The organism is Flagellimonas sp., assembly GCF_965222555.1.
Classification (GTDB): Bacteria; Bacteroidota; Bacteroidia; order Flavobacteriales; family Flavobacteriaceae; genus Flagellimonas.
This window is the reverse complement of sequence record NZ_CBDCUG010000005.1, coordinates 1,268,160-1,325,830: the sequence shown is the minus strand read 5'-3', so window position 1 is coordinate 1,325,830 and position 57,671 is coordinate 1,268,160. Positions and strand designations below refer to the sequence as shown.

The following is a 57,671-nucleotide window of genomic DNA, read 5'->3' as shown; positions in this document are numbered from 1 at the left end:
GGGTATACGATGCCATCAAATATGCCGCATCACGTGATGTGCTGATCGTACATGCCGCTGGAAATGATGGTAGCGATTTGGACAATGCAGAAAATCCCAACTTTCCAAACGACCATAATTTTGGGAATTCAGAATTTGCCAATAATGTGATAACCGTAGGTGCGCTTACCAGCAGCTATGGCTCTAAAATGGTGGCCTCCTTTTCAAATTATGGAAAACAAAATGTAGATGTATTTGCCCCTGGCGATGGCATTTATTCCACATTGCCCAATAACGAATACGATTTTCAAGGCGGTACCTCAATGGCCGCTCCGGCTGTTGCGGGCGTTGCTGCACTGATCCGATCATACTACCCACAGCTTTCAGCCGTACAGGTAAAACAAATCATTATTGAGTCTGGGTTAAGTACAAAAGCTTCGGTCATTGTTTCTGGTGATCCAGAAAATGCCACGACTTTCGATAAAATTTCAAAATCAGGAAAAATGGTCAATGCCTATAATGCGCTTCTTTTGGCAGACAGCATCTCAAAAGGTAAAATGACATTGACAAAGAATACCAAATAAAATGAAAAGAACTTTTTTATCCTTTTTCTCCCTAATAGCTTGCATCGCTATTCTATCTGCACAGAACAATACTTCGTATTGGCAGCAGCATGTGGATTATTCCATGGATGTAAACATGGATGTTAAGACCTTTCAGTACACAGGCACACAAAAATTGGTCTATACCAATAATTCGCCAGATGTTTTGAACCGCGTGTATTACCATCTGTATTTTAACGCCTTTCAACCGGGCAGCGAAATGGATGCGCGCCTACAAAGCGTAAAAGATCCTGATAAGAGGATGACAGTTGATGGAAAAAGTAGGATTTCCTCCCTTTCGAAAAGCGAAATGGGCTATTTGCACGTGCAATCCCTAAAGCAGGATGGTATTTCGGTTTCTTTTAATGAAGAAGGGACCATTTTGGTGGTAGATCTGGCAAAGCCCATTCCCGCAGGTGGAAAAACGGTTCTGGACATGGAATTCAAAGGTCAGGTGCCACTTCAGATAAGGCGAACCGGAAGAAATAGCAACGAAGGCGTTGCACTCTCCATGAGCCAGTGGTACCCAAAACTTTCGGAATATGATTTTGAAGGCTGGCACCCCAACGCATATATTGGAAGAGAGTTCCATGGGGTATGGGGCAATTTTGATGTAAAATTGACCATAGACAAGGATTATACCGTTGGCGGTTCCGGTTACCTGCAAAATCCACAGGAAGTAGGCCATGGATATGAGGCTCCGGGAACCACCGTAAAGACCAAGGGCAAAACCATTACCTGGCATTTTAAAGCACCCAATGTACACGATTTTATGTGGGCGGCAGATCCAGAGTACATTCACGATGTGCTGAATATGGAAAATGGACCAACACTTCATTTTTTATACAAAAATGACCCCGAGATCATTGAAAACTGGAAAAAACTACAGCCAAAGACAGAGGCGGCCATGAAATTTTTCAGCAAGAACATAGGTAAATATCCCTATGATCAATATTCTGTGATCCAAGGTGGTGATGGTGGTATGGAGTATGCCATGAGTACGCTGATCACCGGCAAAAGAAGCTTTGGAAGCCTTGTTGGTGTAATGGCTCATGAGTTAGCGCATTCATGGTTTCAGCATATTTTGGCCACCAATGAATCCAAATACGAATGGATGGATGAAGGCTTTACCACTTTTATCAGCACACTTTGCATGAACGAGATCATGGAAGAAGGAAAAGAAAATCCGTTTGAGGGCTCGTACAAAGGTTACTACGCCTTGGTAAATTCTGGATTGGAAAAACCACAGACCACCCATGCCGATCGTTTTGCCACCAATTTTGCCTATGGCATTGCGGCCTACAGCAAAGGTTCTATCTTTCTGTCGCAACTAGGTTATGTTATTGGACAGGACAAGCTGATGGAAACCATTAGAAAATACTATGAAGATTTCAAGTTTAAGCACCCTGTGCCCAACGATATTAAAAGAACTGCAGAGAAGGTTTCTGGAATGGAACTGGATTGGTACCTGACGGACTGGACCCAGACCACAAACACCATTGATTATGGCATAAAAACTATTGAGGGCGATGGTGGGAAAACCAATGTGGTCTTGGAACGGATTGGTGAAATGCCCATGCCTTTGGACATTTTGGTGGTCAATGCCGATGGTACACAGGAAACCTATTATGTACCCTTGCGCATGATGCGGGGCGAAAAGGAAAATCCCTATCCCAATTTAAAAAGGACCGTTGCAGATGATTGGTCCTGGGCGCATCCTACGTACAATTTGGTCGTTGATAAGCCCATTGGTGAAATTAAGGCGATCATGATCGATCCTTCACAGCTTATGGCCGATGTGAACGGGGAAAACAACGTACACCAAAGAGCCTTGGATTAGGTTGTAAAAGTATTGCCCCCTTAAGGGGTGTTTTTTAGGATTTCTGACACGAATTACACCTATTGTTTGAATAAACTTTAAGCTCCTTCCACTTTTAGGAAGGAGCTTTTTGTGTGCGAATAAAAAACCCCCACTTTATAAAAAAGCAGGGGCTGGGGGCAATGGCATAAAGCCAAAAATTAACTTACTAAAACTTAATTGTTGGGCGTGGAACGGGTGTAACTAAGTGTATCCGTCACATCGCTGATAGCCGTAAAGGTCAATGTAAAGTAAATATCTTCATCTGGTAAATAGACCCCTAAAAGCACCCCTTCTACTTCACTTCTATCCAAAACATATGAAGGGTACCCTACAACTCCAACATTCTGAATAGGAATAAAATTGTCGTCCGTTAACGTTCCTATACCATCAGCGTTCTGTGCTAAATAGTGCAATACGGTCATTATATTGCTAAAAGAGTAAAACTTGTCAGGGTTCCCCAATTTTCCATACCGATTAAAACTTTCCCAGGCATCGGTATTGCCACCCTGTTCCAAAATGGCCCACCTTGTTCTACCCGGACTTCCCTTATGGTCACCAACCCAATTGTTACAGCCCCCTGGGCTTAAGTGAAATGCAGCTGCCAAATCATCACAATTGTTATTTCCATTTATTTCAGCATCGTTACCGTAAGCATCTTGCCAATATTTATAGTTGTAAACAAAACTGTACATTCCTGCTACGTTGTCAAAGTCATGGCGGGTAAACCATACCTGATCGGTAATTCTGTCCTGGCCAGACTCATTGGTATGTTGGACATTGTGCACTTTTTGGAAAGAGGTATCTGATCCCAACCAAACATCAGCATTGGCAGATCTGTTGTTGCAATCATAGATTACATAAGTCAACCCATTTTCAGGCACGGGTGCTCCGGGGTAAACATCTTCATTGGTGTCGTCGCAATCGTCATTATTTGTCACAAAACCTTCTTCACACAGGCTGCCCATAATGCTTGCTGCGGTAGAATCCCCAAAACCATCCCCATCTTCATCAGGGTATAGTTCCACATCCGGCGTATCTGGGTTAAGGTCTCCGTCCTCATCATCACAATCATCGGCATTGGCCACAAAACCTTCTGGGGCATCGTCACAGGCGTCTACTGTCTGTGTCACATCTGGGTTTCCATATAAATCTTCATCGTTGTCCTCATAATAAGTGATCTGTGGTGCCCCAGGGTTTTTGTCAGGGTCATCGTCATCACAGTCCGTATTGTCCTCTACATATTTATCAGGGTCTGGGTTTTCGCAGGCTTCCACCCCAGTGTCAGGGTCGCCGTATTTGTCCTCATCCCTATCCTCATAGAACATCTTTTTGTTTTCGCAACCGCCATTACCTCCACTGGTGCTGGTAATGTTGGCATCTTTGTCGTTTGGATCCAGCTTGTTGGTCACATACTTTTTGCCCTGCACTAGCGGGAGCTCGCAGGCAAGGGTTTCGGTATTGAGATCCCCTTCGCCGTCATTATCGGCATCCTCATAGAACTTGTTGGTACAATTGGGGTTTACGTTGTCATCACCGTCATCGCTGTCGCCACCAGTTAATACATAATTGCCCTCTGGTTTGGTACAGGCTTCCTTGGACTCTGCACTGTTTCCAAAGTTATCGTTGTCCTGATCCAAATAATACGTCTTGGTCTCACAGTTGTCTTCTTTGCTACACGCAAAGGGTACGGTAAAGCACATGCAAACAAGCAGTGCCCCGTAAATCAGTTTCTTGAATTGTAATTGATTTTTCATACCAATAGGTTTAGGTTAAACTATGGCCGTTAGGCCCATTAAGGCCCATTAAGGCCCAAAATACATTAGGTGGTCGTGCCATTGCCCTGCCAATTGACGGATGCCCTGTTTGGGTTGATGGATGAGGTTCAGTGAACAGTTGTCGGTTGTCAGTGGACGGTTTTCAGTTCGCTGATGCATGTAGGGTGAAAGGGAAAAGGTGAAGGGTCAAAGTTGGATTGTTCGATTATTGGATTGTTGGAATTTGGTTAATAGTTGATGGTGAAATAGTAGAAGAGTGAGGTAGTGGATTGGGAAAAAGCGTTGTCCCCTTGAGAGCCTGTGCTGAGCGAAGCCGAAGTAGGACTTTAGGGGTGTTGGGTGAAAGGTTGGGAGTTTATTTGTTGATCGGTCTATCTGTTTCCCGTCCATTGTGAAGGAAGAAGTCAGTTTCAATTATCAGTTGTCAGTGTTCTGACATCTGATATCTTGTGTCAGAAGTCTGCCATTTAAAGTCTAATTTTACTTGTAACTTGCCAACATTCAAATTGTCCCCTTGAGGGGACCTTAGGGGTGTCCCATGAAAAACAAAATCATTCCATACAATCCCAAACTAAAGGAATTTGCCCGACAGCTAAGAAAAAACAGCACGCTGTCTGAGGTACTGTTATGGCAAAAAATTAAACAACGGGGCTTGGGCGTACAATTTCACAGACAAGTACCCTTGCTGGAATACATTGTTGATTTTTATTGCCATGAACTGCAATTGGTCATTGAAATCGATGGAGAATCCCATCAGTTTAAATATGAAAAAGATGCTTCAAGAGAACAACATCTTGAAAAAAAAGGTGTCCGGTTTATTCGTTTTTCCGATGCAGAAGTAAAAAACAATATGTTTAGTGTTTTGCTGGTTCTTCAAGAAACAGTGGAGAATCTATCCGCAGAAAAAGGGATAACACCCCTAAAGTCCCCTCAAGGGGACAATAGTATTGAAAAAGATTCCAAAGAAAACGAAAAAAAACACCAAACATCTCCTCAAGGTGGCAATAGCTATGAAGAAAGTCCTTCGGACTCCAAAAAGCTCAGCTTTCCCAAAAATGAAAAGCTCAAAAGCAAAACAGTCTTTGAGCAGCTTTTTGTTGAAGGGCAGCACATAAAGGCCTTTCCCATAAAACTGATCTACGCCAAGGCGGATTTTGAGGACAATACAAACATAAAGGTTGGTGTGGTCGCCCCAAAGAAGAAGTTTAGGAGTGCGGTAAAGCGTAATCGTATAAAACGGTTGATGCGGGAAGCCTATAGATTGAACAAGCACACCGTTTTTAACAAGATTGAGGGAAATTTTGCGTTTCTATTTTTATACCTTGGCAATAAGATGCCCGATTATGATGAAGTGGACGAGGCCATGAACAAGCTTTTGACGGCTTTTCTAAAAAAAGAATCCCATGAAAAAAACAATACTCCGTAAAAAAGTTCTGATTCCCGTTATAGCTGTCACCTTTTTGGTGGTGGGAAGCAGTTTTAAAAGTGATTTCTTTGAGATTGCAAAGCAAATTGAGATTTTCACCACGCTCTTCAAGGAGCTCAACATGAACTATGTGGATGAGACCAATCCTGCGGAACTTATGGATTCCGCCATTAAAAACATGTTGGACGAACTGGATCCCTATACCCGTTTTTTGAACGAACAGGATGTTGAGGCCTATAAGATCAACAATGCGGGTGAATATTCCGGAATTGGTGCGTTGGTGCGTTCCTATGAAAGCAAATTGGTGATTGTGGAACCGTACAAAGATTATCCTGCGGACAAGGCAGGCCTTAAGGCCGGGGATGAGATCATTAAGATTGGGGATATCAAGGTTTCCGATTTTGACGACAATGCCAGCGAGCTCCTGAAAGGAGCAAACAATACCAGTGTTGACATCACTTTTGTAAGACAGGGAGAAACCAAAACAGCGACGCTAAAACGTGAGGGGGTTGAAGTGGATGCTGTTCCCTTTTACGACATGATCGATGATAAAACCGGTTATATTGTACTTTCAAAATTCAACAGAAAAGCATCGAGCCAGACCAAATCTGCCCTGAGGGACCTAAAAGGAAAAGGTGCTGAAAGATTGGTATTGGACCTGCGTGGAAATCCGGGAGGATTGTTGTCCGAAGCCATTAATGTTACCAATCTGTTTGTACCCAAAGGGGAATTGATAGTTACCACAAAATCCAAGGTCAAAAAATTCAACCAACAATATAAAACTAAAAACCAGGCAGAAGATTTAGATATCCCCTTGGTGGTTTTGGTCAACGGAAGAAGTGCATCGGCCAGTGAAATTGTTTCTGGCGGATTGCAAGATCTGGACCGTGCCGTCGTCATGGGGGCAAGAAGTTTTGGAAAGGGTCTGGTACAACGTCCGTTGAAACTTACGTATGGCACGCAATTAAAAGTGACCATTTCCCGCTACTATACCCCTTCGGGGCGCTGCATACAATCCTTGGACTATTGGAACAGGGATGCGGAAGGGAATGCTGTTAGAAATACAAATTTCAAGGAATTTACAACTCGAAATGGACGTAAGGTGCAGGACGGCGGAGGGGTTATGCCCGATGTTGAAATTACTTCACAAAAATCCAATACCCTAATCGACGCTTTGCAGCAAAACAGCATTGTCTTTGATTTTGCCACGGATTACTACTACGATCACAACTTTGATTCCGTTGATGCGTTTGCCTTCTCTGATTCAGATTTTGATGCCTTTAAACGTTATGCGCAGACTCAGGATTTTTCTTTTCAAACCGAAACGGAAACCTTGTTGGAAGATGCCATCAACAGTGATGAACATTTGCTTGGTCCTGCCGTTCAGGAAAAATACAAGGACCTGTTACTTGCTGTGAACAAGGGTAAGATTACCGCTTTGGATACCTATAAAAAGGAAATCCAGAAAAATCTTGAGGATGAAATCATCAAACGCTACTTCTACCGTGAAGGACTTTATCAGTATTACCTAAAACATGATGAGGCTATTTTGTCCGCCACTGCTTTAATGAACGATAAGGCGAAGTACAACGGCATTTTAAAGTAGATTCACCTCTTTTTGTTGTTTTTATAACGCAAAGGCACTTGTAACCACTGCATTTTGCCAACGGTGAGCCATTTTTGCTATCTTTCCGTAAAACCATCTCTTTATTGAACAAAGGGTGGCAGGCAAACCAAAAACAACACTTCATGATTTTTAAGTTGAAAAGCGCTTGTATGGTCATCATTGCTACTATGATGACTTTTGTTGCACACGCCCAAGAAAAAAAACGCCCCAATGTAATTCTGATCATTACAGATGATCAGGGGTACGGCGATCTGGGAATCACCGGAAACGACCAGATAAAAACACCAGTGTTGGATCAATTTGCCAAAGAGAGCGTTCGCCTAACTAATTTTTATGTGTCGCCAGTTTGTGCCCCAACGCGTTCCAGCTTAATGACAGGGCGTTATTCACTCCGTACTGGTGTTAGGGATACCTACAACGGAGGGGCCATTATGGCTTCCAATGAAGTAACCATTGCCGAAATGTTGAAGCAAGGCGGATACCGCACCGGAATTTTTGGCAAGTGGCATTTGGGCGATAACTATCCCAGTAGACCCAATGATCAGGGCTTTGATGAATCTTTGATTCACCTTTCCGGCGGAATGGGGCAGGTTGGGGATTTTACCACCTATTTTGAGGGAGACCGAAGTTATTTTGATCCCGTTTTATGGCATAACGGGGAACAGGAAAAATACATGGGTTACTGTTCCGATATTTTTGCGGACAACGCCGTTCAATTTATTGAACAGAATAAAGACGAGCCTTTTTTCTGTTATCTCTCCTTCAATGCACCTCACACGCCATTGCAAGTACCCGATAAATATTATCAACAATACAAGGATATAGATCCGTCCATTGCTTTTGAAAAAAACAATTCTGCCTCCCGCCCAATGAGCGAGAAGGACAAGGAAGATGCCCGAAGGGTCTATGCCATGGTCACCAACATTGACGACAATATTGGAAAGTTGCTCAAAAAGGTGGGTGATCTGGGAATTGCAGAAGATACCATTATCATCTTTATGACGGACAACGGACCACAACAACTCCGTTATGTTGGTGGTATGCGTGGTAAAAAGGGAAGTGTTTATAGAGGAGGTGTACGAGTTCCTTTTTTCCTAAGGTATCCAGCCCAATTTAAAGGGAACAAGGATATAGAAGCTACTTCAGCCCACATTGATGTGTTGCCAACCTTGGCACAATTGTGTAAGGTGGAGGTTCCTTCGGACAGAAAGATTGACGGGAAGAACCTTTTGCCCCTTTTGGAAGATAAAAAGGTGGATTGGGCAGATCGTTCCTTGTTTTTTTACTGGGCGCGAAGATACCCTGAGCTTTATCACAATATTGCACTCCAAAAAGGAGCGCATAAGTTGGTTGGACAAACAAACTACAATGCCTCCATTGCCGATTTTGGCCTGTTCAACATTAAAAAAGACCCCAATGAACAGCAAAACATTGTACGGGAAAACCAAGATTTAGCAGTTGATTTAAAAAAGGAAATGGATGCTGTTTATCACGAACTCATCGCTTCCAAAAATCTTGTGAATCCTCCCCCAATTGTGGTTGGAAATGATGCTGAAAACCCCATAATCCTCAATAGAAATGACGCCTCCGGAGAACGGGGAATATGGAATCAGGAAGAAGTCTATGGAAAATGGGAGGTAGAAATTGCACCGGGCAACTACAACATCAAGTTTAAGTTTGTGAAACCTGTTGAAGCATCTGGAAGAATGTTTTTGGAAACGGGCATGGTGGTCAACCAAATGAAAAATGACACCAAAACCGATGTCATTGAAATGCAAAATGTTGCCCTTCCCAAAATGAAAGGTTCGCTTGTTCCTTTTTATATGTGGAAAGGGAAAAGGATTTTCCCCTTTTGGGTTGAAATGGAGAAGATAGATTAACTGTCCGACTTGTTGAAAAGTGATTATAATCCTGCCTGTTCTACATTTTGTTTGAAATTCGTCAGTTTGAGTGGTTTTTTGGTTGAAAACTGAAAAATCGTATCGAAAACAAGAATTTCATGGTTGCAAAACCTTATTCTCGATACTTTTTCCCTTGGAAAAAACTCGAATTGACCGTTTTATCCATCCCACCTTCAAAATGGTCAACAGATAATTTTTCAATAAGTTGTATATACAACTATTTGATTATATTTGTGTTATGCAGACAAGTTCAAAATATCCGAATATTGAAACATGTAATCCCTCCACATGCATATCCGGGAATATTCGGAAAAGCAATAGGATCATTGCCAATATTTTTAGAAAGCATTTAAAGCCTTTTGATATTACGGACAGTCAATTGAGCATTCTTTTTGTGGTCACCAAGGGGAGTTCTATCACTCAGAAGCGAATTTCGGAGCTATTGTATTTGGAAAAATCGACCGTTAACAGAAACCTGACCCGATTGATTGACAAAAATTATATTTCCACCAACTCTGATTCTTTTTTGTTTACCACGGAAAGCGGACAGGCCTTTCTTGAAAGTATTATTCCGCACTGGAACAATGCCATGACCGAAGTTCGTGGAATATTGGGAACAAATGGAGAAAACGCAATTAACCTTATACTAAGTAAATTGAGTAAATAATTTTAACCAATGGTTGTATATACAACCTTAAAATTCTAGTCATGATCAAAGCTTCTTATGTTCTACTTTTTGTAATCCTATTGGTCATTTTGCTATGGACGCTCAACAATGCCATGAAGAAAATTGGTGTAGTGCACCCCAAAAGAAATTCGGCCTTGGCCATTACCTTTATTGGTATATTTTCGTGGTTGGCACTTCAATTATTTGTTTGGAACACAGGCTTTTATTACAACCTATCCCTCCCGCCCAGGATTCCGTTGTTTATGGTCTTTCCCGTGTTGTTATTTATTGTGCTTTTCTTGTTTAGGAACAGGAACCACAGCATAATTGCAGCCATTCCCATTGCACTTCCCGTAGCCGTTCAAAGTTTTAGGGCTGTAATTGAGGTGCTGTTCTATTTTACCTTTTTAAGTGGGGTTTTACCTATTCAGGTAACCTTTGAAGGGGCAAATTATGATGTGTTGATAGGATTGTCCGCCATAGCCATCGCAATTTATGCAAGCCGACCAAATGCCTCTTCAAAAGTGCTCATTGCTTGGAACATCATTGGGATTCTTGTTGTTCTTTTCGCTGCTTTTATCTTTATTACCTCATTTTATTTTCCCGCTATTTGGGGCAACACGGGTATTCCTATTGCATTCAATCAATTTCCTTACTTGCTATTGCCCACATTTTTGATGCCCTTTGCCGTGTTTTTACATGTTTTGTCAATTATTCAACTAACCCGAAAAACCTCAAGTAAAAACTAGTGCCTATTTCACAAAAACGGAAAGTGATGTTAATTTCATTCCTTGGTAAATTGTTATGTTTATACATTGATTAATCCAACCATATTATGAATAGATCGCTTTTTTTCCTCGGTTTTGTTGCTTTGATTCTTATTAACATTTCTTGCAAGGAAAAGGAAAAAGAGGTGGAGAGGGAGAAAACCCCTCCGAATATAGTTTTCATTTTTGCTGATGATCAATCCTACAACACCATAAAAACTTTAGGGAATGATGAAGTTCACACCCCAAACCTGGATAAACTTGCCAATAATGGGGTGGCCTTTACCCATACGTACAACATGGGTGGGTGGAACGGTGCCATTTGCGTTGCTTCCCGTGCAATGCTGCTGACCGGTCAATACATTTGGAATGCCCATAAGGCAGATTCTTTGATGCGTACCAACAGCTATCAACAGCCTTTATGGGGAAACCTTATGTCGAATGCCGGGTATAACACCTATATGACGGGAAAATGGCATGTGACCAAACCAGCTGAAGAAGTTTTTGAAAATGTGGTTCATGTTAGGCCCGGTATGCCCAATCAGACCGAAGAAGGCTATAACAGACCATTAAGCGAAACAGATACGATTTGGAGACCATGGGACAAATCAAAAGATGGATTTTGGAAAGGTGGTACACATTGGAGCGAGGTTGTGGCTGATGATGCTTCAAAATTTATAGCCGATGCGACCCAAAAAGATAATCCTTTTTTTATGTATTTAGCGTTCAACGCTCCACATGATCCCAGACAGTCGCCAGAAAAATTTGTGCAGATGTTTCCATTGGACAGCATTGCGCTTCCCAGCACTTTTTTGCCTGAATATCCATACAATGAAGAAATGGGCAGTGGAAGAAAATTACGCGATGAGCGGTTGGCACCATTTCCACGAACAGAATACTCTGTGAAGGTGAATAGACAAGAGTATTATGCTATAATTGCCCACATGGATGAGCAAATTGGAAAGATTCTGGATGCCCTTGAAGCTTCTGGCGAAATGGAAAACACCTATATTGTTTTTACTGCCGACCATGGATTGTCCGTAGGGCAACACGGGTTGTTGGGCAAACAGAACATGTACGATCATAGTGTGCGTACCCCTTTGTTTGTTGTTGGGCCAAACATTCCCAAAAACCAAAAAATAGATGCTGATGTGTACCTTCAGGATGTGATGCCCACGATTTTGGAATTAGCGGGAGCCCAAAAACCGGATTTTATCCAGTTTAAAAGCCTTCTGCCCCTGATCAATGGAGAGCGTTCCAGTAACTACGAATCTATTTATGGCTGCTACACCAACACCCAACGCATGGTCCGATCAGAGGGCTTTAAGTTGATCGCCTATCCCAATGCAGGTAAATTACGCCTGTTCGACTTGACAAATGACCCTCTTGAAATAAAGGACCTTGCCGATGACCCAAATTATGCTTCTACCAAAGACAAATTGTGGGGTGAGCTATTGGCGCTTCAAAAAACCATGAACGATCCTTTGGATTTGGAGCAGTTTGATTTTAATTGATAATCCGTCAAACCAAACCGCCAAAACATCAAGTGGGTAACTTGAGGTAACCCTTTTTTATTATATTCACAAAAGCTGTGCTCCCAAACAATTTGGTTAAGGTTTTGGGAGATATGGAAATCCAATGGCAAAAGTTAGTAGAAAAGATATTCAGATCATCAACCACCATAGCAATTGGTCTGTGGATGGTATTGCAAACAACTTAAAAGAGCATGTTTACAATGGCCCTGATGCCTGGAAACGGTTTTTGATGCTTTTTTTCTTGGGCCTGGGCGTCTCTTTTACCGTAGCCGGTATTCTTTTCTTTTTTGCCTACAACTGGGATGACCTGCACAAATTCGCAAAGATTGGGCTTATTGAAGTTTTGATCATTGCAGTTGTGTCCGTTGTCCTATTTTCTAAATTGAACGCATTGGTAAAAAACACACTCATCACCGCCGCGTCGGTCTTGGTGGGGGTTTTGCTGGCGGTCTTTGGACAAGTGTACCAAACCGGTGCAAATGCCTACGACCTCTTTTTAGGTTGGACCTTGCTGATAACCCTTTGGGTTATTGTTTCCAATTTTCCGGCCTTGTGGCTCATCTATATTTGCCTGATAAACATCTCCATAATTCTTTATGCCGAACAAGTGGCCGGTAATTGGTCCGATAGCTTTGTCTTTTTGTTGCTCTTTGCCGTCAATAGTTTGTTTACACTTTGCTTTGTGCTGGGACCGAGATTTACAAATAAGATCATGTCTCCTCCCTGGTTTACCAATGTGTTGATTTTTGCATCAGTAGCCATATCAACCATTGCCATTTCCAAGGGAATTTTGGACAATGTTGATGCTTCTTTTTGGGTCTTGTTCTTATTGGTGTTCGGGTTTTATGCTGCAGGTATATGGTATGGTCTCAGGAACAAACAACTCATATATCTTTCCCTGATTCCGTTTAGTGTAATCATTATTGTCTCTTCCTTTTTGATACAAGTATCAGATGGGGCTGGCATGTTCTTTACCGTTGGTTTTTTTATAATTGGAGGAGTAACCTTATTGATTAAACTCCTTCTTAATCTTCAGAAGAAATGGAAAAAGCAGGTATAGTAAAAAGTTTGCTGGAGGACATCAAATCTTCGGAAGGAGAAGGTTTTGTCTGCGATGAAAATGCCCTTTTTGACGCCATTGAAAATGAAGATGGAAAACAATCAAATCTGGCAATAAAACTGCTCTCTGTTTTTGGTGGTTTTTTGGGCTCCTTGGCATTTTTTGGGTTCTTGGCCATTGCCGGCATATTCGACAACGATTTTGGTCCATTAGGGATTGGTATTGTTTCCATTGTAGCGGCATTGGTTCTGAATAAACTATCCAGCTCGCTTATCCTTGACACCTTTGGTGTATGCTTTTACATCGTCGGTATTGTTTGTCTTGCTTTCGGATTAGTATATCTGGAGATTGATGAAAACACCGTTGCTTTTTTAATTGCACTTGTAGCGTTGGCCACATTGTTCATTGTCCAAAACTATATACAATCTTTCATTGCCATGATTACTATGGCCACATGTTTCTTGACCTTGATCATTCACAATGACGCATATCTCCTAATGCACCTGTATCTTGGGTTTTATACCTTAACCCTGGTATTTTGGTCCTTGAACGAGGCCAAACTCATTACCCAGGACAACAAATTGGCCCAACTTTATGATCCTGTCCGTATTGGGTTGGTTTTTTCGTTGTTGTTTGGGCTTATTGCTGTTGGAAAAAGGGATTTGATCCCCATTTCGCACAGTCACCTCTGGATTTCATCGCTTTTTACCATGGCTTCCATTCTGTATTTGGTTCCTTATATCATAAAAGTTGTGAAGATGCAAGACAGGAAGCACCAGACCATGGTTTATGTATTGAGCGTGCTCACTTTGCTTCCCTCGCTTTTTTGTCCTTCAATTTCAGGAGCTATTCTGATTCTTCTGCTTGGTTTTTACATCAACCATAAAACAACCTTGGTCATCGGTATTGTCTCTTTGATCTATTTTGTTTCGCAATATTATTACGACCTCCATTTTACACTCTTGACCAAATCCATTATTCTGATTTCATCAGGTTTGGTCTTTATCGCTTTCTATTTGTTCACCCTTAAAATGCTCAAGAAGGATGAAAAAAGTTAAATGGGGCATTGTTCTTCTAAATCTTTTGATTTTGCTGATTGTTTTCAACAACAATGTGGTAAAAAAGGAGGCTATTTTATCAGATGGGCAGCTCATTCTATTGGAATTGGCCCCAGTTGACCCTCGATCATTGATTCAGGGTGACTATATGCAGCTGCGCTATGCTATTTCCGAGGATATTGAACCGGACAGCATTCCCAAGCGTGGTTTTTGTGTGGTAAAATTACGTCCCGATGGCGTTGCAGAGCGAGTGAGGCTTCAGAAAGATAGGAGTCCCGTTGCTGAAAATGAACACCTTATTGAGTACTCAGGAAAAAGTTGGCGAGGTATAAACATTGGTGCAGAGTCATTTTTCTTTCAGGAAGGAAAAGCAGAGAACTACGAAAATGCAAAGTACGGAGGATTAAAAGTGGATGAAAAAGGCAATAGTATTCTGGTGGGTTTATATGATGATGCCCACAACAAAATAGAATAGCCCTATTTTTGAATATGCAAAAACTCAAGGTTTGTGAACTTTTTGCCGGTGTGGGCGGTTTTCGGTTGGGATTGGAAAAGACTAATAATTATGATGTGGTCTGGAGCAACCAATGGGAGCCTTCCACCAAAACGCAGCATGCCTCTATGGTCTACGAAGCCCGATTTGGGCCCGAAAACCATTCCAACACCAATCTTGAGGAAGTGCCCACCTCAGAAATTCCAGATCATGATCTAATGGTGGGTGGGTTTCCCTGCCAGGATTATTCCGTGGCGACCACGCTAAAAAATTCCAAAGGACTGATTGGCAAAAAAGGAGTATTGTGGTGGTCCATTCATCGTATTCTTTCAGAAAAAGAAGTGAAACCAAAATATCTCTTTTTTGAAAATGTGGACCGTTTGTTAAAATCGCCCTCCGCTCAACGAGGACGAGATTTTGCCGTAATGCTCAAAAGCTTGAACGATTTGGGCTATGCCGTGGAATGGCGTATAATCAATGCGGCCGAGTATGGAATGCCACAGCGCCGAAGGCGCGTTTTTTTTCTGGGATACCACAAATCCACAGAAATTTACAAAACTCTACAAGGAACTTCGCCCTCAAAATGGGTTTTGGAGCAGGGCACTATCGCTTCCGCTTTTCCGGTTAAAAAACAGGGAGTTCCTAGCTCTTTTTCTTTAGAAAAAGACTTGGTTTCGCTTTCCAATTCGTTCAATTTGGAGAAGGGACTTTCCCCTTTCCTAAACTCAGGAATCTGTATTGAAAATGAAGTGCACACCTTAAAAACTATTCCGGATTATTACGGGTCCAGAGCGATTCTTTCCGATATTCTAGAGGACATTTCAGAAGCTGAGTTTTACATTCCCGAGATAGATATTCCAAAATGGGAATACCTTAAAGGGGCAAAAAAAGAAATACGCAAGACCAAAGCTGGTTTTGAATATAATTATAGCGAGGGGAGCATGGTCTTCCCTGATGCACTTGATCAACCTTCCAGAACAATTATAACCGGAGAGGGCGGTAAATCCCCATCCCGGTTTAAGCACGTGGTCCAAACCTCAACAGGGCTGCGAAGACTTTCTCCTGTTGAATTGGAACGGTTGAACATGTTTCCCGAAAATCACACCAAATTGGACGGTATATCCGATACCAAAAGAGCCTTTTTTATGGGCAATGCACTTGTGGTGGGCATAGTGGAACAAATGGGCAATGCCCTGTTCCAGAAAATCAATGCCCTTGAAGAGCAACTTCAAAGCTGACCTGACCAAAGAAAAGCGCCTTTCTTCCTTATTGGATTCTTATTATCAAAAGCATTTACGGTTTTATGATTTTAAGCGCATCCACGCCCTAAAACAACAATTGATGGGTATAGACCTTGTCCTAAAGCACAAAACAAGTCTGCAGACCTTCTTTGTGGATGAAAAAGCACAACTGGATTACATAAACGAAACACTCCCAACCTTTGCTTTTGAGCTGTGCTATCTAAAAAACGGTATTGAAAAACCCGGTTGGCTGTTCGATTCGTCCAAAGTCTCCCATTTTTATGCGTTGGTCACCAGTATTTTTTCTGATGAGGACGAAACGTACACTTCCTGTAACATCACCTTTGTGAATCGGCAAAAATTGATTTCCTACTTTGCCAAAAGAGGTCTGACCCAAGCATTTTTAAAAGAAATTATTTCCGCCAACGCAGACCTACACGGAAAACTGTTGTTGGATAATCTCGACCCAAAAACCGAAGGCTATTTGTTCTTTTCCAGAAAAAACAAAGCCGAAAATCCTGTAAATCTCATTTTAAAATTGGAGTTTTTGTGTAGGATTGGAGTGGCCAGGGAATTTATCTAGTTCATATTCAATGAAGTGTTGCTACTCATAGAAAACAGCTACTTCATCCAGTTGTTTTCTTTTTATGTCAGGCACATACGCTGGATTTTTAGGGTAGCCCACCGGGAGCAACAAAAAAGCTCTTTCATTGCTTGGTCTGTTTAGAAGTTTGGTCAGAAAATTCATTGGGCTTGGGGTGTGAGTAAGTGTGACCAGACCTGCATTATGAATGGCAGAAATCAACATGCCACAGGCTATTCCAATCGATTCATTTACATAGTAATTATTGTGCTTTTCCCCATTTTCGCCAAAAGTATATGCTTTTTTAAAAGCGATGATCAACCAAGGGGCTATCTCCAAAAACGGTTTGTGCATATCGGTGCCCAGCGGCTCTAAATCCTTTTTCCATCGTTCACCCATTCGGTGTTCATATGTTTCTTTTTCCTCAATTTCTGCTGCCTTTCTGATTTCCGTTTTTAATGTTGGATTGGAAACTGCGCAAAACGTCCAAGGTTGTTTATGTGCTCCAGAAGGGGCGGTCGAGGCGGTCATAATCAAATTGTCGATAATCTGTTTGGATACGGGCCTATCGGAAAAATCCCTTACCGATCTTCGCTTGTCCAACCAATCATGGAATGCAATGCTCTTTTTAATGGATTCTTGTTCGGAAAACAGCTCCGCCTCAAATGAGACGTGTTTATATCCCTTGATCATGATATGGTCGGGTGATTTCATGTGCTCTTTTTGTCAAATATGTGTTGTGGAGGGAAATTACATAAAAAATGAAAGTCAGTCCGGTGCAATAGTACTGCAGTATGCTTGGGCCATGTTTGAAATTGGTTCTATTTTGGTGTATATTTGCACCATATCATATTTCTTCAATCATGGCAAGGCAAAGTATATCGCTTACAAAACCCAATGACGAATGGCTAAAGTCTTTAGTGGAGAGTGAGGAATATTCCAGCAAAAGCGAAGTGGTCAATGACCTTATCCGCAAAGAAAGGTTTAAGCAAACAGAAATTGAATGGCTCCGGGCCAAGCTTAAAAAATCGGAAGATAGAATGGCCTCCGAAGGGCCTGTTGATTTAACCCCTAAACAATTATTGAAAGCAATAAAAAAAGGGGTAACTAAAAATGACCAAGTATAAACTTTCGCCAGAGGCCAAGGACGACCTTATCCGAATATACAACTATGGCCTCATACAATTTGGTGAAGCACAGGCAGAAAAATACATTGTAGAACTCCTTGATGCATTTAAAAGATTAACTGAAAACCCAGAGCATTTCCCATCAGTTGAAGAAATTGCTCCTGGTTATCGTAGATGCGTTCATAAATCTGACAGCATTTATTTTAAGGTAATTGCCAATACTGTTGAAGTTATGGCCATCGTTGGTCGGCAAGATTTTGGATAGCTAAACCTTTGGTCCAACTATTCACAAACTGTGCTGAACTCCTGATTATCCGATTTTTCAATGGTTGGTATTTCTTGACCAGCATCAATTTTAATACAGCTTAGATCAGGATTATTATTGATGGTGATTTTCACAAGTTCATGATAATCGCTTACATCAAGCTGGGACAATAAGTTGTTATGTAAGTTTAGGTACTTGTAATTGATATTGGTGCCAAAATTTATGGTTTCCAATTTGTTGCTGTCCACAAATACATTTTCCAAGGCTATGTTTGAGCTAAAATCCAGCTCCTTGATCTTATTAAGCCTTAGCAAGATATTTTTGAGGTTTACAGCGCCTTCCACATCAAAAGTTGTTAACTCGTTATGGCTCATAAGCAAATTCTCCAAGGAAGGGTTGTTAATACTGATTTCCTCAAACGAGTTAAAGGATAATCTCAGATCTTTCAATTGGGTTGTTTTTGATAGACCCTTAATCGAGCTAAGTGAATTGACCTTAAGGTCCAACAGGATCAAATTTGGGTTGTTGCTAACATCAATACTGGTGAGATAGTTCCCCATTAAGTATAAGGTGTCCAATTGTGTGTTTGAAGACAGATCTATCTGCTCCAATTCCTGTTGAATTGCGGATAATTGTTTCAAATTGACAAAGCCTTCAATTCCGGTTAGATCTTTTATGGTTCCTTTTCCAGAAAAGCTTAGATCCAACTCGGTTATTCCCTCGGCGTCTGTTTTTAGCATTCGCTGGTTAACCATTCCGTCTGAATCTATGCCTTGATCGATCAGTATGGTTTCAAAATGTTCGTCCGGAATGCTTACATAAAGGTCGTTTTGTGCATCGTCATTGTCACTTGAACATGATGCCATGGCAAATAATGCCGCAATAAAGATTGGGTACGTAATTTTCATTTGGTGTTTTTTGATTTGATGATATAAGAAGAGGCAAAAGTAAAATTGTTACAGCAACATTTCAGATATTTTTCCCTAGCATTCTGTTAAATTATTATCACTGATATGGAATGGCCTGTGTTACTTGCAAATACCTAGTTGAAGTATGCTATTTGGTAAGAATCAGTTCCTCAATTTTAGTGTTATCCGCTCCGTTCAGAACATGTTTGGAATGCTCAAGCAGCACCGTTTTTTTTAGCGATGTAAAAATCTTTGATGCTCTGCTGACCATTTTTTCTCCTGGGAACATAATGTCATTTTTTGCTGCAATCAAGGTTATAGGGGTTTTTATTTTCTGTGCTTCGGTTTTACTTATTGTTGGAACAGGCGTGAAATCCATATTGAAATGCAAGAACACTTGTGAAAGATATTTTACGGCAAATTCATCCCTCTCGGTAAAAACCCCATTTAAAAATTTCTCTAGAAACTTTATTTTTTTAGTTTTCATAAACTGCTTCATTGGAATGAATACTTTGAACAAAGTTTTCAACGGGTTTCCGTTTACGATATAAGCCGGAGCCGACAAATACACCTCCTTGATTTTGTCCTCATTCGTAATCAGCCTCTTCAAAATCACCAACCCTCCAAAAGAAAAACCCACCAGAGTTACCTTATCCAATTTTAATGATGCTATTATCTCATTCATCCATTTTCCATAAGAATCATCTTTCATGCTCAATCTTGTCTCGGCACTTTTGTTGGGTTGCGCAAGAACATCAATGGCAAATACCTGGAATTGAGTGGATAAATTGGGGTAAGTTTCCAAGCTAATGGGAGCACAGCCATTAGAGCCATGTATTATGAACAAGGGCGGATTGTTTGGCTCGCCGGTTACAATGATATTGGTTTTTCCAAAACTTGTATTCACGGTTTTATATTGATACTTAATATTCAGGGATTCCAATTTTTCATCATACAAGTTAAGAATGGCCTCTTTTCCTTGTTCCGATTTATATAGCGAAGTCATTTTTTTATTTAATTTTAGGACAAATTTACTAAAAAGTTTGTCTCTAGGACAAGTTTACTAATGGAAAGTACAAAAAAGAGAATATTAAACGTTTCCAGACAGTTGTTTAACAAGCAGGGTTATAGCAATGTGACCATTAGAATGATTGCGCTGGAATTAAAGATGAGCTCCGGAAACCTTAATTACCACTATAAAAAGCGAGAGGATATTTTGGAGGCGCTATATTTTGAAATGGTTGCCGATTTTGACGATAGGATAAACACATTGGACCAAAAGGATTTTACCCTGGAAATGGTAAAAAATGACATCCAATCCAGTATGCAACGGATGGTGGATTATTGCTTTTTTTGGACTGACCTCTACAACTTGCTACGGTTGAACAAGAAAATAAAAACCCATTTTGACCAAGCCTATCAAAATAGAATTAATGGAAGTATATTTTTATTGAATTTTTTGATGAAAAAGGGGTTGCTAAGAAACTTTGAATGGCCTTTGGAAAGCCAATTTTTAGCAGAACGGATGGTAAATTTTGGCAATACCTGGTTGTACAATACTTTTTTGTACACCAAAAAGGTTGATGCGGTTTATATAGATAAACAGGCCAACAACTTATTGTCCATGCTTTACCCATACCTTACGGACTTGGGCAAAAAAGAGTATAAAAAGCTGTTGCCGGATTATTTTGTGTAATGAGTTTGGTTACAATTTTTTGTGGTACAAAACCATAATCAGTTTTGCCCACAAACCAATTATTCAAAATGTTCGTATTAGGTTTTTGTTTCAAACAAGTATCCACTCAAAGAGACTCCTGCAAAAACAACACAAAATAAAATGTAAGGGGCCCAGGAAGCGCCTATTGTCCAAAAGAAGAGTCCAAATGACACAAGGCAATAACTTAACGAGCCGAGGCCATACCAGAATTTTACCTTGGCACCTAAATTTTTAGTTTTTGAGAAGAAGTTATTTCCTTTCAAAAACTTCTCATAATGAATCCACATCAGAATCCCACATAGCAAAGCTCCAATCCCAACAAATTCCGCTTTCCCAATTCCGTCAATTTGAAAACCCAGTAACAGTCCGACAGTCAATAGATTAAGGACATGTAAAATGGAAAGTCCTGAAACAGCTGTCCAAACGGGATCAATTTTATTGGTCCTTGCGAACGAAGAGCATGTGCTAAGCAAAACTTTTTCGTAGAGGTTCATTCAAATAAATACTAATAATTTTATATGATCAATAATCATCTCCTCCATTTAGTGTAATCATAATAGCCCCTTCTAGGTAGATTCCGACAAGGCTTAATCTTTTTTTGGGATGTGGTTTCTTGATGGTTCTCGATTATACTCAAATTCATACCAATAAATCTGATCTGGAGGCCAGATGTTCATAAATGGAATGGGGATTTCAATTCCTGATTCGTCATGAATCTTTGGTTTCATTATTTTTCTTTGAAAAACCATTTTATTTATCCCATTGTTGATTGTTATGGTCTTTCGTTTATAAGTTCTTTTTTTGTCAACGGTTAGACAGTCTCTTCCACATGTCGATTTCCAAATATTCTTAATCGCAGGCAATATTTTAATGTACTCTTTCAAGGAAGCTTTTGGAATGTTCTTTATAACAACGTTGGCATAATCATCGCAACTAAAATAGATGGTTAAATACTCCCCCTTCAGTTCCGATACATCAAGTATAAAATATCCATCTTTACCAACGCGTGTTTGATATGGTATTTTACTTCCTTGTTTTTTCCATTGAAGTTTTTCAACTTCCGTTTCTATATAAATCGTTCCATGATCAATTGTTGGAAGCCTAATTTCATCTCTGTTATTGGTCAATTCAATTAACTGACCATTTGAAGTTTGAGAAAAAGCCCCAAAAGACATAATAAGAGTAAAAATGAAGATGAAATTCTGTTTTCTCATACTGTTCCAATCTCCCCAATCTTAGCCATACAAATTTCCTCCGTAAGCTTTTTTAGTTCATTCACCCGTTTTGCCAAATAGTCCAGTTCACCTTTGGTGATGGTGTACTCATCCATTTTGTAACGAGCGTCGATATAAGCACGTTTTAAGAGTTCAAAAAGGTGCTTTTCGGTGTCAGCGGTCTTGGGGAAAACGGCAAAGCGCTTGTCGCACATTTCCACTTTTATACCCAAGTTCTCCAAATTATGGTCCTTGGGGCGGTAGTCGGTAAAGACGAGCAGGATTGTAGTGTAAAATTGTTCAACGGCTTGGTGCAGATAGAAAGCAGCTTTATGAAAATCTGCCCTGTCCATTCCATGCTGAAAATCGATAAGAAAACTATTTGCGCTTTTAAACCACTGGTCAAAATGGTCCTGTGCTTTTTGTTGGTACTGCTCCGCAGTCAGTTTTTTGGGGTGTGCGAGTTTAAATTTTTTGGAATCGTACAGCACCAAACCCTCTTCTTTAATGTCCTTAAAAAAGTAGTTGCCCATGGTCAAAGAAGCATTCAGTTGTTTTATGCCATGAAAAATCAGGCTCACCGGTGTGGTCACTTTTCCGGTTGTGACCAGCTCGGCCTTGATCTTGTCCTCTATTCGAAACTTTTGCTTTAAATCTTCGTGGGTAAGCACAACCAAGATGTCAAAATCGCTTCGGTATTCGTAGGTGATGCCTTTTTCCACATACTGGTCCTCTACCCAGTTGCCTCGGGCGTAGCTGCCAAAAAGGATGACCATTTCCACCAATTTATGGGCGGATAGCTGCTCGGTGAGCAACTCAAGTTCTTCTTGTTTGGATTTGGGCAAATGGTTCACAAACGCAAAGTAAGGAATTATTTGGGTTTTGGTATAGGTGGTCAATCTTGGGAAAACTCTGCAAATATGTTTCGCTATTGAACATTAAAATCACATTGATGAAATTATTTCATTCCATTTTTTCTTGTGTTCAAATTTCAATGCTGTATCTGTTTCAATCAAGTCCACATAGTTAGAAATAAATTCAGATGTCTCAGATAAAAGACGCAAATAGTATTTTAATGAATTGATTAGTCCATTTGCAATGACATGACAACCATGAATGTTTTTTATTCGTTCAATTTCTTGTTCAATCTTTTCAGATTCACTATTGTCAATATCAGCTGTAGATAATAAATAATACCTATTTACTTGTGTAGTCTTAAATTTTTCAAAAGCGTCCTTGACTAATTGAGATGTAATTGGTATTCCATGTTTTACTTCAACAGCTTCAAATTCCTTTCCGCTTTCATCAACTATATCAATATCTCCTATTCTCCCGCTTCTGGTATCAGCAGACGTATGACTTTCGATTTCTAAAAGTTCTTTGCCATCAAACCTTTTAGCTTCTTTCATTAGACATTCATAAGCAGCAAATAATGCCAATACAGGAAGGCGAGAAGCCCCTTCAGCAACATAGGAAACGTTAAAATGCCTTATCAATAATTCTATAATGGTTGCTATTGGCAGATTCAAAGGTTTTGCAAGGTCTATTTCTTGACTATTTCTTTTAATAATTAGACCCTGCATTAAGTAGCTTAAACATTTGTCTAAATCATTGCCCTTTTGAATAAAATCTATAGTTTCTAGGAATGATGTCTTTAAGGCAGCTGGTCTTATTGCACCAGAATAGTCTTTATCATAAGGAACTTTTTGCTCCAATGAACGTGTTAACCAACCACTTTCTGCCATTGCTGGAAATTTTACACTTTTTAAAAAAGGCGTGATGTATTTAGTGTCAAAAGTTCTGCCTGAATATCCCTTTTCGATACTAGTTTGATGGTTTCTAATATCTTGGTCAGGATTTAATGACTTATAAACCAAACTCGTTAGAACTACAGTAAGCACTCCTTTTGAAGACTCTGATTTATTGAGAATAACATCCAAATGCACAGCAACTTCAATCGGTAAATCAGATTTTATTTTGTCATCAGAACCAACCTGTTTCATTGATTCATCAAATGCTTTTTTAAGAAATGTATTCGGCATCCGCTATTTTGATTGGTATTAGTAATTGTTCTTTTATTTGAGTAGCAACTTCCTTTATCATCGGGATAGCGACTGAATTGCCGACTTGTTTGTATAGTTCCGAACGATTATTAATTAACTTGAAATGTTTTGGGAAACCCATAATTCTATAACATTCTTGAATCGTAAGTTTGCGCACACGATTTTTGTGGTAAATCCAAAACCTTCCTGATGATTCTTGAGAAGGTAGCGCTGGGTGAACACCCTCAGTCGAATATATTCTATTGGGTTGTTTGTGAACTCTGGACAAGTGTTCAGTATTTGGACGTACTCCAGCTTTTCGAATAGTTTTGTTTCTATAACCCGCAAAAATTAATCCTGAATCCTGAGTTTTCATCTCATCAAGAATGGTGTATGGCTCTTCTAAAAACTCAAAGTCATTTTTTTCATCTAAGAAGTCTTTTAAAATTGGCTTGCCTTTGGCTTGCAATTTTGAAAAATCAAATTTCTTTTGTTTGTGTCCAACAATTATTATTCTTTCTCGGTTTTGAGGAACTCCGAAGTCAGATGCATTTAGCACTTTTTGTGAAACCTTATATCCCAATTCCTCAAGATGATGAATAATTGTAGTAAGTGTCCTTCTTTTATCGTGATATAGTAGATGTTTTACGTTTTCAAGTAAAACCACTTCAGGTTTTCTTTTCTCAATTATTTCAAAAACATGATATATTAAAGTTCCTCTTGTGTCCTCAAATCCTTTCATTTTTCCTGAAATACTAAAAGGCTGACAAGGAAAGCCTGCACACAAAACATTATGTCTCGGAACTAGATCTAAATTAAGTTTTGTAATATCTCCGAATGGCACTTCACCAAAATTCAATTCATAAGCTCTTTGAGCGTGATAATTAAATTCTGATGAAAAGACACATTTGCCTCCAATTTCTTGCATTGGGATTCTAAATCCACCAATGCCTGCAAATAAGTCAATAAATGTGAACTCATGATTTTTTGGACTTGGAAAAGGAATATCCCAATTTATCGGAAGCATTGCCTGTAATTCTGGTTCAGATACAATATTCGATTCGCTATTCTGATAATTAAAGTATTCAACTGCCCTTTTCTTGAATGATTTCGATATTCCATTTCCGTGGTTATGCAAATAATGCGTAAAAAATGCTAAGTCCTCAGCATTTCCATTCATGTTTTCGATGTCTAAATCTTTACGAATTTTTGAATATCTAAGCATTTTTAAAATTTATTTTTCCCTGTTTAAGATTTGTAATTTTCTTGTACTCTGCTTTCCTTTCCGCGAGTTCTAACAATTCACTTGAGTTTTCTTTTGGATAAATTATTTCCGCAATCTTTTCACTAAAATATTCCTTCTCCAACTCTTTAATATCTAAATTGAATGTTGTAGCTAACTTGGGCAGAATTTCTTCTGGAATGTTTCTCTTTCCGTTCTCAATCTTAGATAACGTTGATTGGTCAATGTCCAGTGCTGCAGCAAGTTTTGTAAGCGTCAAGGAAGCTCCTGTCCTTAATTTGTGTATATATTCTCCAAATGTTTCTTTTATCATCTTGAAATATTTGCCTTGACAGTTTTGTCAAATATAAAAAATAGTCTTATCCCTTGTAAGCAACTTTTATCAAAATGAATTTAGACAATAAATTTGTCCTTCCATTTAAACCTCCTCCACCAATTGAATATGGTTTCCACAGGTATCGTTAAAAACCGCATATTTTGTGGTTCCCATTGTAGACGGCTTTACACTAAATTCTACGCCAATCTTTGTCAACCGTTCATATTCCGCATCAATACTTTTAACATCAAACTGCGTATAGGGAATTCCAGCTTCCATCAACGCATCTTGATAAACCTTGGAGGGTTCAAAGTGGTTGGGGGCTGGCTCCAATAAGATTTCAGGTCCTTCTTGGGCTTCTTTGGAGACAAGCGTCAACCATCTGTTGCCTCCTCCCATTGGGATATCCTGCTTTTTGATAAACCCCAATTTTTCGGTATAGAATTTTAGCGCTTTTTCCTGATCTCGTACAGGGATGCTTATTAGGGTTACTTTCATGCTTTTATTGTTTACAAAGACATTGCCTTCTAAATTTTCTCGAGTTTAATTTACGACGCTGTTGTTTGTAAAACTAATTCTTATTAATAACTGGTATGAAGAGGTATGAAATCAATTTTGAGAATGCAATCCCATTTTATTGCCTTCGGAATCTAAAAACAGTGCAAAAAAACCGCTTTCATCGGCATGTGGAGTCTTTGGGACAAGAATTTCCCCACCATTGGGTATAACTTTGTCCAAAATTTGTTGGAGGTCGTTGCCGCCATCTAGGTAGATAGTAATTCCTACGGCCGAAGGCTCATGCCCTTCCCCTTTCATGATCACCCCGGTCACCATCTGGTCTTCAAAAGGGAGCAGGCCCATTTCCATTCCGGGGAATTCCATTTTCTCTATGTTGATGTTTAGAATGGCCTGGTAAAAATCAATGGCACGTGTAATGTCCGTTGCCGGAATTTCAAAAATAGAGACATAACTTTTCATAAGCGTTGTTTTTTGGGTTTCTGAATTGGGTTTAGGTTTGTTTTGGCAGGCGGTTTGGCCCAAGATGAACATAGCTGTGGATAGTCCAAATAGAATTCTTTTCATGTTTTTTGGTTAAAACGAGGTATAAAAGTATAGTGCCCTTAGGCCGTGAAATTGTAAAAATGCGACAGCTGGGGTCTATTTGTATAAAGCGGAAGAGAGCTCCATGTTTTCATGCCCTAAAAATTCCTTTGGGCTAATACCTGTAAACTCCTTAAAGTCTTTGATAAAATGTGCCTGATCGTAGTACTCGCTTTTGTAGGCAATCGTGGTAAGGTTGTCGCCTTCTTCGCTCAACAACATTTTTAGGGCACTCTGCAATCGGATGACCTTACTCAACTGCTTGGGGCTAATACCTATTTGTTTCGAGAATTTTCGCTCCAATTGTCGTCTTTTGGAGAGGTCATCTTTCAGAATATTGCTTATCGATGTATTTCCTTTGGTGGCCAACAACACCTGTACCGTAGATTTTACAATGGAATCCACAGTAGCCGCTTGGCTGAGTCTGTTGAGAAGGAATTTTTCAGCGATTGTAATGCGTGCTTGCGTATCTTTTGCCCGGACCATTTCAAGTTCCAGTTTTTTGGCAACATCTTTCCCAAATAGCTTTTCAATAGGTGTTTCTTTGTTCGCCAAGGTTTTAATGGGCTCTTCCATAAAATTGGCAAAGCCAAACGGATAAAAACTGATGGAAAAGGAGTTGACATACCCTGTGGGCTCAACGAAAAAAGGCTCCAAGATCTGTCCCAGTACAAATGCCCGGGGCTGTAGGATAAAATTATTGTCGGTGGTATAGCGTTTGATGTCATCCCCGAAGATAAATACCATTTCAATCTTCCCATCTGGGATAATGCGTTGTTTTTGGGGATTATCAGACGAGGGCACTTCCAGTGACCAATAACAACTGATCAGTGAAGCTAAATCTGGATGTGGTTGGTAGGTTTGGTAGTCCATGGTCTTGCTTATCTAATTTTTCACCATTCTAACATGCGGAATACCATCTTCCAAATATTCTTCGCCTTGGACAACAAAGCCCAATCCGTTGTAGAATTTTAATAGATAGGTTTGGGCGGAAAGCTCTATGGTGTTTTTTGGAAACCTTTTGCCTAGTTCATCAATGGAAGCTTGCATAATTATCTTACCATAACCATATTTTCGTTCCTCTTTGGCAACCACCACCCTTCCAATACTTGGGTTCTTAAAATAATCGCCAGGTCCAAACATACGGGTGTAGGCCACTACATTTTCATTTTTAATGCCCATAACGTGCAATGCTTTTTCGTCCTTGCCATCTACGTCTTGGTACACACAATCTTGTTCCACCACAAAAACTTCGCTTCGCAACTGCAAAATTTGGTACAACTCTTTGGTCGAAAGTTCCTCAAAACTCTTTGTTGTAATCTCCATCAATCCTGAACTATTACGCTTTTGGAATCACATTTGTCAAACTCCGGTTGAATGTTAACATGGTTGATTCCGTGTTTATGGTACACATGTTCTTCAATATCTACCAGAATCTTATCAAATTCGGACAGTTTAATGTCCTCCTTAAAGTCAATATGGGCTTCCATGTGGATTTCCTCTTCGTTCAATTGCCAAATATGCACATGATGTACATTTTTAATAGGCTCCAAGGCACAAATGGACTCCACAATCTTTTTTACTTCAATGGATTTTGGAGTGAAGAGCATCAATACCTTGGTGGATTCCTTCAACAAATCGTAACCCATATAAATCAGATATATTCCAATTGCCATGGTCAGCACTGCATCAACCCAATACACTTGGAAAAATTTCATCAACAGACCACCTATTAAAACCGCTACGGAGGCCATCATGTCCGTTAATAAATGAAGGTAGGCGGATTTCATGTTCATATTGTCCTCGGAATCCTTTTTCAACAAAAGCACACTAAAACCATTTGCCAAAATACCCACCAGCGCCAGCCAAATAACCAAGTTGGAAGCAATTTCTTGAGGTTCGTAAAGTCTTTCAACCGCCTCGATCATTAAAATGATGGCAACAACAACCAAAGTCGCCGCATTGATAAAAGCAGCCAAAATCTCCGCCCTTTTATAACCAAATGTTTTTAGGGTAGAGGCTTTCTTTCTTCCCAACAAAGTGGCCACATAACTAACAATCAAGGAAAGTACATCACTGAAATTATGTAGCGCATCCGACAACAGGGCAAGACTACCAGAAATTAAACCGCCTATTACCTGAGAAACGGTAATAACAATGTTTAGGACAATGGATATGAGGAGATTTCTCCCTTTTAGATCATTATGTGAGTGCGAATGGCCATGATGATGATGGTGTCCCATATACTACATAGCTTATCTACAGGAAATTTTTTCAACCCTTCTTTCATGACGTCCTCCTTCAAATTCAGTATCCAAGAAGGTCTCTACCATTTCCAAGGCCTGCTGCAAAGCAATAAAACGGGCAGGAAGACTTAAAACGTTTGCATCATTGTGCTCTCTGGCCAAGGCCGTGATTTCCTTGTTCCAACACAATGCACTTCTCACTTTCTGATGTTTGTTCGTGGTCATATTAGCGCCATTTCCACTTCCGCAAATTACAATTCCCACATCTACGTTACCTTCTTCAACATCCTTAGCCACGGGATGGGCAAAATCTGGATAATCTACACTGTCGGCGCCATCTGTACCATGATTTATAACCTCTATTCCCTTGGATTTCAATAATCCAATTATGGCTAATTTATAGTCGGTTCCGGCGTGGTCATTTCCTATTGCAATTTTCATAATATTTGTTTAGGTATAGCGTTATACAAAGGTACAATTCTTTTCATGCAACAGTGTTGATAATAATCAGCAAAAAATTGCAGTTATTTAGTTTTCAGTTATTTACAAATTATTCATAATTGTTGATCTTTTGCTGAAAAAAACAGGAAACTAAATTTTGACTTTCTAAAAAACAATCTTAATACATATTATTTCATTACAGCCACACAATATTCAATTAAAATTTAATCAACAGTTAAGAAACAAAAAGTGTCCGCAATTAACATTAAATCCATAATTAGTTTTCAATAAAATCCTGTTGAAAATACTTATCAAAAATGGTTTATAAATTATCTAATGCATTGATACTTAATTCCATTTTTAATTTAAAAAATGTGAACAAAAATATCTTTCTGTTCAAGGCAAGTTTTTCTCCATAAAATTATACCACATATCAACATCCTATCATAATCATCATTTTTATAAATTTTAAAAAAAGAAAAAAAGAAGAATATTAATTATTGTTGATAAAACAACTTCTTTTTAATGATTACTGTTCAATGGAGTCCTTGTCACGGATTATAATTTGTAATTTTCAAAAAATTAAAATATAAATGTCAAAAAAGAAGAAGAGAGCTAGTAGTCAGCGGAAGAATGAGATTACAAAAGGCATTTTTACAGTACTGGAAAAAGAACCATCAAAGAGTTTTAACTATAAACAAATAGCTGCCAAGCTTGGTATTACTGCCACCAAGGATCGTAATGATCTAATAAAACGGTTGGGACAGCTTAAGGCAAGTGACAGAATTGTTGAAGCAGATAGAGGTAAATACCAAAAGAAACCTTCATTATATACTTATTTTACCGGAAAAGTGGATTTGACCACAAGCGGAAATGCTTACATAGTGGTTGATGATATGGACGATGATATTTTTGTCCCATACAATCGTTTGAACAAAGCTTTTCATGGGGATACGGTTGAGGTTTTTTTAAAACCCAGGCGTAAGGGCAAGAAACCAGAAGGTGAAATATCTAAGGTTTTGGAACGAAAAAAGAACTCGTACGTTGGTATTGTGGACAAGCAAAAGACCTTTGCTTTTATAAGAACGTCAGATCCAAAAATGTATACAGATATTTTTGTTCCGTTGGAAAAGCTCAAAAAAGCAAAAAATGGTGACAAGGTATTGGTGAATTTGGGAGATTGGCCTGCAGACGCTGATTCACCTTATGGAGAGGTCACTCAAATTCTAGGAAAACCTGGGGAACATGATACGGAGATACATTCCATTTTGGCGGAGTATGGTCTTCCTCATGAATTTCCATATGAAGTGGAACAGTTTGCGCAGACGTTGGATACTTCCATAAAGGAATCCGAAATAGCCAAGAGAAGGGATATGCGGGAGGTTTTGACCTTTACCATAGATCCAAAGGATGCCAAGGATTTTGATGATGCCCTATCCTTTCAAAAATTGGAAAATGGCAATTATGAAATAGGTGTTCATATAGCGGATGTGTCGCATTATGTGCAACCCGATACTATTTTGGAAGATGAGGCTTATGAAAGGGCCACTTCGGTTTATTTGGTAGATCGGGTAGTGCCTATGTTACCAGAGATTCTGTCCAATAATGCCTGTTCACTTAGACCGAATGAGGAAAAATATACCTTCTCCGCTATTTTTGAGATGGATGAAAAAGCAAATCTCATCAATCAATGGTTTGGACGGACGGTGATCAATTCCAATGAACGTTTTGCCTATGAAGAAGCGCAACATATCATTGAGACAGGAGAAGCAACAATTCCAGAGGAAATCTCAATTAGAGGAGGTAGTTATACGGTTTCTGATGAAGTGGTAGAAGCTACATTGACTTTTGATAAGCTGGCCAAAATTATGCGAAACCACCGCATGGATGATGGCGCTATATCTTTTGATAAAATTGAGGTACGTTTCCACCTTAATGAAAGAAACGAGCCGGAAGGTGTTTATTTTAAGGAGGCCAAAGATGCCAACAAGCTTATTGAAGAGTTTATGCTCTTGGCTAACAAAAAAGTAGCTGAATTTATAGGCAAGCAAAAAAAGACCTTTGTTTATAGAATCCATGATGAGCCAGATGAAGAGAAACTAATGGCCTTGAACGGGGTTATTTCGCGGTTTGGACACAGTATAAACCTTAGGGACAAAAAAGGGCTTAATAAGTCTTTAAATAAATTATTGCAAGATGTTAAGGGCAAGAAAGAACAGAATCTTGTAGATACCTTGACCATCCGGAGTATGAGTAAGGCCATCTATACCACAGAGAACATTGGACACTATGGATTGGGCTTTGAATATTATTCACATTTTACTTCGCCTATCCGTAGGTACCCAGATGTGATGGTACACCGCCTCTTACAACATTATCTGGATGGAGGAAAACAGCCCAAAGCACCTATTTATGAAGAAAAATGCAAACATTCCTCAGATATGGAACTATTGGCGGCCAACGCGGAAAGGGACTCGGTAAAGTACATGCAGATCAAGTTTATGGAAGACCATAAGGACCAAAAGTTTTTGGGAGTGATCTCTGGTGTTACCGAATGGGGCATTTATGTGGAAATTATTGAGAACAAATGTGAGGGAATGGTTCGCATACGTGATATTAAAGACGATTATTATGTATTTGATGATCGCCAGTTTGCTATTATTGGTGAGCGAAGAAAGCGTATGTATCAATTAGGTGATGAGGTATATGTGATGGTGAAGGATACGGACTTGGTAAAAAGACATTTGGATTTTTCATTGCTCGGTAAAAAAGAGAGTGTTACTTTGGAATAAAATTTGTTATCTATTGAGAATCAATTTTTAACTTATGAAAACTGTAAAGCTTTTGTTGTTGTTCCTTGCCTTTCAGGTGGCAAGTGCGCAAGATGAAAAAATTACACATGAACTTGGAAAGTTCACGGAAGTAAAAGGTTTTGATGGGCTATCCATAAATTTAATAAAATCGGATATAGATAAGGCCGTAATTACTGGAGCCAATACCAAAAAAGTTGCTATTGTAAATAACAACGGTGTGTTGAAACTGCGGATGGAGATTGATAAAATTTTCAGCGGATATAGGACATTTATAGATTTGTACCATTCGGAAGAACTGAAAGTTTTGGACGTAAATGAGGATGCAAGAATAGCTTCGGAAGAGTCCTTTGTACAAGAGGTGTTGGAACTAAAGGCACAGGAGGGCGGAGAACTGAAAGTGAATTGCCAAACAGAACAACTTTTGGTGAAAGCTGTTACCGGTGGAGAAATTGAAACGGAGGGATTCTCAGATAACCAGGATATTATTATCAATACGGGAGGTTATTATAATGGGAAAAGCTTTAAAACAAAATTTACCACGATTACGGTCAACGCAGGTGGAAATGCGGAGATATATGCAACCAATTATGTAAAGGCAAATGTAAAAGCTGGCGGCGAAGTATTGGTGTATGGTGATCCACAGAAGATGGATGAAAAAAAGGTGTTTGGGGGTAAAATAAAAAGAATGGAATAAAAATATGTTGGAGGATATTCAGGCAGCGGCACCTTTGGGTTTTCTATTGAGTTTTATGATAGGACCCGTTTTCTTTGTTCTGTTGGAAACCAGTGCAACTAAAGGCTTTCGGGCAGGGCTTAGCTTTAATATGGGTGTGATTATTGCGGATATTGTTTTTTTGGTCATTGCATACTTCAGTAGTTTTCAATTGTTGGAAAACTTAAGCAACCAACCTGGACTTTTTGTTTTTGGAGGAATGATTTTATTGGTTTATGGAATTGTAATTTTTGCAAAAAAACCTTCTAAAAAAGCAAATTTAAAAGCATCCAAAGGCACTTATTTTGGTTTGATGGTGAAGGGTTTTTTATTGAATTTTATCAATATTGGGGTGCTTGCTTTTTGGCTGGGGCTTATTGTTATTGTGGGGCCTAGTTTGGACAATAACCCAAATAGGATATTTCTTTTCTTCAGTTCGGTGATTATAGTCTATTTTGTAACTGACCTTGTTAAAATACTATTGGCGAAGCAGTTAAAAAGATATTTGACCCAAGAACGCATAGTGATGATTAAAAAAGGACTTGGGATAGTATTGATTGTTTGTGGAATTGTACTTATCACCAAAGGTTTCTTACCTAAGGAAAAATTCAACATTAAGGACGGGATAGAACGTATCAGTGAATAAAAAAACCCGACAAATTTGTCGGGTTTTAGAGGCATCGAGCGGATTCGAACCGCTGTACAAGCTTTTGCAGAGCTGTGCCTAGCCACTCGGCCACGATGCCAGAGTTGGCAAAGCTAAAAATATTTTACGAAAGATAAAGGCCGGAAGGACTTTAAATGTAAGGGTATTTTCAGGGAAACAATTTTAGAGGCATCGGGTGGACTCGAACCACCATAAAAACCTTTGCGAGGTTTTGTCTATCCAATTCGACCACAATGCCTTATCATAGCACAAAATTAATGAAAGTTTAATGGTTTAGTCGTTTGAAAAACAGCTATTTATCGAGAATTTTGGATTTTTACCGAAACGCTTTCCACATCACCGCCAATGGGTGGATTTATCTTTGCAACCTCAACCTGGGCTTTGTCTACCATGGGCAAGTCTAAGAAAACACGGTCAATAATTCTTTTGGCTACGTGCTCCAATAAATTGGAACGAATGGCCATTTCTTCCCGTACAATTTTGTTCAAATGAACATAATCCACGGTTTCGCTGAGCTTATCAGATTCGGCGGGCTTGGAGAGATTGGCATATACTTGAAGATCTACACGATAATCACTGCCAATAAGCATTTCCTCCTTAAGGCACCCATGATTGGAATGTACCCTTATGTTTTTGATATTAATTTTTCCCACTACAGTTAATTGAGCGGGACAAAAATAGCTCAAAGGAAATTAATACATGCACCTACAGTTGCTTATACCTTGGAAGAGATCCATACCTACAGTTAATACATGGGTTCCTGTACTGTACCCCAAAATTTCGTTTGTGATTACTTGGTAAGAATACCCGAAATAAAAATTGTTTTTCTTTAGACCGGCAATAGGTGCTATATACAAAGGCTGTCCTAGCTGATCATTTAAAAAACGATAGGTAACACCAACATAATAATAATCCTCAAAATCGTGAAAGCGGAATTTGGCATTTAAATCCGTTACGGAACGACCATCACTTTCAAACCACTGGAAAAAAACAGATGGTTCTACCTCCAGTTTACTGTTTTTATTTTTTGAGATACTGTAACCTGCATAGGCATAGTAGTTTCGTAGGGTGTTAGGTTCAAAAACAGGATTGAACTGATCTAAGTTCTTGGGCAAAATATTTGAAGCGTTCAAGCTGAGAAAAAACTTGTTGTATCTGTATAAAACTCCTAGGTCAAAATTATGATTGGTGGTTGCTTTATCATCAGTGGGGAGCTGACCGTTAAAATCCGTAAAATTCTCTACATCAATTCTAAACTGATTAAAATTGTAGGATATACCAAAGGACAGGAAAATGTCATCATACCGGTTCAAGGTAAGATGATGGGCAAAGGAAACCCTAGCTCCTCTTTGTTTGGTCTCACCATTGCTGTCGTTGTACATGAGCATTCCCAACCCTGATCTATTTCCAATTCGAGCATCCGCCGCTAAGGTTTGGGTATCCGGAGCATCTTCAATACCAACCCATTGCGTAAGCCCATTGAGACGCACCTTTATATGATCACCAATTCCTGCATAGGTGGGAGACATTAGAAAAGGATTGTCCGCAATATATTGGGAAAGCTGCGGTATGGTCAACTCTTGCGCCCTAGCTCCAAGGGCCGTAAGCAGCATAAAAATTAAGAAACAACTTTTTTTCAACATGGTTCAATAGGTTAAGTGTCATTATCGATATAGGGTAAAATGTCCTACCATTTCCCGGTCATCATTTTCACCTTGGAGTTTAATGATGTACCAGTAGTCTCCTGTAGGAAGCTCTTTGTTGTTGTAGATTCCATCCCAACCACTATCACCATATCCCATGCGATAGAGCTCTCTACCATAACGATCAAAAATGATCATTAGTGCATTCGGGAAGGCTTCAAGATTGTCAGGTAACCATCGATCATTACGGCCATCTCCGTCCGGTGTAAAGAAGGGAGGAATGTCAATATCAATGAACTCCATAAATATTTCGGCCATTACCTCACATCCGTTTTGATCTACCACTCTCACCACATAAGTATCCGTTCTGTTAATGATGTAGGTGTTATCGGTACCGTTATTGGTATCTCCAAAGAAAATGGTGTAATCTTCCAGACCGCCGGTAACGTGGGCAGTAATTTCATTAATATTGCTGTTCTCCAATACAAGGGTCAATGGTTCAAACCCGATTATATTGAAATCAACAGTGTTTATACATCCGTTGGAATGTGCAATGGTGAGATAATGATCACCAGGAGCAATATTGGTGAAATCAGCATTCAATTGCATATCAAGAGGATCGGTTGAATCAATAGCGTAAAGCACGTCACTGATTACAGAGGTATCTTCAAACACAATTTCCAATCGGTTGGTTGGTAGATTACTGTCACATTCATAGATTGGTGTAACAGTAGCTTCTAGATTAACCCCAGGGTTGATTTCTACAAAAACATTAGTTTCACACCCTTGAGCATCCCTTACAAATACTACATGCGTTCCAGCTGCAAGATTTTGGAACAGTACCTGATCTAATACATAATCTGCATCCGCATTTGAGTTTAGGGCTGTTGAATATGGAGCAGTACCACCGGTAATGTCCAATTCAAAAGAACCATCCGCACTATTGAAGCAGACCTCATGCATCACATTTATGGCTTGCGCCTGCAGCACGGTTGGTTGTTCAATTTCAAACTGGAACGTTTCAAAACAACCATTTCTATCCTGTGCGATTACATCATAAATACCAGGGGCTAGACCCGTAAATACATTTACAGTATCAAACTGGTTAAGGTTTGGCGTAATGGCGTATAGAATCTCGCCGGTACCACCAGAAACCTCAACAGTTATGGTTCCGTCTTCAATACCTGCACAGGTAATATCGGTAGACTCTTGTCTGTCAATTTGTAATGGAGCAGGATCAATAATAGGTATAAGGGCGCTGGTTACTTGGCAATCCATGCTGGTCACATTTACATAGTAATCACCAGCAGTTAAACCACTAAACTCTCCATTGGTTTGAGGTCCTGCCACAGAAGTGGTCAAACCAGGATCCGAGAACAATTCATAAGAATAGTTTCCTAATCCTCCAACGGCGGTTGCGCGTATTGTGGCTGAGGCTTCGCCAGTACAGTTGATGATTGCCGCACTGTCATCTATTATTACATCCAAAGGAACAATAGGATCTACTGTTACCTGATTGGATATCATAGCTTCACAACCAAAAGCATCCCTTACATAGTATTGGTATGGTCCGGCTGGAACGGTAAACGTATGAGTGTTTCCTCCTGCCATTAAAGTGTAAGCCACTCCATCAACACTGTACTCATAAGGACCTGTTCCGCCCACAGCAGAAAGCTCTATCTGGGCTTGAGTTGTACAGGTAAGCTGTGTTAACTGGATTAGGTTAGCCTGGACCTCTACAGGTTCTGAAATGGTCACCTGTGTTGTTTCTACGTCACAACCCCAACCATCAGAAACGGTAATGCTGTAAATACCAGCTCCTTGATTATCGAAATCAGGACTTGTTTGAGCTCCTGAAGTAAATGCAATAGTGGTTCCAGTAGGATCATATACATTTAATTGGTATTGATAAACACCTTGTCCGTTCAGCACATTGATGGCTGAAATAGTGGCATTTGTATCACCGTAACACACAAGCGTTGTTGGTGTTGCAGAAATATCAGCTGTAATTGGAGTTGGTTGAACAAGCACAATGGGTTCATTGATGGTACAACCAGCATCATCTGTGATTTCAACATCAAATATTCCTGCTGAAAGACCGGTGAACACATAGCTTACCACATTGTTTATATTGTATACTTGAGCGGTAGTGGTGTTTGTCAACTGAATATCATAAGGTGCAAATCCACCGGTTGGCGAAACTTCAATTTCTCCTAGGTTATTGGTACAGCTAACATTGGCTACTTCAACGGGCGTGGCTGTTAAAGCCATGTCCGGAGATGCTATGGTCACTGTATTGGAATCTTCAACACATAATGGGTTTCCGGTTTGGGTAACACGCACATAGTAGTTTCCTCCTGAAAGTCCACCAATTGGACGTGGATTTACACTAGTATCGGTATTCACCAAAGCACCTACAGGGTTGTTGGAACTGTCAAAAACCTGATAATCATACGTTCCTGTATAACCGGTAACATTGATCTCCAATGCCCCATTTGTATCACCAAAACAGATAGCTGGTGCCGTAGGAGTTGCTACCACATCTATAATATCGTATGGAGCAATATCATATGGAGTTGTATCCACATAACACCCTGTTGTATTATCCGTGATTCTAAATGTATAGCTTCCAGGAGCTGTCAACTCAAAAGTTGTGGTAACATTGGTTGGAGTGCTTGTTAAGGTTCCAAGTGCATTACCAACTGGAAGCAATTCGTAAGTATAGCTGTTTGCTGGATTTCCATCATCGGCTACCGTTATCAGTACCTCTTCTGGGTTGGCACAGCTTATCGCAGTGTTTTGTGTTACAGCTGCTGTGAACACATTTATAGGTTGAATTGGGGCAACCACCGCTGTCTGAGGACAAGAATTGCCATCGGTAACATAAACCGTAATGTTTTGTACCACTCCCGTGTCAACAATATCAAAAGTGTTTGATGTCTGGAAATTGACGTTGTCAATACTGTATAAATAAGGCGCTGTACCGTTTGTGGCAGTTACCGTGATTGTAGAGGTATTAACCGTATTGTTTGCATTACAAGCAAAAGGCGTAGCTGTGGCAGAAACATTTAGCAAAGTTGGCTCCGTAACAGCTTCATCATAGAAATCGTCACAAGACCTTCCTGAGATTACCCTAACACGATAGTCGCCTTGAGGCAAGTTATCAAAGATAGGACTTGTCTGTGCAACTCTGTAAGGCACTAACAGATTGGACATCTGATAAAGTTCGTAGTTGTACACTGGGTTTACCGCTGTAGCAGCATCCAATTCTACGGTAAGACTTCCATCTGAACCTCCGTTACAACTCACAGGGTCCATGACCACGTTATTGATTACAGGATCAACCTTATCGTTTAAATCTTGGGTTACTACTATGGTACATGGCGTAACGGTATCTCCGTCGGTTACGGTAAAGGTATATGTTCCAGGTTGTGTCAATCCTGTGAAAACACCGGTTGTATTGTTGGCTGTTGTTATTGCATCCGGGAACAATACATCATAGGTAAGGTTGGCAGAACCGCCTACTACAGTAATGGTTATTTGGCCACCTGGGTCAGGTGTACAGTCAATAGGCTTCACCACGGTTGGTGTAGCAACCATCTCATCCAACAATACCGCGGTTCCAATAGTTGTTGTACAAGACCATTGATCAGCGATTAATACCTGATATGATCCAGCACCCAATCCTGAGAAAACTGGACTTGTTTGTGGAGAACCAATGTTACTACCTCCTCGGATTAATTGATAGGTATAGTTGCTACCTTGACCTCCAGCTGTTCCCACCACTTCAATTTCACCTTGAAGGGCAGTACAGTTTTCCTGGTTGATTTGTAAAGTAGCTGTTATAGCTGTTGGGTCTACCAAGTTTTCATTTGGCAGCTGGAATGTACATCCATTGTGATCTGCAATCCAAACCTGATAATCGGTTCCTGGACCGGCTCCGCCAGCAAGACCTGTAAACAACGGGGAAGCTTGGTAACTGCCTGGGAATGTTGGCGCTGGGTTTGAAGCCAAGTCGACAAAATAGGTATAACCGCCCCATCCACCGGCAGGGTTAATTATTTCAATACTTCCGTCATTGAGAGCACAGGTGACATCGGTTACTTGGGTATTTGCAGATATTCCAACACTTGGTCCAGCAATATTGAATGACTGTGTATAAGTACAGGCAGAACCGGGAGGGTTGGTATCCAACACTTCAATATAATAGGTTCCCGCGGCAAGGCCGGTAATGGTAAAATTACCATCAGCATCTACACCTGCAGAAGTAACATCATCTGCCAAGTTGGTTGGTGTGTTGTTTACATCGTAGTAAAGGGTATAACTTGTAGCACTTGGATAAGTAACGCTGGCCGCATCATGCAAATCCAGCACTACTTGACCATTGGTGTCTCCAAAACAAGTGATGTTTGTTGTACTCACTACATCCAGTTCCAATACTTGTGGGTCTACCACAATATGGGAAGTGGCAATAACGCATCCAGTCACTGTATTCCTTGCCTCAAAATTATGAGTGCCCATGGCCAAGCCTGTAAAACTTCCAGATGCTTGGAAAGCACCAGCTGGCAATAATCTGAATTCGTAATTGGCCGGAGTGGTTGTTGAATTGGTCAACAAACCTGTTGCAGTAATGGTGATATCTTCGCCAGTGACACAAGTTGCCGCTACATCAATTGCGATACTCGTGGACTGTAATTCATCAAAAGGGTTAATTGTGGCAGTTGTTGTGCCTACACAACCATTGTCATCGTAAACATTAATGGTGTACACGCCTCCAGCAATATCGGTTTCAATGAAAGTTAGGTTGTTTCCTGACTGAACGACCACTGGGGCCTCAACCGGAACTGTATTTGGATCATCCTCTTCAATGAACTCGTATGTTACATACGTTCCAGAGCCTCCAGTAATTCCTGGTTGAACGGTTATTGAAGCATTGTTCGTGTTGTTTCCGGAAGTACATCCAAACTCAACAACGCTTGTATTAACATTGGCCAACACATCAGGTTGTGTAATTGTCTGTGTTTGCGTTGATGTACATCCGTTAGCTGCAGTAACCTCAATGGTATACGTGATACCTGCTGCAGTTCCTTCCAATCCGGTAAACGATGCTGTTGTTGCATTGTTCGAAGTAGGTGCTATTGGGAATGTGGCTGTACTACCAGGCCCTGAAATAATTTCAAAGGTATATGGCCCTGTACCATTATCGGTTGCGCTTACATCAATGGTACCATCATCATCACCATTACAGGTAACATCGGTAAAGGAAGACACACTGAATGAAGGCATGATTGCAGCCGGAACCGCAATATTGAAAATCCTGGAGCAAGTTGGTCCAGTTGTGTTGTTATCATATACAGTAATCGTATAGTTTTCCACGGTGGTTGTGCTGAACACAAATGAATTGCTAGGCAGTACCGTTCTTGCCACTACGGTTCCTGAACCATCGGTTATTTCATAATCGTAACTACCCGCAAACCCAAGGTTATCACCTGAACCTGAAAGGATTTCGATGGTAATTTCCGCATCTGGGCTCACAGAACAATCCAATAATTTTGTCAATGTGGCGGTTGCCTGAAGTACAGGATGCACGGTAACATTGCTGGTAGCTGTACAGCCATTGCTGTCCAAAATAGAAACATTGTACGTTCCAGCGGTAATGTTATTGAAAACACCTCCGTTGTCCTCATAAGTAGTTCCGCCATCCAAAGAATAGAATATTTGGGCCGCAGCACTTGTAGCGGTAATAGTTACGGTAGAAGGGTCACTACAATTATCCACCGCAATTGCATCAATTGTCGGATTAGGTGTCAATGTCAATGCTACTGCACCTAAGTTTGTGGAACAACTGTATTGGTCCTCCATAGTCACATTGTAATTTCCGGCAGGTGAGTTTGCCGGAATTTCAATAGGATTATCAGAGGTTGATGTAATGGTCACGAATGGAGCGGGTCCGGTAACAGTATAGGTATAGGTTCCACCTCCACCAAATGGACTCTGTACCTGGATTAGTCCAGGTGTATCACAACTGATATTTTGTAACACTACTGGAGTTCCTGTTAAAGGATCTAATTCTTCTAATAGCTCATTTTCTGTTGCTCCAACACAACTATCGGTAACGCCATCACTCTCTACAACTTCAAGGAAATAGTTTCCAGGAGCAAGCCCTGAGACAGTAACATTTTGTGGGGATGTATACAGAATGTTTCCACCACTGTTTGCTACAGAAACCGCAGATCCCGTGGACATGTCAAAGAGCTCCCAGCGAATATGGGAACCAAAAGGAGCTTGATTATCGGTAACCGTATATGTGATGCTTCCATTGTTTGCGCCATCACAGGAAGGCGTTATAGAGGAGGTAATCTCTAAAGGAACTGTAATTATATCGTTTACGTTTACATTACTTTGTCTTACACACCCTGCATTATCCCTTACATAGAAAGTATAGGTCCTACCAGGAACCAAACCAACAAAAGTATGTGTAATACCCAAGGCAAGTGGAGCTGTCCATGTCGCCGTAGCTGGGTTGAAGTTAGCTGGGTCATCTGTATATGAATATTCGTATGGGGCAGTACCGTTTTGACCTCGTACAGTTACTTGCAGCTCATTACAGTTAACAATAATAGGTAAAATGGTAATATCCAAATCGTCCAATGGATATGGAATAATGAAAGGAGGAAAGTCTGTTTGACAAACCGTATTTCCAAGCCCGTCAACAGTTCTCATGGAAGGATTCACAATATTCCCTGAATTGTATCCGGTAAAACGATCTGTTGTTCCTGGAACAGAATTGTCACCAATCCAAGTAGCACCTCCATCGGCACTAAATTCGATAGTTCCTAGAGTTGTTGGATATGAAACAAACTCAAAACCAAAGTCATTGGGATCCCCGGTACAGGTTGCTGGGGTAACACCTTGAATTGTAGCGGTAAGCTCATCTGGATTTGCAATGTTAACAGGTGTATCCGTTACTGTACATCCTGTAGCATCAGTAACATTGATAGTATAATCACCAGGCATTAGATTGTAATATGTTCTGCTTGTAACAAGAACATTGGTATCGGTTTGGTCACTGGCGCCGCCATTGTCCAAATCTATAATTTGGATAGTGTATGGGCTTATTCCCGAAGTAATATCTACTTGAATAGACCCTGTTCCATCATGACATAATGGATCTGTTGGGGTGCTTGTAATTGTCAGCGGGGTTGATGGGTTTACCGTAACGGTTTCCATAAATTCACAGAATGGTACTGTTGCGGAATTGTCCCTTACATATACATCATAATCACCGTCATTTCCGGCAGTGACCGTAAATGTGTTGGTTGTTGAAAACAAGCCAGTTGGACTTGTGGTTGTAGGAACAAAAGCATATTCCAAATTTGGAACCCCTCCGGAAGCTGTAACGCTTATGCTACCATCAGCACAGGTGCTGATATCAACAACGTTAACCGTGGCCACAATAGCATCCGTAATTGTCATGTTTTGAAGCGTTCCCACACAACCAAAACCATCCCTTACATTTATGGTATAGTTTCCAGCCGTAAGTCCTGTAAAAGTATGTGTTGTTGCTGTAGCAGGGCTTGGCGTTATCCAAGGACCTCCGTTCAGACTAAATTGATAATCATTGTTTCCAGCGGTAACATCTACTTGAATGGTTCCATCATTACTTCCGCTATAGCATGCTGTTGGTGTAGATGTAAATGTCAATGGGGTTGGTGCAACTACTGTTAAAGCCGCGTCTATTGGATCTTCACAAAGATTGGCATCTCTAACCCTAACAATATAATCTCCTGCGGCCAATCCTGGGAAAATGGCATTGTTTCCATTGGTGGCATAATCAAAACCAGCAATGATTCCACCGACTCCATCTTCCAATTGATATTCGTAAGCGGGTGTGCCATCTACTGCGGAAGCAGTAATAGTGGCTCCACCGTTGGTACAGGTCATTACTGAAGTAATGGATGCCGAGGCAACCAAAGCATTTGGTTCTGATAAAGTTTGATTAAGTGTAACAGAACAGGTATTGTCCAATACATCTCGAACTTCAATAGTGTAGTTTCCAGCTGATAATCCTGGAAGGGTTATTGGACTGGATGTTTGCGGAGCGGAAAAACCACCTCCGTTTACTTGATATTCAAAACCATTTACAGCATCAAAGTTATCCACTTCAAAAGTGATGAACCCATCTGTTCCGGCATTACATGAAATGTTGGAGAAAGCAGTGATTGATGAACCGAATGCATTTCCAGATGTTATGGTTACCGTAGTTTGGGTAACACAATCGCTTCCGTAGTTTACATCAACAGTGTGAGTTCCAACGGCAACGTTATTGAACACGTTCCCGGCTTGGGCAGCACCTCCGTTTAGACTATAGGTATAGCTTGGGTCATTTGGAAGTACAGTGATGTTTCCTGTACCATCACAATTGTATGCAACCGAAGTGCTCAATGTTGGTTCTGTAGGAAGGGGGGCAATAATTACATTTGGTAAAGTGATGAGACATCCTATTTCATTGGCATCACGCACCTGTATTGAATATGTACCATCGGTAAGGTCAATAAATGTTGTTCCACCTGTTGTTGACGGTGTCCAAGGACCTCCATTGATACTGTATTGATAGTCACCGGAACCTCCTGAGGTTGGTGTAACACTTCCAACAGTGATTTGACCCAATTGAAGACAGGTGTAATTCTGTGTTTGCTGGGCTTCTGCAGCGAGTTGATTTGGTTGCGTTACTATTACAGTTTCGGTAGCCTCGCAGTTATTGGCATCCTGGATTCTTATATTGTATGTTCCGGCCGGAAGATTTACAAAATTTCCGGATACTTGATAATTTGTTCCATTGTCAATGCTGAACTGATAAGGCGCTTCACCACCGGTAGCACTTAGGGTGATGGTTCCATCTGAACCTCCAAAACAACTTACAGGTGTAAATCCGGAGGTTATTGATATAGGTGCATCTTGAACAATAGTTAAATCATAGCTTGCTTCGCAATAGCCTGCATTGCCACTGTTATCTCTTACATAAACATCGTAATCGCCAGCCCCGGTTATATTAACAGGGTTTGTGGTTGCAAAATCTCCGGGTGTAGGAGCAATGCCATCGGCAACAATTGCGTATACGTAGTTTCCATCTCCTCCTGCAGCGGCATTGGTATTTGTAGTACACGCCGTAATATTTGGAGCTGATGCAATGACACTTAATTCTGGGTTTATGGTAATGGATGCAGAATCCGTACAGCTGTTTCCATCCCTTACATCAATGGTATAGGTTCCTGATGTTAAACCAGAAAACACATTGCCTGTTCCAAAGGCTCCTCCATTTAGACTGTACTCAAAATTACCATCGCCGCCAGAGGTTACATTTGCTGTAAGGGTCAGACCTACGGCGTCGTCATAACAAGTGTCGTTTGGTACAATGGCCAATACGGGTGCAATAGCAGGGTTTAAAGTAAATGTGGTTGTGACAACACATCCGTTAGCATCCGTAACGGATGCATTATAAGTTCCGGTCTGTGTCAATCCTGTAAAAGCTCCTGTACTATTTGTTCCAAATACGGTTGTATCTGGATTGGTCAACGTGAATGAATTTCCGCCCCACCCTCCAGTAGAGGTAAGCGTAACACTACCATCAGAAACACAGGTTGGCTGTATTTCAGAAGCACTTAGTGTCAAGGCAGCAGCTGGGGCATTTACAGTTACATCTGTTGTGGCCGTACAGTTAGTTAGGTTGTCCGTAACAACAATGGTATATGTTCCATCATCCAACCCGGTCAAAGAAATTGTGCCATTAGTTTGGTTGTTTCCGTTGAAATTTGCCGGTCCTGTCACCGTATAATTGTAATCGGTATTAAAGTCGGCTACGGTGAAATCTACTTCACCATCCATATCATTAAAACAGGTTATATTACTTACCAACTGTCCCGTTACGTTAATTTGGGAAACAGGATTTATGGTGAAAGATTCTTCATAAACACAACCTTTGTTGTCGGTCACCCTGTAGGTGTAAGTTCCTGGTGCAAGGCCGTCAAAATCTGCCGAACTTCCAGAGGTAGAGGTGGCAGCAATTGGAGCCGGAGCTATAATTTCAAATACAAAAGGGGTGTTCCCGTCTACCACAGTTGCGGTAACATCGGAAGTCAATGCTGGACAGTTGGGAGTGGTAGCTGAAAAAGTTAAATCCGATGGTGGATTTAACGGATCAAGGGTTATTGCATTGGTAACAAAAGTACAGTTGTTGGCATCTCTTATTGTGATGTTGTACGTTCCGTTAGTAAGGTTGGAAAAGCGCTCTGCACCAACCCCGTTAAAAAAGTTTACCCCATCAATGCTGTATTCATATGGAGCTGTTCCTCCTGCAACGTTTTGAGCTTCAATGATACCATTTTGTAAACAGGTGTAATCCTGAATCAATACCGCATCACCGGCAATTCCCGAACTAGGAGCGGAAATGGAATGGTATTCGAAGTAATCACAGGCGGAACTCCCTTTTCTTTGGTTAATGACTACCACATAATCCCCTGTACCCAATCCAGGAAAGTTTCCTGAGGTATTGGTCGCTAAAGCATTATTTATGTCAAAGTTATCCTCGTCAAAACCAGTTGCATCAAACAAATAGTAAGTGAGCTGGTAGCCATTGCTGCTGATAAGGTTAAAGGTTATGGACCCTGTAGAATCACCAAAACATGCTACGTCTACAACACTTGTAGCGTTATAGTCAGCGGCAGGTTCAAAATTGATGGTAACTGTATTGGAAATCGCATGACAGTTGTTTCTATCTACGACTACAAAAGTGTAATCTCCCGGGTCGAGGATGTCAAAAATAACACTAGTCTGGTATGCGCTGGCAGGTATATCGTTTACCGTCGGATAAGAGGTTACAGTTGTACCACCATCATCAACAAAGGACCAAATGGCGTATGTGTGTGGGGTTTGCCCTCCTGTAGATTCCATCTGGATATTCCCTTCCTTACATGTTATATGCTGTGAAACCCTTGCGTTAAGGTCGAGATCTGTTAGGTCATTAATAGTGACCTGCTCAGAATAGACACAACCATCGTCGGTAGAAACATCGACATCATAAACACCATCATTCAAATTTTGGAAGGTATAGTTGTTATCCGTTGAAGGTCCAAAGGTGTCCACTACAGTTCCACCCTGTGATATTTCATAGTAATATTGCGGTTCTACATTTAGAACGGATATTGCTATTTCACCCAATCCATTACAGTCAGTGTCTTGAGGAACAACATCTACTTGAAAATCACGTGTCAGGATTCCAATATTATCCAACACAAAAACACAACCATCAGTTACACCTTGTTGTCTCATTTCTACGGTATATGCACCGTTTGTTGTGATATCAAAGCTTGGGCTTGAATTGTATCCGACCAAAACATTTCCGGTTCCTTGGTCAATCAATCTATACTCATAATCCAAGGGCATATTGGTAACTGTAATGTTACCATCTGAATTACAGATAATATCCCTGGTGGTGTATTGGGGGTCTAAAGGATTCTTGAAAATGTTGAAATAGAAACGACTAAAACAACCATTTTGATAGTTGATAACCAATCTATATTGACCTGCATCTGAAGCTAAGAAATCACTGCCAGTGTCAACAGTGTTCCATGTACAGGAATTATCGGTGTTTGCACAATCTGCTGTAGCTGCGGTGCAGCTGGTTTCATCCAATTGCTCCCAAACAATGCTATCAGCATCTGGAATATTAATTTGAACTAGTTCCGTATCATTTAAACCGCATAAAAATATTTGTGGAAGCTCACTACCATCGTTTGGACAGGTTACAATTTCACCTTCAACGGTATTGGAAACATCATTGATCAATGCCGTAATGGGGTTGGATTGTGTAGCCCCAAAAAGTACTACGGTTATGATTTCTTGAAACCCTTTACATGGATCTGCAACTTCTTTATCTACAATGTAGGTTCCAGTACTACTTACTAGCAATGTGCTAGGGTCGCCGTCTGGGTCACCATCGTTTATTGTGGTATCTCCTGCGTCAATAACACCATTCCCGTTGTTGTCCTCGTACCAAGTATATGCATCAAAATTATCCCCGGCATCCAATACAACACTGGTGCCACAAAGCTGAACAGTGCGTGAAAAATCACAGTTTTCAAGGTCATCCAACAAAAAGTTTGTGGCACCAGGGGTAGTAAAACCACAATTGTCAAAATCTGAAACACTGGGGTCATCGGATATTTGATTGTTGTTAATGACACCTTGGTAGGTGGAATAGGCTAAATTTTCTATTTGGTCGGTACAGGCGTCTATAAAATCAAAGCAGTTTTCGGCTACCTGAACACGCATACGTATTTCAGCTATTGGGTCTCCAACTTCAACAAGGTTGTCCGGTATACTAAATGTAATTTCACGAGTTGCAGAGTCATAAGTATATGTGACACCAGTTGGAAGTGTAATACTGGTTTCGTCCAAAGCGGTGTTAATTGGGAGTACATCCCTAATACTGTAATTGGCGGCATCATCATTGCCGGTGTTTACAAATGATAGGACATAGTCTAGGTATTGGCCAAGGTTAACCCCTGCTCCGGTAATATCGTTACCGGCAATATCCTCAACTCGTTTTTCCAAGACGATTTCTGGTTCAATAATTTCTACATTGAACGAGTTGAAAAAGGGATAATATTGATCCCCATTAGAAGTAAACCTGAATGTAGCGTCAGTCTCATCGTTTGGAATAACTGAATTGACGGGGTTACTCAATAAAAATATGTCGGTATCGTAACCCAATGTATTTACACTGTTTGGAGTCCTATTGGTTGTGACGACCCCATTTAGTGTAATGTTACTGTTAAAAAAGTTGTTGGATGGATTGGTTGTGTTGCTAATGGCAGTAAAGGAGCCATTACTTGCCGCCCTTATGCTCATACCATCGCCGGTAATTCTATTGTCTCCCTCTAATGCAGCTACACCAATGTTGGCGTTTACAGGACCTACGGGAATTGTGTTGAATCCGCTATAGTTTATATTTACGGCTGGATTTGCACTATTTACTCTGGCAAACCCATCAAAGGTAGTGATCAGCTTACCGGTCATCGTGGGGTTTTCATACACTATAATCAGTGTCCAACCCGCTGCTGCACCACCGCCTGGAGATAAAGAGCCGGTAACAGATCTTACATTGGCAACTGTATAATCCCCTTCAGGATTGGCAAGGGCGGTCACTTGGGAAGTTACATCCGCATAACAGGCGTACGGACTATTTTGGCGCATCGCAGTTTCGGTACTGGTAAATCCATCATAAAGGATTTCATCGGCAGAAACGGTAACATATGTACCCCCTGGGACCCTAAACCTAACTTCATCAAAATCGTTTTGTCTGTTGGTTCCAACCGCTTGTCCTGCTTGTTCACTTGGATAAGTTCCCGACCAATATAATCCAGCGTATCTTATTAAATTACAGTTGGCCTGTGTGTAGGTGAACGTAGCTGTACTTGAACTAAATGTGGTTCCATCACTGTCCACATCAATATATTGCATATCCAACCAGTCGTTATAGGTCGATGAACTTCCCGTTGCGTCGTAAGCGTCTTCTGGTTCAGTGGAACTGGTACCACCATCCCTATTCACGATGTTGTTTCCAATAAAGGTTAAATCTCCCTTAATATTGTTTTGATAACGTATATCAAAGTTGTTGTATTCTTGGGAGTGACCAATAATAGAAAAAAGGCCCAACACAAGGGTTACAGCAATTTTCAATGGTAGGTTTTTCATTTAGCTGATATGTTTTGGTTTCACTCGCATGATCCACATTTTGTCATCATACGCAGCGTTTAGTTTGGTATAGTATGAGGTGAGCGCGTTGGTCCAGGTTTCATGTTTTTTCAGGTACACGTACCTGTAATTATTTTCTGGATTTATAAAGTAGCTCGCGTTTAATCCTTTGGCGTTCAGCTCTTTTACAAAGCGCCTTGCGTTTGAGGGCTTTTCAAAGACATTGGCAATAATGTAAAATCCTGAACCTAAGCCGTTAATTTTGTAGGTGGTATAAGAAACTTGGGAGGTATTGTTTTTTTGGTTCTTTACATTTTTATGTAGGGTGTTGTCACCATATTTGGATTTGGTGGCAGTATTGTTTGAAGCAAAATTGTTGTACGCATCTTCTGCCCCATGAACGTTCATTACCCAAGCATCGCCTTGGTAGGTTCCGTTAAGTTGGGTATGATAGGCTTCAACAGCTTCTTTTTTGTTGCTAAACCCTTTTAGGTATACGTAGTTGAGACCATTTTTTGGATTCTCAAAGTAATCGGCATCTATCCCTTGGGCTTGTAACTTGTCAATAAAGGCAGTTACATTATTCTGGTTTTTAAAGACGTTGGCGATTAGATAATGTCCACTTTCAACATTGGGAATATTGAATTGTCTGAAGCGTCCAATGGCTTTTCTGGAAGATCGTTTTGTTTTATCCCTTTTGATGGATGGATTCTCTGCAACCCTTGTTGTTTTGGAATCATCATTAAGGCGAATAACCTTTTTGGCCGCTGTGGTATTGGATAAGCCGTGGTTAGAGACTGGTTGGACGGGTCGTTTTGAAATGACATCAATACTATCCATATTGGCGAGGTAGACCTCTTTGGCTTTTTCTTCCAATTGCGGCATTTCACCTTTGGTTTCTCGTTTAACCATTTTCATTACGGTTTCAAACCGTCTTTCCAGGTCGCGTTGGCGAGTACTTTCAATGGAATCTTGGCGTAATAAAAGCTCATCCAGAATCGCATCATTCTCAGCTAGTTTATCTTTAAGCCTTTGTATTTCAAGGTCTTTTTCCGTAAGGCTGAGCGTTTCTTGAGGAATTGAATCGTTTTGGGCCAAATCTTCATAATCTTCTTCTAACATTACCCTATCCTCGGTCAGATTTGGAGTGAATGAGTATGCCAACGACACCTCATGGCTTACTCCAAAGTTTTCAAAGTTGCTCGATAGGCCTTTTTCAACAGTATAACCAATCGAAAGGCTTTTGTTAAGGTTGAACCCTAAGCCCGCGGAGGCACCATAAAAATCATCATATCCTGCCTGAATCCAGCCCAATTTTGGAAGGTCAAGAATAAGGTTTCCTCCTAAACTGACGTTTTCGACCCCTGTTTTTCGGACTCTGGCCAAAGGCATTAACCTACCATTTTCCAATAGTCCCGCAGCATTTTTAAACTGATGGGTATATTGTAGGTGTCCCGAGTATGTTTTTTCGCTAAAATCTGTTACTGATTCACTGGTTTTAAGGTTGTAATCGAACAAGTTTTCAGCATATCCGCCAATGTCAAAACTTCCAAATGAAATGTTGAATCCAGGTTGGAAAGTGATCAAGGAGCTACTTTCCAGGGTATTTAAAAATGGGTCTACGTCAACCGTGTTTGCGCGGTCTTGGTTAAATGCACTTTGGTAGTATGAAAAGTTAGCACCGAAAGTAAAATTGCTTTTTTCGCTTAACCGTATGCCATAAGCATAATTTGTATGCACCCCAAAGTTGTTGAACAAACCTTCTCTATTTGTAAAAAGACTTAGGCCCACACCACTTCTATCCCCAACCCTACCGCTATAACTTAAAAAATAGACCTGGTTGTTGTCATCAAAAGATACCGATTGGTTTCTATGAAATAAGTTAATATAGGATTTATCCTCCCGTACTGTGGAAAATGTTGGATTTATCAAAAACCTGTTGAATTTCAGCAGGTTTTGTGATGGAACATTATATGCCACAAACGGATCGTCTTCCTGGGCGCGTAAACCAGAAAAAGCCAATAGTAGGATGAGGGTTAATAAAAGTTGAGGTTTGTTTGGGTGCATGTTGTTTATCGGATAACTGTTATAGTTCCTTGTTTTAGGCTTTCACCACCTTTGGTGACCTTATAGTAAAAAATCATATTCTGTTGGTTGAACGAAGTGGTGGATTGAGGCCAGTTGTTTTCGTAATTGGACTGACTGAAAACTTGCCGCCCTCTTTCATCATAAATGGTTACCACTATATCTTGGTTTCTTGAATAAGTGTTGGGCAATATCCAAAGGTCATTTATACCATCTCCATTTGCAGTTATTACATTTGGAATAGAGAATGTATCCCTGTAAGTAACCGTTATTACCCTATTTATGGTACAGTTGCCAAAGTTGGCTACTAAAAGGAATTCTCCCTCTTGCTCAAAATTGTAAAAATCCTGAGTGGCCAAAAGCGTGTTGTTTGCGTCAAACCATTCGTAAGATTCAGCTCCACTAGCGGTTACCGTTTCGGTTTCTCCTTCAATAATTATAAGCTCCTGAGGTTTGTCCAATGTAAGTAGTGACTCATCGAACGCTCTAACCGTAACCTCATTGGAGATTACTGGGCAGTCATGTGTCTTTATTATTAATTGGTAAACACCAACTTCTGTGGCTGTAATACTTTCAGATGAGGTGTCTATGACCGAACCATCTTTTAACCACTCAAAAGTTTCATCGCTCAAACCTTCCGAACTATTAAAAACTATGGGGTCAGCTCCTTCGCAAAGAACTGTTCCATTGGCGGTTATTTCCAAAAGGTTGTTGGTGGCCAAAGTAACTGTAAGATTGTTTGAAGAAGCATTGAAACTATCCAAAACACCATCAAGTTTGTAAGTTCCGTTTTTTTCGAAGCTTGAAATGGTGATGGTTTTAGAGTTTTCTCCACTTATAGTACTGCCATCTTGTGTCCACTGATAAGAGAAAGATGATTGTAAATCAGCTGTAACGTCAGTTTTGACTCCAGAATCGCTAACGGCATTTATTGTGGAAAGACTAAGGGTAGCATCCGTATTCTGACATGAGTCATAGGAACCTACATAATCCACTAAAAACTCAAATGAATCAGGAGAAACTATGGTTGTGTTTTCGGAATCCAAAGGCGAAGCGGAACATCCGCCTCCATTTTCGGTTACCCTTGCATGATATACACCTGTTTCGGAAATTTCCAATGAACTATTGGTTGCATCCGTAATAGGCGATCCATCTTTATACCATTGGTATGTTGGGGTGGTTGCTGTGGAGGTAACGCTAAGTGTTTTGGTTTGTGAAGGTAACAGTACAATGTTTTCTTCATTCACCCTTGTGACCTCAAAACTTCCTTGGCTTCTAATTGCCACTGAGGCTGAACGTTCCAAGCATGTAGACGCACCTTCAATTTCTACTTCATAGTTTCCTTCAAATCCAGAAACAGAAGTATCAATAGTATAGGTATGGGCATCTACCGTTGGACCTGAAATAGCGGAACCATCTTTATACCAAGTGTAGCTTAGCCCCATTCCACTGATGTTGGACTCAAGGGTATGGTTACTTCCTGGACATAGTTCAATATCATTGGAGCCGTTGATGGCTATACCTTGACTTGTTCCTGTGGTGACCTCTATGGTGTTGGAAAGTGTATTGGCAGAACCAGAACACACAGAACCATAATCCAATTCCACATAGTACATACCTGGAGAATTAACGGTGATACTTTCGCTTTTTTCTGATAATAGTGTACCGCTTTTATACCAGTTGTACTGATAAGTACTAGCATTTGGGATGTTGTGTGGTGTAAGTGTTATGGACGTAGCTCCACAAATTTGTATTTCCCCTCCGGGCGGAATTGTACCACTTCCATCTTGGCTAATAAGCAAGGGTGAGCTATAATCAACATAATGCATTGGATATGGATCAGAAGCAGGACTTGTCTTTGCCGGACTGGTACTACGAACTCTGAATTTATACGTTTCCCCTCTTACGTCAGTAGGAACAGCAAACTCGAACTCAAAATCGAATACAGTGTTTTTGTCACTTACCCGAGCCAACTCTGTTGGTGAACCAAAGTTTCCGTTGGCATCTGAGAGCTCTAGAACAAACTCGTTGTCAGAATCCACCAAAGGGACATTCCAAGTAAAGTTGACAAAATATTCGTTAAAGCTATCTGAAGCGCAGGCTGCTGTCCAGGCAGAATTACCTGCAAGGTTGGGATTATCAGCTGGGATCGGTTTGTTTAGAACTTGCGCCCCAACAAGGTGGGTGCCAAGCAGCATAATTGCAAAAGCAATCACAAGAATGCCATTATACGAACTAGTTTTCTTCATCAGCGTTAGTTTTAAGAGGTTATGGGCAATAATGCCCTTCCGTTGTGCCCCTTAATCTTGTTTGTTCTTTTGGGCGTTGTAAAACACCCACTATTTCATATAATGTTCTAATAACAAATATGCTTTAAATTCGGCCTAACGGAAAGATATTGTTGTAGGGGGGGCAAAAAGTGTTGTGAAATGGCTTTCTTTGTATACACCAAGGCACTATTATTCACTACAAACGCTGGTTTTTACTACATTTGCGCTTCAATTTTTGGTTATGGGTGAAGAAGAGAGATCACTGAATTTTATAGAGCATATTGTTGAAGAGGATTTAAGGGAAGGTTATGTGAAAAACGACCTTCGTTTTAGGTTTCCTCCAGAGCCAAATGGATACCTGCACATTGGTCATGCCAGTTCAATTTGCTTGAATTTTGGTTTAGGTTTGAGATATAACGCTCCGGTGAACCTTCGATTTGATGATACCAACCCTGCAAAAGAGGAAAAAGAGTATGTGGACGCCATCAAAAAAGATGTTGAATGGCTGGGATATCAATGGGATACGGAATGCTATGCATCTGATTATTTTCAGCAATTGTATGATTGGGCCGTAGAACTTATCCGTCAGGGAAAAGCGTATGTGGACAGCCAAAGTTCAGAGGACATGGCTGAACAAAAGGGTACCCCTACAGAACCTGGCAAGGAAAGCCCGTTTCGAAATCGTTCAGTGGAAGAGAATTTGAAGTTGTTTGAAGGGATGAAAAATGGTGATTTCGATGAAGGAACCCATGTCCTGAGAGCTAAAATCGACATGGCATCATCCAATATGTTGATGCGTGATCCCATTATGTACAGAATCTTGCATAGACCGCACCACAGAACAAATACCGATTGGTGTATTTATCCCATGTACGATTGGACCCATGGAGAGAGCGATTACATTGAACAAGTCTCCCATTCTTTGTGTACATTGGAGTTTTTACCACATAGAGAGCTCTATAATTGGTTTTTAGACCAATTGGTAGATTCTAAAAAACTGCGCCCTAAACAGCGAGAGTTTGCTCGTAGAAACCTTAGCCACACTGTGGTAAGCAAGCGAAAACTGCTTCAATTGGTGGAGAGTGGCGTTGTTAATGGTTGGGACGACCCAAGGATGCCTACTATTTCTGGATTGAGAAGAAGGGGATATACACCGGAGTCAATTCGGAATTTTGCTGATACCATTGGAATTGCCAAAAGGGAGAATATTGTTGATGTTTCCTTGTTGGAGTTCCATGTACGGGAACACCTAAACAAAATTGCACCCCGAGTAATGGCTGTTCTGAATCCTCTGAAATTGGTTATCACCAATTATGAGGAAGGGAAGGAAGAATGGCTGGATGCGGAAAACAATCCAGGGGATGAAGCTGCCGGAAGCAGAAAAGTGCCATTTTCTAGAGAGCTATATATTGAGCAAGAGGATTTTCGTGAGGAAGCCAACCGTAAGTTTTTTAGGTTGAAGCTGGGGGGAGAAGTACGACTCAAAAACGGTTATATCATCAAAGCCGAAAGCTGTACGAAAGCCGATGACGGAAATATAATTGAAGTACAATGCACTTACGATCCAAAAAGTAAAAGTGGAAGCGGTACGGAAGAAAGCTTGAGAAAAGTTAAGGGAACATTGCATTGGGTATCCATTGCACATGCAATTCCTACCGAGGTGAGATTATATGATCGTCTTTTTACGGATGAGTCACCTGACACCCATAAGGATAAAGATTTTATGGATTTTGTAAATCCGGATTCTTTGAAGAAGATAACCGGATATTTGGAACCAAGTTTAAAGAATGCAAAAATTGGGGACAGATTTCAGTTTCAACGTTTGGGATATTTTAATGTGGACACCGATTCAACTTCAGAAAATTTAATTTTCAACAGAACGGTCACTTTAAGGGATACTTGGGCAAAATTGGAGCAAAAATCTTAGTATAGAATTTTTCTATGCACACCCCACAATACCATTTGGTTTAATTATCAAAAGTCCTTTGTTTTAAGCTGCTTTCTGAGGTTTTTACAAATTCTAGGATATATGTATCGCCCCTTGACCCAAAATAATTGGTAACGGTCTTATAATGGGAAAATGAAAATTTTAAGGGCTTCTGGACGGTTTTCAGTTTTCTATGGGAAGAAAAAAAGAAAAGGGAGCAAATTTGCTCCCTTTTTTTAATTTGGATAGGCTGATTTGGTCTATTCCTTTTTCTTGGGTGTTCCCGTTTTCTTCATTTGCTCACCAATCATATTACTGGCCGTAAATGATGCCACCATATTGTTCAACATATCACTACCAGCTTGTGGTGAATTTGGGAGCAAGATTAGATTGGTGTTGGTTTCCTCACCAATGGATTGCAACGTATCATAATGTTGGGTGACCACGATTAAAGCAGAAGCTTCTTGTGAATTGATACCTACTTTGTTTAAAACCTCAACGGACTCCTCAAGACCTCTGGCAATTTCTCTACGTTGATCGGCAATACCCTGACCTTGCAATCTTTTGCTTTCTGCTTCGGCCTTTGCTTTTTCTACAATAAGGATTCTGGCGGCATCACCTTCAAACTGAGCAGCAATCTTTTCACGCTCAGATGCATTGATACGGTTCATGGCTTCTTTTACTTGCGCATCAGGGTCAATATCGGTAACCAAGGTTTTGATGATATCATATCCATATTCCAGCATGGCATCTTGTAATTCGGATTTTACCGCAATGGCGATGTCATCTTTTTTTACGAAGACATCGTCCAATTTCATTTTTGGAACTTCGGCCCTAACTACATCAAAAACATAAGAGGTAATTTGATCATGCGGATATTCCAACTTATAAAAAGCTTCGTAAACTTTATTCCGAATTACTACATATTGAACGGAGACTTTGAGCTTGACAAATACGTCGTCCAAAGTCTTGGTTTCAACGATAACATCCAATTGTTGAATTTTCAAACTTAGTCTACCGGCAATACGATCTACCAATGGAATCTTCATTTGTAAACCTGAGTTACGAATGCTCTGGAAACGACCAAAGCGTTCAACCACGACAGCTGTTTGTTGTTTTACAATAAAGAAGGACGATATCAGGATGATAAGTCCAAAGAAAATTGCCGGAATCAAGAAAAAATTACCCATAGCTATGAAAGTTTTAATTAAGAAAGGAAATTACGAAACTCTGTAAGATATGAGTAGCCAACGATCAAGTTTTGTTACACATTCATCAATTGGCAAGCGAATTTATCGCATTCGAAATCCTTTCTAGACATTCTTCCTTACCAATCATTTCCAAAATATCAAACAAATGCGGTCCTTTCATGTCGCCAACAATGATCAAACGGAGGGGCCCCATAACTTTTCCGAAGGAAAGTTCTTGTTTCGTAATCCAGTCTTTTACCTGGCTTTCGATATGGGAAGAACTGAAATCATCACAGCTTTGTAAAATGTCTGCAACACTTTGCATGAGCTCTGGAGTATTTTCTTTCCACTGCTTTTTCACCATTTTTTCATTGTAGGTAGTTGGAGCTTCAAAAAAGAAGTTGGACAGCTCCCAAAAATCAGAAACAAAGTTTGCCCTTTCTTTTATAAGCTGAATTATTTTTTTAACCCTTTTTTCGTCTGGATCAAAAAGAACATGTTTTGATGCAGCTATTTTACCCAGTTCAAAATTATATTGTTCCGCAAGAATGTTTTCATCATAATTCTGCAAATATTGATGATTGTACCACTTTGTTTTTTCAGAATCAAACCGGGCTCCGGATTTATTTACCCGTTCCAAGCTGAAAGCCTCAATCAATTCATCCAAGCTGAACAGTTCTTGTTCGGTACCAGGGTTCCATCCCAACAAGGCCAAAAAGTTGACGACAGCTTCTGGGAAATATCCAGCTTCACGATAGCCTTGCGATTCGTTCCATGATAATGGAAAAACGGGAAAACCACCTTTTTCACCATCCCGTTTGCTCAACTTTCCCTTTCCAACAGGTTTCATAATAAGTGGAAGATGTGCAAATTGCGGAGCTTCCCAACCAAAGGCATTATAAAGCAATTGATGCAATGCTAAAGAGGGCAACCATTCTTCCCCACGGATAACATGGGAAATCTCCATTAAATGATCGTCTACAATGTTGGCCAAATGATAGGTGGGCATGCCATCACTTTTAAATAAGATCTTATCGTCCAGGATGTTGGTGTCTGTTTTTATTTCTCCACGGATAAGATCGTTGAGCAACAACGTTTCATCTTGTGGAGATTTAAATCGGATTACATAATTATCACCGGCATCCAATTTTTGTTGGACTTCTTCGGCACTCAAAGAAAGCGAATTGGAAAGTTTTAATCTGTTATGCCAATTGTAGATAAAGGTTTTGCCCTTGGCCTCATGGTCTTTTCTGTGAAAATCCAATTGTTCAGATGTATCAAAAGCATAATAGGCATGGCCTTTTTCAATCAGTTGCAAAGCGTAGTCTTTGTACAAGTGTTTGCGCTCACTTTGTCTGTAGGGGCCAACATCACCTTCTTTCCCAGGGCCTTCGTCAAATGGAATTCCACACCA

Annotated in this window: 42 protein-coding genes and 2 tRNA genes (2 of these 44 cut by a window edge); 20 read left to right on the top strand and 24 right to left on the bottom strand. The window is 40.3% G+C overall.

The genetic code is table 11. The features are described from left to right. Together ACOQO1_RS14370 and ACOQO1_RS14365 are read left to right on the top strand one after the other, a co-directional pair. On the top strand, positions 1–563 hold the final stretch of the coding sequence (locus ACOQO1_RS14370; protein WP_420603573.1) for a S8 family peptidase. It extends 1,087 nt beyond the left edge of the window; only the last 563 of its 1,650 coding nucleotides appear in the window; its start codon lies off the left edge, out of view; its stop codon occupies positions 561–563. 1 nt (position 564) lies between these two features. Further along, positions 565–2,421 (top strand): M1 family metallopeptidase, encoded by a 1,857-nt coding sequence (locus ACOQO1_RS14365; protein WP_420603572.1) that lies wholly within the window; start codon positions 565–567, stop codon positions 2,419–2,421. 194 nt (positions 2,422–2,615) lie between these two features. On the opposite strand, the gene ACOQO1_RS14360 is transcribed toward ACOQO1_RS14365, so the two are convergent. Continuing rightward, complete coding sequence (locus tag ACOQO1_RS14360; protein ID WP_420603571.1) at positions 2,616–4,196, bottom strand: hypothetical protein; 1,581 nt, start codon at positions 4,194–4,196, stop codon at positions 2,616–2,618. A 559-nt stretch (positions 4,197–4,755) separates the two neighbouring features. On the opposite strand from ACOQO1_RS14360, the gene rnpA reads away from it, so the two are divergent. From rnpA to ACOQO1_RS14305, 11 genes are all read left to right on the top strand, one after another. After that, positions 4,756–5,643 (top strand): ribonuclease P protein component, encoded by an 888-nt coding sequence (rnpA, locus tag ACOQO1_RS14355; RefSeq protein WP_420603570.1) that lies wholly within the window; start codon positions 4,756–4,758, stop codon positions 5,641–5,643. Continuing rightward, positions 5,621–7,249: a S41 family peptidase gene (locus ACOQO1_RS14350; protein ID WP_420603569.1), complete on the top strand. Its 1,629-nt coding sequence runs from the start codon at positions 5,621–5,623 to the stop codon at positions 7,247–7,249. The genes rnpA and ACOQO1_RS14350 overlap by 23 nt, the downstream gene beginning before the upstream one ends. Before the next feature lie 143 nt (positions 7,250–7,392). Further along, a complete protein-coding gene (locus ACOQO1_RS14345; RefSeq protein WP_420603568.1) occupies positions 7,393–9,150 on the top strand; it encodes an arylsulfatase in 1,758 nt (585 codons plus the stop codon). 259 nt (positions 9,151–9,409) lie between these two features. Continuing rightward, on the top strand, positions 9,410–9,838 hold the full coding sequence (locus ACOQO1_RS14340) for a MarR family winged helix-turn-helix transcriptional regulator (RefSeq protein WP_420603567.1): 429 nt from the start codon (positions 9,410–9,412) through the stop codon (positions 9,836–9,838). Between the two features lie 41 nt (positions 9,839–9,879). Continuing rightward, positions 9,880–10,587 (top strand): hypothetical protein, encoded by a 708-nt coding sequence (locus tag ACOQO1_RS14335; protein ID WP_420603566.1) that lies wholly within the window; start codon positions 9,880–9,882, stop codon positions 10,585–10,587. 86 nt (positions 10,588–10,673) lie between these two features. After that, entirely contained in the window at positions 10,674–12,119 is a 1,446-nt protein-coding gene (locus ACOQO1_RS14330; protein WP_420603565.1) for a sulfatase-like hydrolase/transferase, read from the top strand. 124 nt (positions 12,120–12,243) lie between these two features. Next, a complete protein-coding gene (locus ACOQO1_RS14325) occupies positions 12,244–13,200 on the top strand; it encodes a DUF2157 domain-containing protein (RefSeq protein ID WP_420603564.1) in 957 nt (318 codons plus the stop codon). Further along, positions 13,182–14,258, top strand: a complete 1,077-nt coding sequence (locus ACOQO1_RS14320) for a DUF4401 domain-containing protein (RefSeq protein WP_420603563.1) — start codon at positions 13,182–13,184, stop codon at positions 14,256–14,258. The genes ACOQO1_RS14325 and ACOQO1_RS14320 overlap by 19 nt, the downstream gene beginning before the upstream one ends. After that, the gene (locus ACOQO1_RS14315; protein WP_420603562.1) at positions 14,245–14,733 is read left to right on the top strand and encodes a GDYXXLXY domain-containing protein; all 489 of its coding nucleotides are present in this window, start codon (positions 14,245–14,247) and stop codon (positions 14,731–14,733) included. The genes ACOQO1_RS14320 and ACOQO1_RS14315 overlap by 14 nt, the downstream gene beginning before the upstream one ends. A 14-nt stretch (positions 14,734–14,747) precedes the next feature. Then, a complete protein-coding gene (dcm, locus tag ACOQO1_RS14310; protein ID WP_420603561.1) occupies positions 14,748–15,989 on the top strand; it encodes a DNA (cytosine-5-)-methyltransferase in 1,242 nt (413 codons plus the stop codon). Further along, on the top strand, positions 15,961–16,575 hold the full coding sequence (locus ACOQO1_RS14305) for a hypothetical protein (RefSeq protein ID WP_420603560.1): 615 nt from the start codon (positions 15,961–15,963) through the stop codon (positions 16,573–16,575). The genes dcm and ACOQO1_RS14305 overlap by 29 nt, the downstream gene beginning before the upstream one ends. A 21-nt stretch (positions 16,576–16,596) precedes the next feature. On the opposite strand, the gene ACOQO1_RS14300 is transcribed toward ACOQO1_RS14305, so the two are convergent. Further along, positions 16,597–17,289: a nitroreductase family protein gene (locus ACOQO1_RS14300; RefSeq protein WP_420603559.1), complete on the bottom strand. Its 693-nt coding sequence runs from the start codon at positions 17,287–17,289 to the stop codon at positions 16,597–16,599. 149 nt (positions 17,290–17,438) lie between these two features. On the opposite strand from ACOQO1_RS14300, the gene ACOQO1_RS14295 reads away from it, so the two are divergent. Together ACOQO1_RS14295 and ACOQO1_RS14290 are read left to right on the top strand one after the other, a co-directional pair. After that, positions 17,439–17,702, top strand: coding sequence for a ribbon-helix-helix domain-containing protein (locus tag ACOQO1_RS14295; protein WP_420603558.1), 264 nt, complete (start codon positions 17,439–17,441; stop codon positions 17,700–17,702). Further along, positions 17,689–17,967 carry a type II toxin-antitoxin system RelE/ParE family toxin gene (locus ACOQO1_RS14290; protein ID WP_420603557.1) on the top strand — a complete coding sequence of 93 codons (279 nt, stop codon included), beginning with the start codon at positions 17,689–17,691 and terminating at the stop codon, positions 17,965–17,967. Before ACOQO1_RS14295 ends, ACOQO1_RS14290 begins: the two co-directional genes overlap by 14 nt. A gap of 17 nt (positions 17,968–17,984) precedes the next feature. Here the strand turns inward: ACOQO1_RS14290 and ACOQO1_RS14285 are convergent, their stop codons facing one another. Beyond that, positions 17,985–18,875, bottom strand: a complete 891-nt coding sequence (locus ACOQO1_RS14285; RefSeq protein ID WP_420603556.1) for a hypothetical protein — start codon at positions 18,873–18,875, stop codon at positions 17,985–17,987. Between the two features lie 148 nt (positions 18,876–19,023). Continuing rightward, positions 19,024–19,881: an alpha/beta fold hydrolase gene (locus ACOQO1_RS14280; RefSeq protein ID WP_420603555.1), complete on the bottom strand. Its 858-nt coding sequence runs from the start codon at positions 19,879–19,881 to the stop codon at positions 19,024–19,026. 60 nt (positions 19,882–19,941) lie between these two features. Between ACOQO1_RS14280 and ACOQO1_RS14275 the strand changes: the two genes are divergently transcribed. After that, a complete protein-coding gene (locus ACOQO1_RS14275) occupies positions 19,942–20,571 on the top strand; it encodes a TetR/AcrR family transcriptional regulator (protein ID WP_420603554.1) in 630 nt (209 codons plus the stop codon). A gap of 608 nt (positions 20,572–21,179) precedes the next feature. Here the strand turns inward: ACOQO1_RS14275 and ACOQO1_RS14270 are convergent. The 11 genes from ACOQO1_RS14270 to rpiB form a co-directional block, all read right to left on the bottom strand. Continuing rightward, entirely contained in the window at positions 21,180–21,806 is a 627-nt protein-coding gene (locus tag ACOQO1_RS14270) for a hypothetical protein (RefSeq protein WP_420603553.1), read from the bottom strand. Then, positions 21,803–22,705: a HEPN domain-containing protein gene (locus tag ACOQO1_RS14265; protein ID WP_420603552.1), complete on the bottom strand. Its 903-nt coding sequence runs from the start codon at positions 22,703–22,705 to the stop codon at positions 21,803–21,805. The genes ACOQO1_RS14270 and ACOQO1_RS14265 overlap by 4 nt, the downstream gene beginning before the upstream one ends. A 45-nt stretch (positions 22,706–22,750) precedes the next feature. Further along, positions 22,751–23,848 (bottom strand): hypothetical protein, encoded by a 1,098-nt coding sequence (locus ACOQO1_RS14260; protein ID WP_420603551.1) that lies wholly within the window; start codon positions 23,846–23,848, stop codon positions 22,751–22,753. Next, positions 23,829–25,073, bottom strand: a complete 1,245-nt coding sequence (locus ACOQO1_RS14255) for a DNA cytosine methyltransferase (protein ID WP_420603550.1) — start codon at positions 25,071–25,073, stop codon at positions 23,829–23,831. The genes ACOQO1_RS14260 and ACOQO1_RS14255 overlap by 20 nt, the downstream gene beginning before the upstream one ends. Continuing rightward, positions 25,066–25,404 carry a helix-turn-helix domain-containing protein gene (locus tag ACOQO1_RS14250; protein ID WP_420603549.1) on the bottom strand — a complete coding sequence of 113 codons (339 nt, stop codon included), beginning with the start codon at positions 25,402–25,404 and terminating at the stop codon, positions 25,066–25,068. Before ACOQO1_RS14250 ends, ACOQO1_RS14255 begins: the two co-directional genes overlap by 8 nt. A 105-nt stretch (positions 25,405–25,509) precedes the next feature. Beyond that, positions 25,510–25,905, bottom strand: coding sequence for a VOC family protein (locus tag ACOQO1_RS14245; RefSeq protein WP_420603548.1), 396 nt, complete (start codon positions 25,903–25,905; stop codon positions 25,510–25,512). A 111-nt stretch (positions 25,906–26,016) separates the two neighbouring features. Next, complete coding sequence (locus ACOQO1_RS14240; protein ID WP_420603547.1) at positions 26,017–26,490, bottom strand: VOC family protein; 474 nt, start codon at positions 26,488–26,490, stop codon at positions 26,017–26,019. A 75-nt stretch (positions 26,491–26,565) separates the two neighbouring features. Next, positions 26,566–27,381, bottom strand: a complete 816-nt coding sequence (locus ACOQO1_RS14235; RefSeq protein WP_420603546.1) for an AraC family transcriptional regulator — start codon at positions 27,379–27,381, stop codon at positions 26,566–26,568. 12 nt (positions 27,382–27,393) lie between these two features. Then, on the bottom strand, positions 27,394–27,834 hold the full coding sequence (locus tag ACOQO1_RS14230; RefSeq protein WP_420603545.1) for a GNAT family N-acetyltransferase: 441 nt from the start codon (positions 27,832–27,834) through the stop codon (positions 27,394–27,396). Beyond that, entirely contained in the window at positions 27,834–28,751 is a 918-nt protein-coding gene (locus ACOQO1_RS14225; protein ID WP_420603544.1) for a cation diffusion facilitator family transporter, read from the bottom strand. Before ACOQO1_RS14225 ends, ACOQO1_RS14230 begins: the two co-directional genes overlap by 1 nt. A 12-nt stretch (positions 28,752–28,763) precedes the next feature. Continuing rightward, positions 28,764–29,195 carry a ribose 5-phosphate isomerase B gene (rpiB, locus tag ACOQO1_RS14220; RefSeq protein ID WP_420603543.1) on the bottom strand — a complete coding sequence of 144 codons (432 nt, stop codon included), beginning with the start codon at positions 29,193–29,195 and terminating at the stop codon, positions 28,764–28,766. 593 nt (positions 29,196–29,788) lie between these two features. On the opposite strand from rpiB, the gene rnr reads away from it, so the two are divergent. From rnr to ACOQO1_RS14205, 3 genes are read left to right on the top strand one after another with little or no spacing between them, the layout of a single operon-like run. Continuing rightward, complete coding sequence (gene rnr / locus ACOQO1_RS14215) at positions 29,789–31,987, top strand: ribonuclease R (protein ID WP_420603542.1); 2,199 nt, start codon at positions 29,789–29,791, stop codon at positions 31,985–31,987. A 34-nt stretch (positions 31,988–32,021) separates the two neighbouring features. Next, positions 32,022–32,702, top strand: coding sequence for a head GIN domain-containing protein (locus tag ACOQO1_RS14210; protein WP_420603541.1), 681 nt, complete (start codon positions 32,022–32,024; stop codon positions 32,700–32,702). 4 nt (positions 32,703–32,706) lie between these two features. Next, positions 32,707–33,366 (top strand): LysE family translocator, encoded by a 660-nt coding sequence (locus ACOQO1_RS14205; RefSeq protein WP_420603540.1) that lies wholly within the window; start codon positions 32,707–32,709, stop codon positions 33,364–33,366. 29 nt (positions 33,367–33,395) lie between these two features. On the opposite strand, the gene ACOQO1_RS14200 is transcribed toward ACOQO1_RS14205, so the two are convergent. From ACOQO1_RS14200 to ACOQO1_RS14170, 7 genes are all read right to left on the bottom strand, one after another. Further along, positions 33,396–33,466: transfer RNA gene (locus tag ACOQO1_RS14200), tRNA-Cys, on the bottom strand. 87 nt (positions 33,467–33,553) lie between these two features. Further along, positions 33,554–33,625 (bottom strand) — tRNA-Cys (locus ACOQO1_RS14195). A 58-nt stretch (positions 33,626–33,683) separates the two neighbouring features. After that, positions 33,684–34,040 carry a dihydroneopterin aldolase gene (gene folB / locus ACOQO1_RS14190; RefSeq protein ID WP_420603539.1) on the bottom strand — a complete coding sequence of 119 codons (357 nt, stop codon included), beginning with the start codon at positions 34,038–34,040 and terminating at the stop codon, positions 33,684–33,686. Positions 34,041–34,079: 39 nt separating this feature from the next. Continuing rightward, on the bottom strand, positions 34,080–35,030 hold the full coding sequence (locus ACOQO1_RS14185; RefSeq protein WP_420603538.1) for a type IX secretion system membrane protein PorP/SprF: 951 nt from the start codon (positions 35,028–35,030) through the stop codon (positions 34,080–34,082). Between the two features lie 21 nt (positions 35,031–35,051). Further along, positions 35,052–48,785 (bottom strand): T9SS type B sorting domain-containing protein, encoded by a 13,734-nt coding sequence (locus tag ACOQO1_RS14180; RefSeq protein WP_420603537.1) that lies wholly within the window; start codon positions 48,783–48,785, stop codon positions 35,052–35,054. Further along, positions 48,786–50,852: a PorP/SprF family type IX secretion system membrane protein gene (locus tag ACOQO1_RS14175; protein ID WP_420603536.1), complete on the bottom strand. Its 2,067-nt coding sequence runs from the start codon at positions 50,850–50,852 to the stop codon at positions 48,786–48,788. Positions 50,853–50,857: 5 nt separating this feature from the next. Further along, a complete protein-coding gene (locus ACOQO1_RS14170; RefSeq protein ID WP_420603535.1) occupies positions 50,858–53,119 on the bottom strand; it encodes a gliding motility-associated C-terminal domain-containing protein in 2,262 nt (753 codons plus the stop codon). Between the two features lie 262 nt (positions 53,120–53,381). Here ACOQO1_RS14170 and ACOQO1_RS14165 point away from each other — a divergent pair, with 262 nt between their 5' ends. After that, the gene (locus ACOQO1_RS14165; protein ID WP_420603534.1) at positions 53,382–55,067 is read left to right on the top strand and encodes a glutamine--tRNA ligase/YqeY domain fusion protein; all 1,686 of its coding nucleotides are present in this window, start codon (positions 53,382–53,384) and stop codon (positions 55,065–55,067) included. A 260-nt stretch (positions 55,068–55,327) separates the two neighbouring features. On the opposite strand, the gene ACOQO1_RS14160 is transcribed toward ACOQO1_RS14165, so the two are convergent. After that, a complete protein-coding gene (locus ACOQO1_RS14160; RefSeq protein ID WP_420603533.1) occupies positions 55,328–56,257 on the bottom strand; it encodes an SPFH domain-containing protein in 930 nt (309 codons plus the stop codon). Positions 56,258–56,342: 85 nt separating this feature from the next. After that, positions 56,343–57,671: the 3' portion of a glutamate--tRNA ligase gene (gene gltX / locus ACOQO1_RS14155; RefSeq protein WP_420604338.1), read on the bottom strand. The gene runs 192 nt beyond the window's last position; the window shows 1,329 of its 1,521 coding nt (coding positions 193–1,521); the start codon falls outside the window, past its right edge; its stop codon occupies positions 56,343–56,345.

Excerpts from the sequence above, each read along its gene's own strand:
- ACOQO1_RS14365 (WP_420603572.1), top strand. The coding sequence starts at position 565 with ATGAAAAGAACTTTTTTATCCTTTTTCTCCCTAATAGCTTGCATCGCT.
- ACOQO1_RS14360 (WP_420603571.1), bottom strand. The coding sequence starts at position 4,196 with ATGAAAAATCAATTACAATTCAAGAAACTGATTTACGGGGCACTGCTT.
- rnpA (WP_420603570.1), top strand. The coding sequence starts at position 4,756 with ATGAAAAACAAAATCATTCCATACAATCCCAAACTAAAGGAATTTGCC.
- ACOQO1_RS14350 (WP_420603569.1), top strand. The coding sequence starts at position 5,621 with ATGAAAAAAACAATACTCCGTAAAAAAGTTCTGATTCCCGTTATAGCT.
- ACOQO1_RS14345 (WP_420603568.1), top strand. The coding sequence starts at position 7,393 with ATGATTTTTAAGTTGAAAAGCGCTTGTATGGTCATCATTGCTACTATG.
- ACOQO1_RS14340 (WP_420603567.1), top strand. The coding sequence starts at position 9,410 with ATGCAGACAAGTTCAAAATATCCGAATATTGAAACATGTAATCCCTCC.
- ACOQO1_RS14335 (WP_420603566.1), top strand. The coding sequence starts at position 9,880 with ATGATCAAAGCTTCTTATGTTCTACTTTTTGTAATCCTATTGGTCATT.
- ACOQO1_RS14330 (WP_420603565.1), top strand. The coding sequence starts at position 10,674 with ATGAATAGATCGCTTTTTTTCCTCGGTTTTGTTGCTTTGATTCTTATT.
- ACOQO1_RS14325 (WP_420603564.1), top strand. The coding sequence starts at position 12,244 with ATGGCAAAAGTTAGTAGAAAAGATATTCAGATCATCAACCACCATAGC.
- ACOQO1_RS14320 (WP_420603563.1), top strand. The coding sequence starts at position 13,182 with ATGGAAAAAGCAGGTATAGTAAAAAGTTTGCTGGAGGACATCAAATCT.
- ACOQO1_RS14315 (WP_420603562.1), top strand. The coding sequence starts at position 14,245 with ATGAAAAAAGTTAAATGGGGCATTGTTCTTCTAAATCTTTTGATTTTG.
- dcm (WP_420603561.1), top strand. The coding sequence starts at position 14,748 with ATGCAAAAACTCAAGGTTTGTGAACTTTTTGCCGGTGTGGGCGGTTTT.
- ACOQO1_RS14305 (WP_420603560.1), top strand. The coding sequence starts at position 15,961 with ATGCCCTTGAAGAGCAACTTCAAAGCTGACCTGACCAAAGAAAAGCGC.
- ACOQO1_RS14300 (WP_420603559.1), bottom strand. The coding sequence starts at position 17,289 with ATGAAATCACCCGACCATATCATGATCAAGGGATATAAACACGTCTCA.
- ACOQO1_RS14295 (WP_420603558.1), top strand. The coding sequence starts at position 17,439 with ATGGCAAGGCAAAGTATATCGCTTACAAAACCCAATGACGAATGGCTA.
- ACOQO1_RS14290 (WP_420603557.1), top strand. The coding sequence starts at position 17,689 with ATGACCAAGTATAAACTTTCGCCAGAGGCCAAGGACGACCTTATCCGA.
- ACOQO1_RS14285 (WP_420603556.1), bottom strand. The coding sequence starts at position 18,875 with ATGAAAATTACGTACCCAATCTTTATTGCGGCATTATTTGCCATGGCA.
- ACOQO1_RS14280 (WP_420603555.1), bottom strand. The coding sequence starts at position 19,881 with ATGACTTCGCTATATAAATCGGAACAAGGAAAAGAGGCCATTCTTAAC.
- ACOQO1_RS14275 (WP_420603554.1), top strand. The coding sequence starts at position 19,942 with ATGGAAAGTACAAAAAAGAGAATATTAAACGTTTCCAGACAGTTGTTT.
- ACOQO1_RS14270 (WP_420603553.1), bottom strand. The coding sequence starts at position 21,806 with ATGAGAAAACAGAATTTCATCTTCATTTTTACTCTTATTATGTCTTTT.
- ACOQO1_RS14260 (WP_420603551.1), bottom strand. The coding sequence starts at position 23,848 with ATGCCGAATACATTTCTTAAAAAAGCATTTGATGAATCAATGAAACAG.
- ACOQO1_RS14255 (WP_420603550.1), bottom strand. The coding sequence starts at position 25,073 with ATGCTTAGATATTCAAAAATTCGTAAAGATTTAGACATCGAAAACATG.
- ACOQO1_RS14250 (WP_420603549.1), bottom strand. The coding sequence starts at position 25,404 with ATGATAAAAGAAACATTTGGAGAATATATACACAAATTAAGGACAGGA.
- ACOQO1_RS14245 (WP_420603548.1), bottom strand. The coding sequence starts at position 25,905 with ATGAAAGTAACCCTAATAAGCATCCCTGTACGAGATCAGGAAAAAGCG.
- ACOQO1_RS14240 (WP_420603547.1), bottom strand. The coding sequence starts at position 26,490 with ATGAAAAGAATTCTATTTGGACTATCCACAGCTATGTTCATCTTGGGC.
- ACOQO1_RS14235 (WP_420603546.1), bottom strand. The coding sequence starts at position 27,381 with ATGGACTACCAAACCTACCAACCACATCCAGATTTAGCTTCACTGATC.
- ACOQO1_RS14230 (WP_420603545.1), bottom strand. The coding sequence starts at position 27,834 with ATGGAGATTACAACAAAGAGTTTTGAGGAACTTTCGACCAAAGAGTTG.
- ACOQO1_RS14225 (WP_420603544.1), bottom strand. The coding sequence starts at position 28,751 with ATGGGACACCATCATCATCATGGCCATTCGCACTCACATAATGATCTA.
- rpiB (WP_420603543.1), bottom strand. The coding sequence starts at position 29,195 with ATGAAAATTGCAATAGGAAATGACCACGCCGGAACCGACTATAAATTA.
- rnr (WP_420603542.1), top strand. The coding sequence starts at position 29,789 with ATGTCAAAAAAGAAGAAGAGAGCTAGTAGTCAGCGGAAGAATGAGATT.
- ACOQO1_RS14210 (WP_420603541.1), top strand. The coding sequence starts at position 32,022 with ATGAAAACTGTAAAGCTTTTGTTGTTGTTCCTTGCCTTTCAGGTGGCA.
- ACOQO1_RS14205 (WP_420603540.1), top strand. The coding sequence starts at position 32,707 with ATGTTGGAGGATATTCAGGCAGCGGCACCTTTGGGTTTTCTATTGAGT.
- ACOQO1_RS14185 (WP_420603538.1), bottom strand. The coding sequence starts at position 35,030 with ATGTTGAAAAAAAGTTGTTTCTTAATTTTTATGCTGCTTACGGCCCTT.
- ACOQO1_RS14180 (WP_420603537.1), bottom strand. The coding sequence starts at position 48,785 with ATGAAAAACCTACCATTGAAAATTGCTGTAACCCTTGTGTTGGGCCTT.
- ACOQO1_RS14175 (WP_420603536.1), bottom strand. The coding sequence starts at position 50,852 with ATGCACCCAAACAAACCTCAACTTTTATTAACCCTCATCCTACTATTG.
- ACOQO1_RS14170 (WP_420603535.1), bottom strand. The coding sequence starts at position 53,119 with ATGAAGAAAACTAGTTCGTATAATGGCATTCTTGTGATTGCTTTTGCA.
- ACOQO1_RS14165 (WP_420603534.1), top strand. The coding sequence starts at position 53,382 with ATGGGTGAAGAAGAGAGATCACTGAATTTTATAGAGCATATTGTTGAA.
- ACOQO1_RS14160 (WP_420603533.1), bottom strand. The coding sequence starts at position 56,257 with ATGGGTAATTTTTTCTTGATTCCGGCAATTTTCTTTGGACTTATCATC.